Below are 57,671 nucleotides of genomic sequence, written 5' to 3'. Positions count from 1 at the left end.
GGCCGCTGATCGAAGTCTTTCAGGCGCAGCGGTTTGAGCTGCACCCCCTGTTCCTTGGCCAGCAACACCCGAGCATGCTCGGCTTGCGCCTGGGGAATGAACGCCACCGACTCCTGCGCAGCCAGGCGCAGCAAACGTGGCCCGGCATCGGTGGCCAGCCAGAACTCCACACAGGTGCCATTTGGCGTGTCATGCCAATGCCGGGTCAGGACAAACCCCTGCTGCAACTCCACCGCATCGACCTCTGCGCAAAAGCCTGATTCTACGCCAGTAGGATCGCTGCCGGGGACTCTGTATTCAGCCGTACAGGTAATCGATGTCCTTGTGACTCAATGGCGGCACCTGGCCGAGCAAAAAATCACGCAGCTTGTGCATCTGCCGCGCCTTGGGGCTGCTCTTGAGCCAAGTCATGTAATAGCCGTCACCCGTCGATACCGCATGCTTGTAAGGCGTTACCAGCCGCCCGGCAGCCAAGTCGGCGCTGGCCAGGACCAGGTCGACCACTGAAATGCCAAGACCCTGCTGCGCCGCCGAAATACCCTGGTCCAGGGTGTCGAATACCTGGCCCTGATCGATGCTGATGTCCAAGGCGTCCATACGCGCCAGCCAGCGCCGCCAGTCTCGTCGATCCGGTGATGGGTGCAGGAACTCGCACTGGCGCAGGTCGGCCAGCTCCGGCTTGGCTTGCACCATGTAGTCGGGGTGGCAAACCGGGATCAGCCATTCATCGAACAGCTTCACGCTGTCCACATCGGCTGGGAAGCGGCCATTGGCAAGCAGGATGGCGCAGTCGTAGGGTTCGGAGTAGAAGTCCACCGAGTCGATGTCCATCCACACGCTCGACAGCTGCACGCTGCAGTTGTCTTCGAGCTTCTTGAAACCATCCAGGGCACGCAGCAGCCAGCGTACGGTGAGTGTCGATGGGGCTTTCAGACGCAACCCATAGCGATCCTGACGCAGCAATGCACAGGCATTTTCGATGATCTTGAAACCGACCTTGAGCTCCTGGGCCAGCAGCCGCCCATGCTCGGTCAGGCTCAGCTTGGGGCCCCGGCGCTCGAACAGGTCGCAGCCGAACATCGACTCCAGGGTTTTAATGTGATGGCTAACGGCCCCCTGGGTCAGGGCCAATTCCTCGGCAGCCCTGGTAAACGAGCCATAGCGCGAGGCTACTTCGAAGGCCCGCAGGGCATGCAGCGCTTGAATCCGTTCCGACATGATGCCCCCAAAGCATGAGTAAGACTAATAGTAGGTCATAGTTCCACGCGTTTTACAACGTGAAGAGCGTCTCAGAAAATGCAGGAAATTAAAATGATATGTCACCAATCTGCCTGCATATGAGCTTAACGCTCGTTTATTTCGAACTCCTGGGGAAATCATGTTTACGGGTTATGGAAACTGCTATCGCCTGGATGCGCTAGAGCTGGCCGATAAACATGAACGGAAGCATCAGCACTGGACGCAACAAACTTTGCAACATTTTCGCAACGTGCTCGCCAACCCTGATTTTCCGTGCCTGTTTGGGCGCAAAGCGGTCGCAGGCGCCTCCTGCCACATCCTTTTCGCCCGCGCCGAGCAATTGGCCGATGACATTGCCCAAGGGCTGGCCGAGTACATCCGCACCATTTCTCCGGTACCGATCAAACAACGCATCGGCAGCCCGCTGGTGGTGTTTCTCGAAACCGATCCCGCCAGCAGCCTGGCCGAGCAACAAGCGCTGGCCTGGAAAGTCCTGCGCGGCGTACACGCTCGAGACCCACATCCGTGGCCGCAAGCGATACCTACCGATCCGCACGACAACGCTTGGTCGTTCTGCTACGCCGGCATGGCGCTGTTCATCAACATGAACTTCCCCGGCCACCAACAAATGAAAAGCCGCAACCTGGGGCCGCACATCACGTTCGTTATCAACCCTCGGGAAAACTTTGACGAGGTGGCCAATGCCGCTACCGAAAGCGGGCAACGCATTCGGGCGCGTATTCGTGACCGCGTGCGCCATTACAACGACGGGGTCATGCCCGAGAGCCTGGGCTTCTTTGGCCAGGACGACAATTTCGAATGGAAGCAATACCAGTTGCAGGAAGCAGGCTCGCTCAATCCGTCGCGCTGCCCCTTTCATGCTCAATCCCATGCAACACCCGACATACTGACCGAGAACTGACCGTGAATACCGCACTGACACTGACTTACGCACTCACCGTCCTGCTACTGATCGCAACCCCAGGCCCGGTAGTGGCACTGATCGTCAACACCGCCGCCGCCTCCGGTTCACGAAAAGCCATCTTCACCGCCGTCGGCACCAACTGGGCGTCACTAGTACTGATCGGCGCTGCAGCTTGGGTCATTCTCACCAGTGCCGCCATCGACAAAACCTGGCTCAGCGCCATGAGCTTGCTGGGCTGCCTGTTCATCGGCTACATCGCCGTTGGCACCCTGCGCGAGAGCCTGCAGGCACCAGCTGTCGACGAGGTGGCAACTGCGCCAGCGAAAGCCACGCGCGGCGGGTTGTGGCAAGGTTTCATGGTGGGCATTTCCAACCCCAAGGACATCATTTTCTTCATCGCGTTCTTCCCGCAGTTCATCCAGATCACCGAGTCGTTCGGCAAGAGCATGGTGGTGCTGTCACTGCTGTGGGTGCTGATCGATTTCGCCGTACTGAGCCTGTACATCTTCGCCATCGGCAAGATCACCTCCCAGCGCAGCAACCGCATGATTTCCCTCGCGTCAGGTGTGGTCCTGCTGCTGATTGCCGCGGGTGGCCTGGCTTACAACCTGAAGGCCCTGGCCGGTTGATCGCCAGCACTGGTGCAGTGCACGCTTGAGAGGAGCCACCATGAAATCGTGCGTAACCGCCACATATGGACCAGGCCCCGTTTCTGCGCTGCATCAGGACTACCAGCGTTTTCTACAAGCCAACTACCGCCGCCCACTGCACAAGGTGCAGGCGCACCCAAGCAGCTTTCGTTCGCCCACCGTCAACACGGATGCCGTGGGTTTGCGCTACAGCCATTTCGCTGGCAAGCGTTATTCCGCCGTCGAACGTGGCAATGTGCCGCGCGTCAACTTGCTGATAGGTGGCTCGGCCGCTATGGGTATAGGCGCCAGTTGCGATGAGCACACCGTAGCCTCGCACCTGTGCATGCTCACCGGTCAGGTATGGCTGAACCTAGCCGGTTGCGGGTTGAACGCAAGTCAAGAACTGCTGCTGTTTCTCACCCATCAACACCGCCTTGGTGAAGTTGGCCATGTAGTGTTGCTCAGCGGCCTGAACAGCCTGGCCCATGAAGCCCTGGACGAAGTGCTGGCAAGCCCGAGCGCCCCACCGCTCACGCTGTTGCACCAAGCCTATTTGAACAGTTTCCATGAAGGCACCCCGCCAGCGGCCCCTGCTCGCAGGGCGCCACTGTGGCAACGGCTAGGCCAGGCACTGGCAACACCGCGTGATGAACATGCTGGAGACTGGCAGCTAAGCGCCCCGGATAAACGCCTGGCACGTGCCGCTGACAGCATCGGCCGAACCTTGCGCCAGTGGGAGCAAGTGCTAGCTGATAGCCACGCCACCCTGACCTTCATCCTCCAACCTCTGCTGCCTTGGTGCCGGGAAACTCTGCCAATCGGCGAGCAAAAGATGATTCCGGCCCTGCAGCGCCAGCCTGGGAATTTCGAGCGTTTGCTCGAAGGTGTACTCGACAGCCAACTGCACATGGCTTTCTTTCGCCGCATCAAACGCCAGGCAGAACCAGTCCCCTGCTACGACATGAACAGCATGCTCAGCAGCTCTGCGGCGTTCGGCGCGGACCTGTTCGTCGACCGCCTGCACCTGAACGATCTGGGCAACAATGCACTGGCCAAGGTGATAACCGCCAAACTGGGGCTGGCTCAGGAACGCCATGCGCCGCACAAGATCACACCCATCAACCTGGCCTGAGAAATGACGGGTGGGGTATCGGATTAACCCCGCGCTTGGCTAGAATACCCCGTCGTTCTGATTCGCCTGAGGCGTACGCGCAGTTGTGATCAATCATCAAACCGCACTTCCCTGCCTGGCACGCTGGCCTGTTCTCCTGGTCAGCGCCCTCCTTGGTACGCTGGCGCCGATGGCTGCACGGGCGGCCGAGGTTCGTATCGATCCCCATGCCGATTTGCTCTACCGCCAGGCGCTGCCGCTGCTAGAGCAGGCCGACACTCAGGATGACAGTGCGATCCTGCGCACGGCGCTGGGCAGCGATCCTGAGCTCAATCGCCAGGGCCGAGCGATGGCCCACACGCTTCCGACCGCGGTCGCCCTGCTGAAAAAATCGGTAGAGCTGGGTCATCCGGTGGCCCAGTACCGTCTAGCGCTTTACTACACCACCTACTTGCCAGCCGCACAGATCGCCGACGCTGCCTGCCCGCTGCTCGAAGCCAGCCTCAAGCAAGGTTTTGCGCCACCGGCAACGGCCATCGCCACCTGGTGTTCACCGTACAATGCCAGCCCGGCCTACCGTGAAGCGCTCGAAGCGATCCCCGGCATGGCAACGCTGTATGCGCCGTATTACCCCCAGCCGGCTACCCGATTAGCCTGCAGCCGCAGCCAACCACAAGGGTTGCAGATGCAATGGGGCCGCCAACGCGATTATCAGGCCGAGGTCTACCAATTGCTGGGTGGCCTCGACCCGCAGCATCGCCAGGCACTGTTGCAGAAAGCCGTGGAAATCAACGGCTGTGCCGCAGCCCAGCAACGGCTGACCAGCCAGCGCTAGGCGGTAATTTCCCCCAGCAAACCAGCAAGATCGTTCAAGCCAACCGTTCGATGCTCTGTCATGCTGCACTGCCTAGCACAGTGTGTCGCAGCCATCATGCCAAGCCCCTCCCCCGTCGCTCGCCAAGCCTTTGTCCACGGCGCCATTGCCATCCTGCCGCTGTCGCTGGCGGTGGCCCCTTGGGGGCTGCTTGCAGGCTCGATGGCCATTGAGGCCAACCTCAGCGCCTGGCAAGGCCAGGGGTTGTCAGCCATCGTCTTCGCCGGGGCCGCGCAGCTGGTGGCGATCGGTATGCTCAAAGGGGGCGCCAACCTGTTTTCGATACTGCTGACCACACTGTTGCTGACGTCTCAGCACTTGCTCTACGGGCTGTCCATGCGGCCGGTGCTGGCGCCCCAGCCGTTGCGCTGGCGACTAGGGCTGGGCTTCTTGCTCACTGACGAATTCTTCGCCCTCACCAGCCATTACGACCAGCAGCAATTCAACCGCTGGTATGCATTGGGAGTGGGCCTGACCTTCTACGTCGCCTGGAATCTGTTCACCCTGGCCGGGATCGTGTTGGGCCAGAACATCCCACACCTAGACAAGCTCGGCCTGGACTTTTCCATCGTTGCAACCTTCGTCGCGTTGATTGCACCGGTGGTGCGCAACTTACCCACCGTGGTATGTGTGGCGGTGTCGCTGCTGTGCTCGGTGCTGTTCAGTTATTGGCATTGGGAAACTGCGTTGGTCGCTGCAGGCCTGCTGGGCATGGGGGCAGGCTTCATCTGCCAGAAACTCACCGGAGGCCACGCATGATCTGGCTGCTGATCTTCGCCATGGGCGCCGTGGTTTTTCTCAACCGCTACGCCTTTCTGGAGCCACGCTTGCCGCTGCGATTGAGCTCCAACGCCCGGCAGTTCTTAGGCTTCGCCATACCCGGCATGCTCACCGCGATATGCGGGCCGATCATTTTCCTGCCTGGCCACCAGCTCGATCTGAGCCCGCTCAACCCGTATCTGCTTGGCGCACTGGCCGCCGTGGCACTGGTACTGTTGACCCGCAGCGTGCTGCTGAGCATGCTGGTGAGCATGTTGATGTTCTTTTTGCTGCGCAGTTGGCTTGCATGAACACGCCCCTGCGCGAACAGACCCACCTGTGGCAGGCGCCGGCCTTGGGCGACGTCGAAATGCTGCATGCCCGTTATTTCCAGCAGCGCTTTGCCCCCCATGTGCATGAGGGCTATGTGTTCACCGTGATCGAATCCGGCGCCCAGCGCTTCTGGCACCGTGGTACTGAGCACCTGGCGCCGGTTGGCAGCATGGTGCTGATCAACCCCGATGAGCTGCACACTGGGGCCACTGCCCACGAAGCCGGCTGGCGCTACCGGGGTATCTACCCGGAACATGCGCGGGTAACCGGCGTGCTGGATGAGCTGGAACTGGGCCGAAACGGCATGCCGCGCTTCAACGACAGCGTGATCCAGGACCCAAGCCTGGCGCGGGCGTTCAGCCAGTTGCACCAGCTCTGCGAAGCCGACGCCAGCGCCCTGGAGCAGCAGACCGCTTGGCGCCAGGCAGTTTTGGCACTGGTGCAGCGCCACGGCCATTGCCGCGAACCGGCCGCTCCAGGCAAAGAACCGCTGGCAGTGGCCCGCGCGCGCGAACTGCTGGAAAGCCAGTTGGCAGCCCCTCCTTCACTCGAAGCACTGGCAGCTGCGGTCAATCTATCGCCGTTCCACTTTGCCCGCGTGTTCCGCCAGGCCACGGGCCTGCCGCCCCATGCCTGGCTGAAGCAGCGGCGCTTGGTGCGGGCCAGAGAATTTTTGAAAAGCGGCTTGGCGGCCTCTGACGTAGCGTTCGCCCTAGGCTTTGCGGATCAAAGCCACTTGAGCCGGCAGTTCAAGCAGGCTTATGGGGTGACGCCTGGGATGTATCGAAGCGCCTGCCTGCACAGCTAGGCGCTGTGCCAAAGCCTTGATACTGATTGATGCAGGGGCGAAAGCAGCCTAAGAATGCTCATTTACACCTCGCAAACTCAGCTGCCTGCCCCTTGCCTGACCGTAGCCCCAAGGATGTTCATACAGACCTTGAGGTCTGTGGTTGCCCATCAGGCAAGCCTGCCACCCACTGCTACACTGAAAGAGCTAAACGGAGGATCCCGCCATGTCCGAACGAGAGCTCACCACCCTGATATCGCTGATGAACCAGCGCCAAGCCTGCCTGAGCAGCGCCTGCAAGGAAATTGCCGACTGGATCGACCGCCAGGGCGATGTGCCCGCAGCGGGCAAGATCCGCGCAAGCCTTAAAGCGCTGGAAGCTGATGAGGCCCAGGTGCGCAAGACCCTGACCTCGCTGACCCTCGACAGGCCACTGCCACGCTTTCGCAGCTGATCAGGCATCACGATGAAAAAGGGCCGCTTGCGCGGCCCTTTCGATTGTCAGTGATTCATGTGCATGTGGTCATGACCGCCTGCCTCAGCGTTAAGCGGGCGTACCTCTGCCTGAACCTGCAGGGTCTCTTTGCTACCCTTGGAATCCTCGATGGTCAGCGTCAGCGGCACTGTCTCGCCTTCCTTCACCTGTTGGGTGAGGCCCATCAACATCACGTGGTAACCGTTAGGGTCAAGGCTCACTGGCTTGCCTGCTGGGAGCTCAACCGCTTTGACCTCCCTCATGCCCATCACATCACCATTCATGGTCATCTCGTGCACCTGCACGGTCTTGGCCACAGGCGAGGCCACGCCTACCAGTTTGCTGTCGGTGCTGGCGGTCAGGGTCATGAACGCGCCGGTGGACGGTTGGTGTGGCACGCTGGCACGAACCCACGCATCGCTCACGCTAGTCTGGGCCAAAGCAGGCAGGGCCAAGCCCAGTAGCGCGATTGCAGCCAAGCCGCGCTTGATCGGTTGCAGTGATACAGCCATTAGCAAATCTCCATCAGAGTAGTCAGGTCTTCAGCGCATTCCTTGGCATTGAGCGAATGCCCCAGGCTTAAACGCAGGGTGCCACGTGTATCGTAGACGTAGCTGGTGGACGAATGTGAGATGGTGTAGGTGTCACCCGCTGGGACCTTCTCGTAGAACACCCTGAACTCTTTGGCCACTGCTGCGATTTCTTCCGGGGTCCCGGTCAAGGCAGTGAAAGAAGGGTCGAACGCCTTGACGTAGGCGTCGAGCACCTGCGGGGTGTCGCGCTCCGGGTCCAAGGTGATGAAGACCACCTGGAAGATCTCGCGGTCGCGCCCGCGCAGCAGTTTCTTGATCTGCGCAGCACGCGCCAGCGTGGTCGGGCATATGGCCGGGCACTGGGTAAAGCCGAAGAAGATCATCGGCATGCTGCCGTAGAAACTGGACAAGGTACGGACATTGCCCTGAGGGTCCTTGAGGCTGAACTTGCGCCCAAGGATCTCGTTGCTCATGTTCTTGCCGTACTTGAACTCGAGCCCGCGGGCCGGGTTGCAGCCTGCCAGCAGGCCAAGCCCGAGAACGCCCATCCCAGCGACAACCGCGCGCCGGGTCAACAGATCATTCATGGAACCATCCTTTACAGGGAAGGTGCCGGCCCTCGGGGCGGGCCGGTCGAAAACCGGGGCATTCTTGCATGACACCCAGTGGGCTTCTACCCGACCAAGGCGCAGATGGCCCACAGCCCTTTAAACACGGGCTGCGGCCTGTTGTCGCAGGGGTTGAAACCGTAACACTTTGTTGCTATGCCTTGACCTCGAAAGATCAGTAGTAGGCATTCTCTTTCTGGCTGTGGTCGGTCACGTCACGCACGCCTTTGAGCTCGGGAATACGCTCGAGCAACGTGCGCTCGATACCTTCCTTGAGCGTAACGTCGGCCTGGCCGCAACCCTGGCAGCCGCCACCGAACTGCAGCACGGCAATGCCCTCATCGACCACATCCACCAAGCTCACCTGGCCGCCGTGGCTGGCGAGCCCTGGGTTGATCTCAGTCTGTAGGTAGTAATTGATACGCTCGTTGATCGGGCTGTCTTCGTTGACCATCGGCACCTTGGCGTTCGGGGCCTTGATCGTCAGCTGGCCACCCATGCGGTCGGTTGCATAGTCCACCAGCGCGTCTTCCAGAAACGGAACACTGACCGCGTCCAGGTAAGCGGTGAAGCTCTTGAGGCCAACCGGCTCGTCGTCAGGCTTTTCTTCGCCCGGCTTGCAGTAGGCGATACAGGTTTCAGCGTACTGGGTACCCGGCTGGGTGATGAAAATACGGATGCCAATGCCAGGCGTGTTCTGCTTGGACAGCAGATCGGCCAGGTAATCATGGGCGGCGTCAGTAATGGTTATAGCGCTCATGGAAGTTCCTCACAGACTTGCGGCCAAGTGTACGCCAACCTGGCCTTCGAACAAAGTCCTAGTATTTGACTCGGGAAAGCACAAGCTGGGCAGTTTGCCCCCGCGGGGCCGCCAGCCAAGCCTGCATCCGCCGATACAGGCCGCGCTCTAGCCACTGATAGCTGAGCCACGACATCAGTCCAATTGACGGCACGCAAAGGGCAAATACCCAGTAGGGGTTCAGGTGCAGCCGCTGGCTGGCGAACCAGCCGCAGTACAGCACCAGTACATGGATCAGGTACACGGAGTAGGAGCAGTCACCCAGCGCTTTGCACACGCGGTTGCCCTTGAACCAAGGCTCCAGGGCGATGAACGCCAATACCACCATGGCGCTAGGCAGCCCCCAGTGCAGCAGCCGCTGGGAAGCATCCAGGTGATAGATCGCATAGCCGGCCACGCCAAGCACGGCCATCGGCAGCCACAAGCCCTGCCGAATCAGCCCGCGCCGATAGAGCACGCCGATACCGATACCCAGCAGGAACTCGTAGATGATGTCGTTGTTGTAAAACCGGCTCAACACGCCGGTGCGTCCCAGAACTTCACTTGCCAGCAGCAAGCCGGCAGTCACCAACCACAGCTGATGACGCTTGCGGACCATGAATGCCAGGCCGAACAACAGGTAGAAGAACATCTCGAAGTTCAGCGTCCAACCGACGTTGAGGGTTGGATAAAGACCATAACCGCCGGGGTTTTCCGCCGGAATGAACAGCAGCGACAGCAACAGATGATGCCAATCGAACGACTGATGTGGCATCCAGTTGCCCAAACCCAGCAACAGCGCGGCCATTAGCGCGGTATAGAACCAATAGGCCGGAATGATGCGTAATGCCCTGTTGAGTAGAAACTGCTGCGGTTCGATGGGTTTGTCCCGGGTCGAGAGGTAGATCACCAGCCCGCTGATGACGAAGAAGATGTCGACGCCAACGGCGCCTCGGTCGGTCAGCAGTTGGCCGATGGGGCCGGTGGCATGGAAGTCGAAGAAGATCTGCATGAAGTGGTGGCAGACCACCACCCAGGCGGCGAACGCCCGCAGTGCCTGAAGCGAATACAGCATGGAATACCCTGCGATTTTCCGGTGCATTGAGGCCTCGGGGCTGCACAGCAACCCCGGACCACCCACCGGTTGGGACCGTAAGGTATTGGCAAAGGTCAACCGACCCGATCAGAGGTTCTCATAGCGGTTCATGTCCAGTACACCTGCTTCGACCGGTTGGGTTTCCTTGATGAAGCTGTTCAGGTCATGGAAGTAATACCAGAACTGAGGGTGACTGCGGCGCACACCCCAGCGCATGACGATGCGCTCAAATTTGGCCGGGTCGTCCTTGGCATACTCCATGTCTTCGACGAACTCAGGTACATCCTGGGTCGGGATGTTGAAGATGAAGTTGGGGTAGCTGCTGAGCACTCCTGGGTAGAGCGTCAGCGTATCCAGTCCCGGCTCGTAGCGGTAGGCCTCACCCAGCAGGAACGCCACGTTACTGTGCGCGCGATTGCGCAGCAGGCTGTAGATCTGGCGCTGGCCATTGACGCCTTCGATGCGCAGCATGGTGGCCTCAGGCAGTTGGCCGATCACCTTCAAACCCGCCGCAGGGCGCGATACCAGGCGGCTAAGCGATTGCTCGGCGTTTCGAAACTCCTCGCTCATCTGCGGCCGTGAACAGTAAGCGCCGGTGCAGCGATTGATCGGGTCGGGGGCGGCGTTCAGGCTGCCGGTGCGCTGCAGCAGTTTCAGGCCGAAGTCGCGCTCCGGGTCGCGCGGGTCGAGTTTGATGGCGCTTGGGGTGTCGCTGTCGATGTCCTCGTAGTCCAACCACATCTTCACCTTGCCGCTGTTCTGGTACCAGCTACCGAGGATCTTGCCACGCTGATCGGCCGGCATCAGGCGCAGGAAGTTGACCTCGGCGCCGTTGCGGATCAGGTCGAAGTACAGCCGCGTCTGCAACTGGTGCGACACATTGCCGAACACATCGAAATTGACTGCGAGCTGATAATAGGTGCGCTCGAGCAACGGGTAGTCGAACAACCACATGGTCAGCGGCACATCGCCGATCAGGCCCTTGGTCACCGAGGCACTGTCGAAGTGGCGGTAGATGCTCAGCAGCGCGTTGTCGTTACCAGCCCAGAGCGTTGCCCAGCCCGGTGCGGGCATTTCGGCATAGGCGTCGCGACGCAGCTTTTCGTACGCGTTGCGCTTATCGCGGTAGGCATGCCAAAGGTTCAGCACGCTGCCGACGTCATCGTTCTGCCCTGGCATCGCCAGCAGCGGCGTGGCCTGGCTGCGGTATTTGGCATCGGTGATGTAGCGGTCCTGGGCCGGTTCCTGGAACAACGCCCAGAAGTTATCGCGGATCACATCGGTGGCGATCTGCCCGCGACACACGGGGCCGCGGATGAAGGTGCGCACGAAGTACTCGGCGTTATCCAGCATGAACTGATAGCGGGCCACTGCTGGGATCGCCTCGAACGTTTCGAACGGGTTGGCGCGGTGACGCGGGCCGTAGCCGGGCAATGCGCTGGCATGCCAGTCGCCTGCGTAGAACAGCTGCTTCACCCGCTTGAGCTTCTGCGGCCCCATCGGGTAGGTGATGTGGGTTTTGTGCACGATGACGCCCTGCACCGGGATCAGCCGGTAGAAGAAATCAGTGCCGGGCGGGTCGTTCGGGCGGCGTGTGGCGATGATGTCCACCGGTTTGCCGCTCGGGGTGCGTGAGCGTACCCACTGGAAAAAGTGCCCCTGCTCGCCGCCAACGAAGTAGATATGCGCCAGAAACAGGTGTTCGTAGAGCCAACGGCCGACCAGCGCTTCGGTGGAGCCAGGACGGTTGAGCAGTTCCTCCCACTCGTTGATTTGCCGGGCCTCGGCAGCGCTGGGCTTGATCGGCTGATATTCGACAGGCGCGCCAGCGGCGAGCCAGCGGCGCAGTGTGTGGTACTCGTCATCAGTGAGCCCGGTCACCGCCAGCGGCATGCCCTCTTTGGGATGGGCGCCGGCATAGCCGTCGAATTCTTCAGGCAGTGGGCACATATTGGTGCGGTTCAGGCCCAGGACGATTTCGTCAGGCACCTTGGCGTTGGGGGTCAGCGGGGTCTTGTGCCCCAGTTCGAGCATGCGCGCCATCAGCGCAGCCTGGCTGCCCTGGTTGTCCAGGACCGAATAGAAGCCCTTGCGCCGCCACTGCTCCTCAGTCTGCGCATCATAAAAAAGCCGCGTGGGCGGCACGGCCTGGCCCCGCTCACCCTGATACACCGGTACCTTGGTGGCGCCACGCACCGCGCCCTCGGGGCTTTCCAGCTTTAGCTGACAGGCCGCGTCGTTGCAGGCGTGGCAGGCTACGCACTTTTCGGTGAAGATCGGTTGAATGTCCCGCGTGTAGGAAATGCTTGGGCTCGATTGGGGGGCTTGCCCATGCGCAAGGCTGCTGACGAGCAGAGCGAACACGCTGACAAGAATACGCTGCACCATGTGCGGAAAGTCCTGAGAATTAAAAGCCATCACGTTTTGCCTGGTCGTCTGTTGGGTGCCTGCATAACCCGCGCTCAACATGAGCGAAATTCATGCAAATCGGCGATGCGCCTAAAATCCGCGCAGCTTTGTTATGATTCGACACCTTCTGATATTCGCCCGACCAGGTAGTTTCTATGTCCGACCGCAGCGCTCGTCTAAAAGCACTCCAGCAAGCACTCAATGAGCGCATTCTGATCCTCGACGGCGGCATGGGCACTATGATCCAAAGCTACCGGCTCGAGGAACAAGACTATCGTGGCACGCGCTTCGCCGATTGGCCAAGCGACGTCAAAGGCAACAACGATCTGCTGCTGCTCAGCCGCCCGGACGTGATCGCGGCAATCGAGAAAGCCTACCTGGATGCCGGCGCCGATATCCTGGAAACCAACACCTTCAACGCCACACAGATTTCCCAGGCCGACTACGGCATGGAAGCGCTGGTGTACGAGCTGAACGTCGAGGGCGCGCGCATCGCCCGCCAAGTCGCCGATGCCAAAACCCTCGAAACCCCAGACAGGCCTCGCTTCGTGGCTGGCGTACTCGGCCCCACCAGCCGCACGTGTTCGATTTCTCCGGACGTCAACGACCCTGGCTATCGCAACGTCACCTTCGATGAACTGGTAAGCAACTACATCGAGGCAACCCGTGGGCTCATCGAAGGCGGCGCCGACCTGCTGCTGATCGAAACCATCTTCGACACGCTCAACGCCAAGGCAGCGATCTTCGCCGTGCAGCAGGTGTTCGAAGACGACGGCATCGAGCTGCCGATCATGATCTCCGGCACCATCACCGATGCTTCCGGCCGCACCCTGTCGGGCCAGACCACTGAAGCGTTCTGGAACTCGGTGCGCCACGCCAAGCCGATTTCCGTGGGCCTTAACTGCGCCCTGGGTGCCAAGGACCTGCGCCCCTATTTGGAGGAGCTGGCGACCAAGGCCGATACCCATGTGTCCGCACACCCTAACGCGGGCCTGCCGAACGCTTTCGGTGAGTACGACGAAACCCCGGCAGAAATGGCCGCGGTGGTCGAGGAATTCGCCGCCAGCGGTTTTCTCAACATCATCGGCGGCTGCTGCGGCACGACGCCTGGTCATATCCAGGCCATCGCCGAGGCCGTGAGCAAATACAAACCGCGCCAGATCCCGGAAATCGCCAAGGCGTGCCGCCTGTCAGGGCTGGAGCCGTTCACCATCGATCGCCAGTCGTTGTTCGTCAATGTCGGCGAGCGCACCAACATCACCGGTTCCGCCAAGTTCGCCCGGCTGATTCGCGAAGAAAATTACACCGAAGCGCTGGAAGTCGCCCTGCAACAGGTCGAGGCCGGCGCCCAGGTAATCGACATCAACATGGACGAAGGGATGCTCGACTCCCAGGCCGCCATGGTGCGCTTCCTCAACCTGATCGCCGGTGAGCCTGACATCTCCCGGGTGCCGATCATGATCGACTCCTCCAAGTGGGAGGTGATCGAAGCAGGCCTCAAGTGCATCCAGGGCAAAGGCATCGTCAACTCGATTTCCATGAAGGAAGGCGTGGAGCAGTTCAAGCACCACGCTCGCCTGTGCAAGCGCTACGGCGCAGCCGTGGTGGTGATGGCCTTCGACGAGGTTGGTCAGGCCGACACCGCTGCACGCAAGAAGGAAATCTGCCAGCGCAGCTATGACATTCTGGTCAACGAAGTCGGCTTCCCGGCGGAAGACATCATCTTCGACCCGAACATCTTCGCCGTGGCCACCGGCATCGAAGAGCACAACAATTACGCTGTCGACTTCATCGAGGCCTGTGCCTACATCCGCGACCACCTGCCCCACGCGTTGACCTCGGGCGGTGTTTCCAACGTGTCGTTCTCGTTCCGCGGCAACAACCCGGTGCGTGAAGCGATCCACTCGGTCTTCCTGTACCACGCCATCCGCAACGGCCTGACCATGGGTATCGTCAACGCCGGCCAGCTGGAGATCTACGACCAGATCCCTGCGGCGCTGCGTGAGAAGGTCGAGGACGTGGTGCTCAACCGCACCCCGCACGGCACCGACGCCTTGCTGGCAATCGCCGATGACTACAAAGGCGGCGGCGCGACCAAGGAAGTGGAAAACGAAGAGTGGCGCGCGCTGCCCGTTGAAAAGCGCCTTGAGCACGCGCTGGTCAAGGGTATTACCGCTTTCATCGTCGAAGATACCGAAGCGTGCCGCCAGCAGTGTGCCCGCCCGATCGAGGTCATCGAAGGCCCGCTGATGAACGGCATGAACGTGGTCGGCGACCTGTTCGGTGCCGGCAAGATGTTCCTGCCTCAGGTGGTCAAGTCGGCCCGGGTCATGAAGCAGGCCGTGGCGCACCTGATCCCGTTCATCGAAGCAGAAAAAGGCGACAAGCCCGAGGCCAAGGGCAAGATCCTGATGGCCACGGTCAAGGGTGACGTCCACGACATCGGCAAGAACATCGTCGGTGTGGTCTTGGGCTGTAATGGCTACGACATCGTCGACCTCGGTGTCATGGTGCCAGCCGAGAAGATCCTGCAGACCGCCCGTGAGCAGAAGTGCGACATCATTGGCCTGTCTGGCCTGATCACGCCGTCTTTGGACGAAATGGTCCACGTCGCACGCGAAATGCAGCGCCAGGACTTTTACCTGCCCCTGATGATCGGCGGTGCCACGACTTCCAAGGCGCACACTGCGGTCAAGATCGAACCCAAATACAGCAACGACGCGGTGATCTACGTCACCGACGCCTCGCGTGCCGTGGGCGTGGCCACCCAGTTGCTGTCCAAGGAGCTCAAGCCCGCCTTCGTCGAGAAAACCCGCCAGGAATATGTCGAGGTACGCGAGCGTACCGCCAACCGCAGCGCCCGCACCGAACGCCTGAGCTACGCCCAAGCCATCGCTGCCAAGCCGCAATACGACTGGGCCGGGTATCAGCCGGCGGTGCCCTCCTTCACCGGTGTCAAGGTGCTGCAAGACATTGACCTGCGTACCCTGGCCGAATATATCGACTGGACGCCGTTCTTCATTTCCTGGGATCTGGCCGGCAAGTTCCCACGCATTCTTACCGACGAAGTAGTCGGTGAAGCAGCCACCGCGCTGTACAAGGATGCCCGCGAGATGCTCGACAAGCTGATTGACGAGAAGCTGATCAGCGCTCGCGCCGTGTTCGGCTTCTGGCCCGCCAATCAGGTCGGCGATGACGACATCGAGGTTTACGGTGAAGATGGCCAGCCCCTGGCGACCTTGCACCACCTGCGCCAGCAGACCATCAAGCCCGACGGCAAGCCCAACCTGTCCCTGGCCGACTTCGTCGCGCCCAAGCACAGTGGGGTGACCGACTACGTCGGCGGCTTCATCACCACCGCCGGCATCGGCGCCGAGGAAGTGGCCAAGGCCTATCAGGACAAAGGCGACGATTACAGCTCGATCATGGTCAAGGCCCTGGCCGATCGCCTGGCCGAAGCCTGTGCCGAATGGCTGCACGAGCAGGTGCGAAAAGAGCACTGGGGCTATGCACAGGACGAGCACCTGGACAACGAGGCGCTGATCAAGGAGCAGTACCGCGGTATCCGCCCTGCCCCTGGCTACCCGGCGTGCCCTGATCACACCGAGAAGCAGACCCTGTTCCGCCTGCTCGACGGCAGCGCCATCGGCGAAACCGGGCCAAGCGGTGTGTTCCTTACCGAACACTTCGCGATGTTCCCGGCGGCGGCGGTCAGTGGCTGGTACTTTGCCCACCCACAAGCGCAGTACTTCGCCGTGGGCAAAATCGACAAAGACCAGATCGACAGCTACAGCGCGCGCAAGGGCCAGGATATCCGGGTCAGCGAGCGCTGGTTGGCGCCTAACCTGGGTTACGACAGCTAAGACCCCACCGGCCTGCTCGCTTTAGGCTTCCCCCCAAGGTTTGCATCACTGCCCAACTTCTGGGGGGCAGTGCATACCTGTGGGGGGGAGCAAGTTCGCCCGCCAAGAGCCAGGCACGATCAACGTCAAGCGCCTTGCCTATACTGTCTCTTGGTTGTCTACCAACACCCAGGAGCCTCCCATGGACGACTCAAGCCAAGGCAAGCCCCCTACGTTCTGGCAAATGCTGCACAGCATCCTGGCCGCTGCCTTCGGCGTACAGAGCGGCAAGAACCGCACGCGGGATTTCACCCACGGCAAAGCCAGCCACTTCATCGTGCTGGGCGCGCTGTTCACCCTGGTGTTCATTGCCGTGCTGATAGGCCTTGTGCAATTGGCCTTGCACCTTACTGCGCGGTGAAAATACAAACGCCTGCGTGTCTCCCTTACGCAGGCGCTGTGGTTGGATCATGGGTGGAGCATCACGTCACTGGTGGCTGACCCAATACACGGCGGTGACCACCACCAGAACGATCAGGCAGAGGATCGCCCAGGCATCGACACTGCTGTCAGCTTTGCGGACCTTGGTTGGGTTTCCCATTGCATTGCCTCTTGTAGTGGTTATGGGAATGCACTTCACAACCAGCAGTTAAGACGAGCAATGACCATCCCTCAAGCAAGGGTTTTCAATAGTCGACGGGCGTTGTCAAAAACGGGTACTGGTAGCTGGCTGGCTGCCCTTGCGCGCTGTAATGCTTGAAATCCACGCCGTAGTCGTCGCGCTCGACCAACTTCAGCCAGCGACGCGCCTTGGCTTGGTCGATCGACTGCAGCACCGGCAGTACATGCTCACGTTGGCCGCCGCGGTGAATATCCAACCCTTGGGCATCATCGTGCAGCAGCACCATGGCCCACCCGCCCAGTGTGGCATGCCCGCCCATCAGCACGCTCAAACGCCCATCGATACGCGCTTGCAGGGCCTCGGCCGAGCTATTGATGGCGCCGAACACCACGTCGCGCCCAGGGGTGCGGCCGGCTTGCTCGAATGCCCGCATGGCGCCGAAGGCCATCTGGTCGTTGGCAGCCCAGACCAACCGAGTCTTCGGGTAGCGCTGCAGTAACTGCTGAGCCTGTTCGTAGGCGCGCTCTCGGCTCCAGCCGCCGTATACCACCTGGCGCAAGCGGATCTGAGGGAAGTCGGCCAACGCCTGGCGCATGCCTGCTTCGCGCAACTGGGAAGCGGGGGTTGTACTGACTCCGGAAAAAGCCACAAGATCGATGGGCTCCTTGTCACGGGGGAGTGAAGCCACCATTTCATGCAGCATGCCAAAGCCCGCCTGCCAGTCGTTACCGATCAAGGTTCCCAGTACCTGGCCATATTTGCCTGGCTGGGCCTGGATACTTTTAGCCTGGCTGGCGGTCAGCCCGTTATTGACCAAGAACAGCTTGACTCCACTACCCTGGGACAAGCGGATGATTTCAGGCGCCAGGTACTGTTCATTGACCAGCACCAAGTAATCTGGCCGCTTGGGCCTGCCCAGCACCGCCCGAGCCTGGCTCATCGCAAGCCCACCGTCACGCTGGCTGTAATCGACTTCCAGGGTCATGCCCAATTCGTCGGCTGCAGCCTGCATGAAACGCGAATAGCTGCTCCAGAATACTTCGTCGCTGTGGCCAGGGTTTAGAAAAACTACCGAAGCGGCGTGAGCGGAGGCTGCCAGCGGCAGGCTCAGTAACACGCTTTGGCAAAGCGCCTTGAGCATGCGGGTACCCCCTTCAAACCAAATCGCCGAGTATAAACCTGCCTGCCTGACGGGTAACAAACGCCACTCAGTCTCACTTAGTTCGTTTGGTTCTTTTCATATGCAAAAACATCACTTTAGCGCATAAACCCAACCTGCTATCGTTCCCCGGCTCCGAACCGGAGTGCGCGGCCGTGCGCGCGAATAGCTGCATGCAGCCTGAGACAGGACTTTTATGTACGTATACGACGAGTACGATCAGCGGATCATCGAGGACCGCGTCAAGCAGTTCCGTGATCAGACCCGCCGCTACCTGGCCGGTGAGCTGAGCGAAGAAGAATTCCGCCCTCTGCGCCTGCAGAACGGCCTTTACATCCAACGTTTCGCACCGATGCTGCGTGTCGCCGTGCCGTACGGCCAGCTGAACGCCAACCAGGTTCGCACCCTGGCCAAGATCGCTCGCGACTACGACAAGGGCTATGCCCATATCTCCACGCGCCAGAACGTGCAGTTCAACTGGCCGGCGCTGGAAGACATCCCGGACATCCTTGCCGAGCTGGCCACCGTGCAGATGCATGCGATCCAGACCAGCGGCAACTGCCTGCGTAACACCACCACTGACCAGTTTGCAGGTGTGGCCGCCGACGAACTCGTCGACCCGCGCCCATGGTGCGAAATCGTCCGTCAGTGGACCACTTTCCACCCGGAATTCGCCTACCTGCCGCGCAAGTTCAAGATCGCCATCAACGGCTCCAAGCAAGACCGCGCCGCCATCGAAGTGCACGACATCGGCCTGGAGCCAGTGCGCAACGCCGCTGGCGAGCTGGGCTTTCGCGTGTTGGTCGGGGGTGGTCTGGGCCGCACGCCAGTGGTGGGCTCGTTCATCAACGAGTTTCTGCCTTGGCAGGACCTGATCAGCTACCTCGACGCGATCCTGCGCGTGTACAACCGTTACGGTCGCCGTGACAACAAGTACAAAGCGCGGATCAAGATTCTGGTCAAGGCGCTGACTCCGGAAGTGTTCGCCGAGAAGGTCGAGGCCGAAATGGTTCACCTGCGTGGCGGCACCACTACCCTGACCGAGGCAGAAGTGCAGCGCGTGTCGCGCCACTTCGTCGACCCGGACTACCTGGCCCTGGACAACGTTGACTACAGTGCCCAGGACGCCGAGTTCCCAGGGTTCGCCCGCTGGCGCTCGCGCAACACCCGCGCCCACAAGCGACCTGGCTACGTGGCCGTGACCCTGTCGCTCAAGCCAACCGGCGTCGCCCCTGGTGACCTGACCGACAAGCAGCTCGATGCCGTGGCGGACCTTGCCGAACGCTACAGCTTCGGCTTCCTGCGCACCTCCCATGAGCAGAACATCATTCTCGCCGACGTCGAACAGCGCCAGTTGCACGCGCTGTGGATGGAACTGCGCGAGGGCGGCTTCGCCACGCCGAACATCGGCCTGCTGACCGATATCATCTGCTGCCCGGGCGGCGACTACTGCTCCCTGGCCAACGCCAAGTCGATCCCGATCGCCGAATCCATCCAGCGCCGTTTCGACGACCTGGACTACCTGTTCGACATCGGCGAAATCGACCTGAACATCTCCGGCTGCATGAACGCCTGCGGCCACCACCACGTCGGCCACATCGGCATTCTCGGGGTGGACAAGAAGGGCGAGGAGTTCTACCAGGTGTCGCTAGGTGGCAACGCCGCGCGCGACGCTAGCCTGGGCAAGATCCTCGGCCCGTCCTTCGCCCAGGATGACATGGCCGATGTGATCGAGAAGCTGATCGCCGTGTACGTCGAACGACGCACCGAGGAAGAGCGTTTCATCGACACCTACCAGCGGATCGGCATCGACCCCTTCAAGGAACGCGTCTATGCAGCGAATCATTAAGAACAACCAGATCGTCGACGAAACCTGGCACCTGTTGCCCAAGGATTTCTCGTTCGATGAACTGAGCAATTGCGACGACTATATCGTCCCGCTGCAGATGTGGCGTGACCATGCCCACGTGCTCAAGGCCCGCGACGGCGGCCTGGGTGTATGGCTGGACAGTGACGAGCAGGCCGAAGAAATCGGTGACGACGTGCAGCATTTTCAGGTCATCGCCCTGAACTTCCCCGCCTTTACCGATGGGCGCAGCTACTCCAATGCACGCCTGCTGCGCGACCGCTACGGCTTCAAGGGCGAACTGCGCGCCATTGGTGACGTGTTGCGCGATCAGTTGTTCTTCATGGCCCGCTGCGGCTTCGACGCCTTCGCCATCCGGGCCGATAAAGATCCGCAAGACGCGCTGCAAGGCCTGAAGGACTTCTCGGTGACCTACCAGGCCGCCACCGACGAGCCGCTGCCGCTTTTCCGCCGCCGCTGATCGTCACCTGCACCGCCTGACGGCCCGCCCTTTGGCGGGCCGTTTCATTTGTGATTACAGGTCAAATGTCCTTGCACCGACCCTGGCTTAATCAAAGCCGAGCAAAGCCCCACACTGCCCTAATACGCTGATGGGTCGGCGCTGAGCGGCTAGGCTCAATGCGGTTCCATCTTTCACTGACCAGGAGCAAATTCATGAACATTCCAGCATTCGGCCTGGGCACCTTCCGCCTCACCGGCCAAGCCGTGATCGATTCGGTCAAGTCGGCTCTGGACCTCGGCTACCGGGCCATCGACACCGCGCAGATCTACCGTAACGAAGCTGAAGTGGGCCAGGCCATCGCCGAGAGCGGCGTGCCGCGCGGCGAATTGTTCATCACCACCAAAATCTGGGTGGACAACTACGCGGCCGACAAGCTGATCCCAAGCTTGCGCGAGAGCTTGCAGAAACTTCGCACCGACTACGTCGACCTGCTGCTGATCCACTGGCCGGCGCCAGGCAAAGGAGTCGAGTTGCGTGAATATATGCAGGCCTTGGCCGACGCTAAACAGCAAGGGCTGACGCGCCAGATCGGCATATCCAACTTCAATATCGAACTTACCCGCCAGGCCATCGCCGTCGTGGGCGAAGGCGAAATCGCCACAAACCAGATCGAGCTCAGCCCGTACCTGCAAAATCGCACGCTGGCCGCATTTCTCGACCAGCAAGGCATCACCGTCACCTCTTACATGACCCTGGCGTACGGCAAAGTGCTCAAAGACCCAGTACTGGCCGATATCGCCAGCAAGCACAAAGCCACCGTGGCGCAAGTAGCCCTAGCCTGGGCGCTGCAGTTGGGTTACGCAGTGATCCCATCTTCGACCAAGCGCGAGAATCTGGCCAGCAACCTGCTCGCCCGTGACCTGCGCCTGGACGAAGACGACATGGCCCGTATCGCCGAGCTTGAGCGCAACGGCCGCGAGGTCAGCCCTGCTGGGCTTGCTCCGGCCTGGGACTGATTTCACGGCCAAGCCCCTGAGGTTAACGTTACGCCCAACCTCAGGGGCATCTTGCACGCGCTTGGCTTGCTTACCTTTGGGGTCGCCCCAACCGGTCAGAAGCGCAGCCCTAGGTTGACCATCCCACCAGCGCCTCCCAGCACCACGAACTCGGCCCCCACGGCCCCCCAGTGCACCCCCAGCGACGGGATGATCACTGGCGCGATGCCCAAGTGGTTCAACGGGATCTTGTCGGCATACTCGCCTTTGTAGCCTTCGATAAAACCTGCGCTCAACTTGGCGTACACAGGATAGTGTGGGTGTTGCCAAATCTTGCCCAGATAGGTGTAGTAGGAGCGTTGGTTGAACGAGTTCTTGAATGTCGCCGCTCCCCACAGCGCGCCATCGGTGTAGACACGCTCGATACCGATCAATGCCTGGTGATTGTTGTGCTCGGGGTCGTGGGTCCAGTGCCGGGTGTAGACGCTGGTCTGCAGATACCAGTAATCACCTTCACGCGTGGTTTGTTCGGCGATGGCGACCGGTGCCGTCAGCAGTATGCCTGCCACAATCGATGCCTTGTTCATCCTTCACTCCCCCTTGAACAGTGAAGCGACACTAGCTGCGCCACAATGGCTGAGCCATAGGAAAACCCCGAGAGGCAGTACGCAGCGTGCAGGACGACGTATCGCTCTGTCCGAATCGCGACAGTCAGTGCCTGTTCAGCGTGAGACAGGCAGTGGTCGGCTGGATAACCTAGCCCCTGCTTTGCCTTGCCACCCATGAACAAGAGCCATAACCATGACGACTCCTGCCGCCACCTTGGCCCCGCCCGCCAACGTCAACGCCCAGCCTGAAGGCTTCGTTGTCCGCATTGTCGGTGCCGCCGCCTTCGCTCATTTGCTCAATGACCTGATCCAGGCGGTGCTGCCGTCGATCTACCCGATGCTCAAAAGCGATTTCTCACTGAGCTTTGCCCAGATCGGCTGGATTGCGCTGATCTATCAGGTCACCGCCTCGCTGCTGCAACCCTGGGTTGGCATGTACACCGACAAGCGGCCCATGCCCTACCTGCTGCCCACCGGCATGTTGTTCACCCTGGTCGGCATCGCCCTGCTCGCTTATGCCAACAGTTACCCCATGCTGTTGGTGGCCGCCGCTGTAGTCGGCATCGGCTCGGCAACCTTCCACCCTGAAGCTTCACGGGTGGCGCGCATGGCCTCTGGCGGGCGCTTTGGCACAGCGCAGTCGACCTTTCAGGTCGGCGGCAATACCGGGTCTGCCATTGGCCCTCTGCTGACCGCCGCCATCGTCATCCCGCACGGCCAACCAGCCATCGCCTGGTTCATGCTGGCTGCCGGCCTGGCCATCTTCGTATTGCTGCGGGTGACCGGCTGGACCATCCGCCACGGTCAGACGCAACTCCAAGGCCTGGCCGGGCATCAGGCACCTGGGCTGGCCAAAAGCGCCATGTGGCGTGCCGTCACGGTCATCGCCGTGCTGATGTTCGCCAAGTTCGTCTACATCGCCTCGTTCACCAACTATTTCACCTTCTATCTGATCGAACACTTTGGCCTGAGCGTGCAGCAAAGCCAGTTGTATTTGTTCGTGTTCCTGGCCGCGGTGGCGTTGGGCACCTTCGCCGGTGGCCCAGTAGGTGACCGAATCGGGCGCAAGGCGGTGATCTGGGTCTCGTTCCTCGGCGTGGCACCCTTCGCCCTTGCCCTGCCCTATGCCAACCTGGCCTGGACTGCGGTGCTGGCCGTGGCCATTGGCTTGGTGATGTCATCGGCCTTCGCCGCGCTGGTGGTCTATGCCCAAGAGGCGGTGCCTGGCCGGGTCGGCATGGTCTCGGGGGTGATGTTCGGCCTGATGTTCGGTATCAGCGGCATCGGTGCGGCAGGGCTGGGCGAGCTGGCCGACCTGCACGGCATCGAATGGGTGTATCAGGTGATCGCCTACCTGCCGCTGCTTGGCCTGGCCACCGCGCTGCTGCCAGCGACCCACTCCAAGGCACGGCCCACCCGCTGCTGCTAACATGGCAGCGCTTTTTGGACGGCACGAGAACATGATGGTCAAACCCCAGCACGAATTGCTGATGGAGGTCGAAGATTGGACGTGGGAGGTGGGTAGCCGGGCAACCGACTACCCGCCAGACTGGTACATCGCGCCCCACTCGCATACCAAGCATCAACTGATCTACGCCATCAAGGGCCTGATGCTGGTCGAGTCCGGCGCCGAACGCTGGACCGTGCCGCCCAGCCGTGGGATCTGGATGCCTTCTGGCCAGGTACACGCCATCCGCTGCGTGGGTGATGTGAAAATGCGCAGCGTGTTCGTGCGCCCCAATGCAGTGGCGGGCTTGCCCCAACAAAGCAGGGCCATCAGCATCACCCCGCTCCTGAGCGAATTGATCAAGGCCTCGGTCGACTTCACCGGGCCTTTTGTCGAGGACTCGCGCGAGGCACGGGTGATGCGCCTGATCCTCGATGAAATCTGCGTGTTGCCGACTCTGCCGCTCAAACTGCTGCAGCCAAGCGACCCGCGCCTGCAGGCCATCTGTTCAGCCCTGCACGCCCGCCCCCACGACACCTCTACCGTAGCGGACTGGGGCGCTCATCTGGGCGTCGATGAGAAAACCATCCAGCGCCTGTTTCGCAAGGAAACCGGCATGACTTTCGGCCAGTGGCGCCAACAGGCTCGGTTGATGCAGGCACTGGAGCGCATCGCCCTGGGCCAGCGCATCATCGATGTCGCCGGGACCTTGGGCTACGACAGCCCAAGCGCGTTCGCCAGCATGTTCAAACGCCAGTTCGGCATAACGCCGAGCCGGTTTTTCAAATGAGCTGAACCTCGGCCGGGTATGGATAGCCAATTGCTACATAACGTTTCAGCGTCGAGGATGTTCTCGTGCCCTTACCTTCCAATGACTCCGCACCGCGCGGGGCGCCGCTACCTCAGCAAATCCGGGCACTCGATGGGTAGTCTGCGCACATGAACTGAAACAGCTGAACTCGGGATTTGTAGGACGTTTCCCCAACACCTGTAGGCAGATTACCGGCAGCCGGGTTTTCCTGTATGAAACCTCAGTTCCCGAAGGATTTTGTAGCTGCTACGGTCCATTTTTCCTACAACGGCACGGAGGCCAATGGCGTGAGAGAAACATGGATCAATACAATAAATCCGGCCTAGCCCTGCAGAAGAATTTGCTCAACCTGCGACGCGAGCGCGATCGCCTGAGAGCCGAAGGTAACCATCAGGAAGCTAAACGCCTGGAGGTGGAAATCGCGCGGATCGAAGCGGTGGTCGCGGCTTTGCCTGCCGAGGCCAAGCCGCCGACGTTGCAGTAGATCACTTAGGGACGCGCACAGGTTGTGGCCCCCACCCTGCTTTTACAGTCATTCCTTAGGTGGAAAGGGGGACGCAGGCGCCCCCCTCAGACCCCGGTTAAACTGCCGATTGCGACATCATCCTGGCGAGTGAGCTCAATCGACTGCGGCCACCCGTAGCCTGCGATTCACTGTCGTTGAGCGCCGAGTAAAGGTCATGGTAATCCATTACATTGTCTCCCCACTCAACCGCCTCTGCAGCGAGCTTGACCGCCTTGGAGTGCTGAGTGGCGCGGAAGTAGAAGTTGCCTTTCCAACCGGTGAGTACATGGAACTTGCTACCGCTCGCCATCTTAAGCAGCCAGTCCTTCTCTACCACGGCGAACTGCGGACTTGCCAACTCACCCAATGCATCGACCACTGTGCTCTTGGCTGTCTGAGCAGCCGCTTTGGCCGCCTCCCGCGCAGTTTTGACAGCTTTACGACTGCTGGTAAACATCTGGCCGGCCACCGCGAAGCCATAACGTTTAACGTTATTAAAAATTTTCCAAAGTGCCTGCAACCCGCGCTGCGTATTCTTGACCACCCGTACCGCAAGGCTGGCGGCCGACTTCAGCAAGCGAGCGCTTTGTTTGAAGACACCGGCAAAGTTGCCAATCGACAACACCCCCGTGACGGCAGACGCAATCGACAGTTTTCTCCCAAGCTCAGGGTAACTATCCTCTACCAATATGGCTGCCACCTCGAACACCAACGAGGCGACGCTCAGGGCAGTGAGCACGCCGAACACCATCATCGAGGCTGTGCCGCCCGTGAGTACAGACGCCACGATCCCTATCAATGTGATGGCAATGGCCGTGCCGATCCGTCGCCACCGATCGCCTACCGGGAAGGGCTGAGCATCGCGCAGCCCTTGCTCCAGGGTGGCCAACTGCGACTGGCCCCAGCGGCTGAGCACAATGGCCCCACTGGGGTCATGCTGGTTAACCGGGTCCGGGCAGTGCACGTAGTCGTTGAGACCGCCCTCGCCGAACGGGCTCAACCAGTCCGGCTGGGTGTAGCGGCCCAGAGACGGGTCGTAACAGCGGTAACCGTTGCCTGCGTGATAACTGCCAGTCACCGGGTCTCGGCGCATACCGTTGTAGCCAGAACTGATGGCCATAGTCGCTGCCCCTTCACCAAACGGCAACAAGGGAGTCAGTTGCAGCGTTGCGTTGCTGTAAAAACCAGCGACTCCACTCTGAGGGTCATCAATCAGCCAGTTAACGGCATTGCCTTCGTACTCTGCCAACCCCGGGCTGATGCTGCGCTGGCGGGTCAATGCGCCGCCGGCATCAAACCAGTCTTCGCCTATCAGCAGATCGCCAGCGTACCGTAGCTCGCAGATCGCCTTGCTTTCGCCAATATATTGGGCTGCCAGGCGCTGATAGCCATCGTAGACGTAGCTGGCTTGCACGGTACTGTCAGCACCGCTGACCTTGGTCAACTGCCCGCCTTTGTTGTAGTCCAACTTGCGGTGTTTGCCATCCTCGGTCAGATAGCCGTTGGCACTATGGGTGATCTGTACCGCCTTTTTGTCGGTAGTGACGGTTTTCAGGCGCGTTGGGTTGTCGGCGTGGTAGGCAAACTCCTGAGTAGAGGTTTTGTCGTCCTCAAACGTGGTGACGCATTTTTCCAGATTGCTCAGCACATCCCAGGTAAAGCGCTGCGCCTTCACCGCTTTTCCCTGCCCATCACGAGGCAAGTGGCTGGCGTCTGCCGCTGTACAGGTGTAGTGGATCAGGCGGTCGAGCGCATCGTAGTCGAACTGCTCGCTACGCACCCAGGTGCCTGCTTCTCGGCTGTGCTTGGCGAGCAGCTGGCCGTCGCTACGCCACTTGAGCTGTTGAGCGAATACCAGCTGGCCGTTGTGGCTGAAACTACGTAGGGTTTCCTGGCCAAACGCGTCGTGCTCGCTGTTCACCTGCCACTGCGCACCTGCCCGCTGGGCATGAACCCGCCGCTCTACCTGACGGCCATGATCGTCATGGCGATGCAGCACGTCCTCATGGTCATGCCAGCTACGCAGGGGACGTCCGTGGTGATCGCTAAACACCCGCTGCCAGTGCCCGTCGGCTCGAAGTGCGGCAACCGTAAGCCCGCGCAGCGTTTTCCAGATGAGCCCCTTGTGGGTGCTACGCGGTGTGGTTTCATCGAGTCGTTGCTTACCTGGCAACTGGCTGGCGGTAAGGCTATGTTGCCAGCCGCTGCCAAGCTGCTCGGTGCCCTGCTCAGCACTTAAGGTAGTGACCGAACCGCTGCGGCTGACGCTGGACATATTCAGATCACCGGCTCGATATTGGCCGCTGTCGCCCGCTTCGGTCAACGTCAGCGAAGTGCTGTCCGGCAGCGTCACGTTCTCACCTTTGAACTTGTACTCGCGGCTACCGACCTTGCGCTTGCTCAGGGTTGAAATGGCTTCGATCTCCTGGGTACCAATGACCTGGCCAACGGTTGTGTCCTTGCTATCGCTGAACACTTTCAGTTCGGTGACATGATCGCTCATTGCGTGATAGCTGCGCTTCACCACACTGCCATCGGGGCGAATGTGGCGGGTGACACGGCCAAGCCCATCGCGCTGCAGTTGGTGCGTGCGCGACTGGCCGTCGACAGTGCGGGTGAGTTCGATCAACCGCCCGCTGGAATCAAACTGGCGAACGGTATCAGCGCGAGCAATACCGGCGCTACTTCGCACAGCCTCACTGCGGGTCATATGGCCATTGGCAAGGGTTTCGAACGTGTTGGTGCTGCGTAGCAGCGTCTGGGCCCCCAGGCCTTGTATGACGGTGCCGGCAGGGTCCAGCAGGTCGCGGCTCCATGGGTGCCGCCCAGGCAGCTCAACGCGTTGCAAAGGCTCACAGATCGCCTGGCCACCTGGCAGGTAATCCCACTGTCGGCTTCCCGCCCCGTCATCGTCGCCGCTGCCATGCAGGTGGTTGCGGCTCAGGGGTATGAAGCCATCCTTGGCCGTGCGTCGCCACTCGCTGCGAACCACCCGCTGCAAGCCATCGAGCCAGTCGCGCCTTTGGCTGCCATTGATGAAGCTGACAAGTGCGCTCAGGCCGCCATGCTCGATGCCATAGTCGGTGTTGATTACACTATAAGCGCTAGCCTCGGGCTCGTTTTTGGCATTGAGGCGGTAGCTCGACTGCTTGGTTACACGGCCAAGCCCGTCGTGTTCAAACACGGTTTGCACACCGTCGAGGGTCTTGCTCAAGCAGCGACGGCTGAAGCGCGAACGCATTTCGCGACTGACCTCGTGAGTTCCAGCAACGGTGGTGGCACTGGTGCTGATCTTGAGCCCCGGCGCAGTTGGGTTGTCTTCGAAGGATTGTACGGTGGTCAGCTTGACGCGCTGATCCCCCAGCACGGTGATCTGCTCGTTGGTGATGGACCATACTCGCACTTTGCCTTCATTTGGCGTCTTGGCGGCGGGCTCCGTGCTTGACGTACTACTCACACGCCAGAGAATCGGCTCGTCGGGGCTAGCCTGCGTCCAGACGACTTTTGAGTCCAGACGGTCGTCTGTCAGCGTGCCTTTGATTCCCTCCAGGGTCACTATGTTGCTGGTTTCCAAAACTTGACGGGCGTTGCGAGTGACTGCTCGGTAACCATAAAGTATCAAACCCAACGGGTTGCCATGGGCGTCGCATTGATACTCTGCCATCAGGGGGGGCGTGGCACCCTCTGGGGTAGCTGGGCAGGACAAGGCAGGGAAATCTTTAAAGCCTTTGACCAGCTTACTCGGCGTCAGGGGGTTTGAGGAACTGGCGGCGGCAGGATAGTAGCACCGGTAGCTTGCTGTGTTATCGGGCGACAGTGTTTTCAGCAATTTTTGTTCAGAATCGCAACTCGATTCATAGGTAAGCACATTGAACTCATCCACGCGAGAGGTGGGATTATCATTACGCACCAAAATCTTTTGGAGTTCCTCGCTAAGATATTCAGCGCCCAAGGTCGCCTCAAACAATCCTTCAAAACTATTCCCAGACGAAGAATAAGGATGTAGGGCATTCCCAATACCAGTGCAAAGCTCATGCACATTCACAGCCAGCCGCTTATCTTCCCCACTCACCCCGAGCGAGCAAATCATATCATCCATTAAATCCTTAGGCAGCACGCCATTAAAACTCAGCAGATCAGCCAGGAATGAAATATCGCCCAACGAATCTTCGGATTCGAAGCCAGCATTATATCTTATACAAAGGGAATTGCGCAATAATTCGAAATAAGTTCCGAGGTATTTATAGGCAGATCCTGCATTTCGCTCCAAACAAGCTTCTTCAATATTTTTGTTTAATGAGACATAGTCTTCCTCCATATTCAGACTCGAATTAAAAACAAGCGGCCGACTCCGATTAAATTTCCAGCCCGATGTGGGATCCTCTCTTCCCTCGGCCTCGGCATGGGCTTTTGCCATTGGAATGAGTTGACTGGGCAAGGCCACGGGTCTGCGAGACAGATTTTTATGGACTAGCCTAGCTGCTTCCACGCTCATCACACACTTCATCAACTTGCCGCTTGGATGACTTACACTTTGAGCCTCAAACTCAACAACTTCCCCTGCACAGAGGATACTTGCCAGCATCTCTCCGCCGCGACCAAACCGTTTTGACTCATGAAGTCCACCACTTCGCAAAGTCGTGCCGAAATTCGGCTCCTCGTCCACGTAGCTCCCTTTATATGTGTACCTCGTCACTCGGTTCGCGCTACCGCTCCCAGGCAGCATGAAATGTTTGCCTACCCTGGGCAACGCGGGTCGCCCATCAGAAAAAGTCACCTGGCCCTTGTCATAGTCCACCCGTTCGACAGACCCATCAAGCTCCTGCAAGCGATAAAGCACCCGATCCAACGTCGGGTCATCCGAATAATCACAATCGACTTGTTGAAGCTGGACACGTGTCTCTTTGCCGCCTGCACTGCGCTTGAACGTCCGCAGCAGATGGTCCTGCATAGTGAGGTTGACTTGAAACTTTTCCGAATCATTGGTTGGCCAGACATTCATCTCCACCCCACTGGCCGTGTAACTTGCGTTAAATAATTCAACGGCACCACTTTTGACTTGGCGCAATAAAAACTGGCCTTCTTTACGCTGCCAGCTAAGTTCCAACGTTTCACCATAGGGGGAGACGATTCGCGAAGGTAGCAGTTGCAAGGAGGCTCGCTCGTAGTACGCAATCCGCTCATCCAATTCTTTGGTATTTTCAGCCCAAGCCTTTACCGCTTCAATGTAATCGCCCATAGCCGCACCGCTGTAACCGTGCGGGGATATGGCCGCCAATGCGTACTGCGTCCAGTGGCTTGGCTTACTGGGAAATTTGGGCGTGGTTTTGGCCTTGATCGCCTTGAACAATCGTATGACTTCCTTGCGGAACTCATCATTGTGCTCGACGGTATCGCTACCCGCCGCAGCGGGCTCGCTGAGCACTTCTTGCCGCCCGGTGGGCAGGTCGAGGGTGAAAACGGTACGTTCTGGGTTACTGCTGATGAAACAGGCTTTTTTTGTCACCCGAGTGCCTTTGGCCAGTGTCGCCCATTCATCACCGGTAAAGGTAATGGTGGTGCCATCTGCCAAGGTAAGGCGTTGGTCGCGCGTCTCCAGGCTGGCAAAGCGCCATGCCCAGCCATCGCCAAGACCCGCCTCGTTGCCGCGAAGGGCTGAATAGTGCAGCGTCAATTCACAGACCGGACCGCGCCCGCCCACGCCTTGTAGGGTCGCGATCGGGTAATGAGCATGAAACAGCCCTGTGCGCGGGTCGACGCCGGTTTCGCTGGCGCCTCCTGCGTCGAATATCTGCGAGGACATCGTGTTGCCGTAGTCCTCACACAACGGGCTATGGGGCACGTAGGCCGGGCGTGCTGCTGGGGGCGTGAACTTCACCTCGCTCACGCTTTGCCAGATGTAATTATCGTCCAGATACCCAATATGGCCGACTACCAATGGTTTGGCGTCTCGGCAGGCCTCTGGGTAATCGAGTATCAAGGTGAACTCGCTGCTGACCGACCCAGCCCCCCAAACGACCATGTCGCTGTAAACCGCTGATGTGCCGATGTGCGCTATTTCTTTACCATCATCCGTGGAGTGCTGCCGACCGCCGTCATCGCAATCCGCCACACGATACCCCTTTAAACTCGCTTGGGCGCTGAGACGAAAGACCAACTCACCCTGACTTTTTTGGATTTTCACCACGACAGAATCTTCTCGATGGGAGCAAGCAGTGACCTCGAAGCTGCACCTGCCGACCATACTGGTTTTGGTTACGCTTTCCGATGAGCCGTCAGTAGCCAGTAGATAGTGCTGAAGTCGATCCGCCTCCCAATCATCGCTATCGCCAAGGTTCTGCAGATCTACCAGCAATCCGGCAAAACGTGGCTGCCACAGACGCCAGTGGCCCTCTGCTTTTTCCGTGCGATCCAACCCACCATCAGCCGCTTCACGGCCAACCACCAACTGTGGCCACTTCTGGCCCGCTACGGCAGCGGCCAATGCCGCTTCCCAAGCGTTCTGGTCGGCCATTTTCTTGGGGCGGAACACGGTATGCCCCAGCAACTGCTGGCTATAAGGCTGGCGCACAGTCACCAGCACCGCGTCGTTGACGCCGCCCCACACCGAGTCCAGGCGTGGCCCGGCCACCCAGTTGTCAGCCGCCGGTAGTGAGGTGAATACACGCACGCCTTCACCGCGTTGCCACAGCGTTAGCTGCTTGGCGTTAGCCGCTGCGCTGGCCGTGGGCTTGGGCTGGGCGTCGCTGGCGAGCAACCACTCGCTCATGGACGAGGCGTTGAGCGCCGTGGCCCAGGCGCTAAGCCATTTTCCCGAGGCGCATTGCGCTGCCGTTGGCACCCAGCTGAAGGTGCCCAGCAGGCGATGGGAATAAGCATCGTATGCCCAAGCCTGAACGGTTTGCCCCTCGGTCAGTGCATGACTGCCTTGCACCACCTGGGCTGGCCACCAGCCCACCTCTGCCAGGGTGACGCTCAAGCCCGCACATTGCGCCACCCAGAATGCATTGCCCTTGACCGCAGGTGTCACCTTACTGGTCTTGGCATCAAACACCCCGGCGCGTAAGAGCCGGCTGTGCTGGTTGATCTGTGTACACAGTGCTTGGGACCAGGCGTTCCCCGTCTGGTTAGCGGCCGGTGTGAAAATGTGCTGCTCGTACAGGTGCTGAGTGTTCAGGTCGCGCACCTGCAGGCACAAGCTCTGCCCACTGGCCAATGCATAGTCATCGTCGCAGGCCAAGGCCTGCACTTGGTTGTTGGCAAATGGCGCGGTGCTGAAGGCTCTCGAGTGGTTGCGGCACCACAGCCGCAGGTCGACCGTGCCATCGCAGGTTAGCTCGCCTTTGTCGTTCCAGCCGCCAGCGCCGAGCCCGTTGCCGTTGTCAGAGATGTACTGAGCGAAAGCTTTAGGCCATTGGTCAGCTTTGAGCGCACCTTTGGTGGCGATGTAGTCTATGCGGACCATTTCTCCATCTCGCTCGCGGACCAAGCAGGCGCTGATGATTTCGCCTTCGACCAGGTCGCGCCCTGCACGAATCGGGCAGAGGCTGTGCCAGCCTTTTTCTTGCGAGCCCAGACGCTGTAGTTCGTAGCCGTCCATGTTTGGCAAATGGCCGTCAGGCTGGTTGGTAATCAGAAACGGAACAGCAGTGGCAGGGACGTGTTTAAGGCTGGTTGCAATATTCGCAGCAGGCATGATGGCTCTCCTTGAATGGTCAACGAGCAGGAGCTGATGCCTAACACCACTACAGGTGTCAGCCCTCGTCGTTGGCTAATCAAATGCTGCCGAGGAAAAACGCACAACTGACAAAAATACTAGGCAGTTGCGGTTACTTGATCAGCTTCAACTTCTCAAGCATCGCCGCGCTGCCCTTGAGGTAACTGGTGACCTCACCGTCTTGGCGTGAGAGTCTGATGCCCATCACTTTGTCGTCGAGCTTCACCCATTCGACGGATGCGCGCACCACTTCACGAGGGTGAGTAACAGAGGCAGCTGCCGGGCCATTGTGCACGGACACTTCGCTGATCCTTTGCTCAAAGACATTGCGCCCGGCGTCATACGACCATGTCGACTGCTGTACGATTTTTTGCATGCCATGCTCGTCACTGACGATCAGAAAGTCGGTTGCCGAACCGTCCGCCCTCAGCAGCAACAGCGCCAGCACCTGTGAGGTACCCTGTGCGGCGTTGAAGTACCAGAGGCCGTACAAATCACTGGTCTGATAGCGGCCACTGGTGACGAACGCCTGGCTGAGCGGTTCGACAGTGCCGGTGCTGGAGCAGGCGGCAAGCGCCAGTGTGGCCAGCAGTGTGAGGGTTAGGCGGATGCGCGCTCTCATTTCAATCCTTTGCCTCTACCATGCCGCACAAGCGGTGGGTGAAGCTGCCAGGTAAACAGACTTTGCGGATTCATGCAGCTTACCATTGGCAGGTTCCGGCCGATCAGAAGTTGGCGCCCACGCTGAACGCTATGTAGTCACGGTCCCCGCGGGTGCCGTAATCGCCGTCCAGGTAGTCGGTGTAGGCCAGGCTTGCCCAATACTGGCTGGCGAACGTCACATCCACCCCCAGGCTGACCGAGCGTGAGCCTTCGTTGAAGGCTGAGCCGTCTACCGGTGAATAACCCCTGACGTCATGGGACCAGGCAAGGTTAGGGCGGATATCCACGCCCGGCATCAGGCCGGTATAGCTCAAGGTGGCGCGCAGACGATAACCCCAGGAAAAGGGCGTGACGAAGCCTTGGCCATTGCAGTCTTCGGGGCTACGGGATATGGCCTGGCACAGGCTGTTGTCAGGCAGCTCGCCGTTGCCGTAGGCACCACTGCGGCCATATCGCGGCCCGTAACGCCCTTCCAATCCACCGACATAAGTGGCGCCCACCTCGCCCATCAGCAGCAGTTGGCTGGCCCCGAGGATCGGGCCCAGCGCCTGTATGGCCGAGACCTGCGCCTGGGTCACTTCCTTGCGCCGATAGCCATCGAATGGAGTACTGTCGGTTGCCGGTCGCAAGCCTTGGCCGTTCAGTGGGCTGCGCTGAGCATTGAGCAGCGACTGCAATATATCGTTGCCGTTGAGCTGCACCGGCATGTTGGGGCGGTAGCTCAGTTCACCTTGCAGCGCAGTACCGTTACGCAGGGTGGTGGCGAAGCTTAGCCCGTACAGACGGATGTCTTCGGGGTATTGGGCGCGGTATTGCGAGGTGCCCATGCGCAATGCCCCGGCCAGGGTCTGGCCGTTGCTCGAAGCCAGAAATGCACCGCAGTTTGCCAGCGGCACCCCCACATTGCCGCACAATTGGCTGGCGAAACCGGTGTTGGCGTAGTAGCGGCTGCTTACCGTCCCCAGGTAGGGCGAGCGGCTGTGGTAGTTGGCCCAGAACAGGCCGAACTCGGTGTCCAGGCGCTCGACGTAGGCATGCAGGGAGAACCCCCACTGGCCGCCATTGCGCGCATCCTCGTCGCTGCCCCGTGGCACCCGCACGCCCTCCTGCGAGAGCGTAACGCCAAAGGGTGTGAGAGCCCGGGCCACCGCTGGGGTGGTCACATTCGCCCCACCCACATCCAGGCCCGTGCAGCCCTGTGGCATGAAGTCGTTGCCGGAAAAAAACGTGGCGCAGTTGTCCAGCCGCGTCTGTTCCCAGTCCAACTGGTAAAAGGCGTCCAAGGACACTGCCTGGTTGAGGTTCTGCGACACATACAGCAGGTTGACCGGTGCCAGGGCATCCTTGACCTGCGTGCCAGGGCGGCGTATCGCGGCCTGGTTGAACGGGTTGATGACGTTCAAGCCGCCTTGGATGAACAAACTCTCGCCCCAGTTGACCACCTGTTTGCCCGCCCGCAGCGACCCAGGCTCGCCTTGGATGTCGTAAAGCGCGTAGGCGAAAGCATCGAGCAGTTCGGCCCCAGCGGTTTTCGCCGATACCAGACGGTTATGGTCGTCGATGTCTACAGCACGCTGGCTGTGGTCGCGCTGGGCGCTGTCATACCAGTAGGTCCCACGCAGAAACACACCGATGTTGTCGCGGCGCAGTTCGAGGTCGTGAATACCTTTGAAGACGGTAGAAAATACCTCGCCTGCCCGGTAGTTGCGTCGCCCGTCATTGCCGTTGACATAGGCCAACTGCTTTTTGTCGGGGTTGGCAGTGCTCACGGCCGTACCGAACGAAAGCGCCGAATCGAACCGCCCTTGCAGCGGGCCGATATCGAATTCCACGGCCGTAACGGGGGTGGCAAGCAGGCAGCAATAAGCCGCCAGCGGCGCGCAGCGCCGGCAGAAAAGGATAGTTGCGCTCACTCTGACCTCTTGTTGTTTTATTAGCGAGGAAAATGATGGGTTCAGCGCGGACGCGCCGGCCGCCCAGGCCGGCGGTGTCGGTGAAGTGGAGTATCAGGCAGGGCCGATAACCCTCACAAATAGCGTCTTCGGATCAATGCCATGCCAGTTTGTTATGGCTACTTTGGCCATCGAAACCGTGGGCAAGACGACCACTGCCTGCATGAAACGACGCTTGCTGGGCTAGCCCGGCAGCAACCGCTCGAAGGCGCGGCGGAGCTTGGCCGGTATGGCCACCGGGCGGTTGTCGCGCCGGTCGACGAAAACGTGGGTGAAGCAACCCGCGGCGCTGGCATGGTCTTGCCCTGCGGCAAATACGGCCAGGGCGTACTGCACCGAACTGTGGCCCAAACGCTGCACGCTGATCCCCACCTCGATAACTTGCGGGAAGGCAACAGCCGCGAAGTAGTCGCAGGCCGACCCTGCGACATAGGCCACCACAGGGTCGTGGTGAATATCCAGGCCAGCATGCTCGATCAGCCAAGTGTTTACCGCAGTGTCGAAAAACCCGTAGTACACGACGTTGTTCACATGCCCGTAGAGGTCGTTATCGTGCCAGCGTGTGGTGATCGGCTGAAAATATCGGTAGGCACCGCGCAGCGGGCGCTCCCTGGCCATGCTCAGAACGCCGCCTGGTAGATCGCCAAGGCGTCGCCATGGCTGACTTTGCGCGGGTTGTTGACCAGCAAGCGTTGCTGCTGCAAAGCATCCTCGGCCAGCAGCTCAAGGCTGTGCCGAGGCACCCCCACGTCCCGCAAGCGCGTAGGCAGGCCGCAACGCGGCGCCAGCTGCGCCAGCTCGTCGATGAACTGGCTGCACAGTTCGTGGGCATCGCCTGGCACCAGCCGTTCGCCCAGCAAGGCTGGGGCCAGCGCGGCATAATCGGCGAACGCATGGCCTTGGTTGAAGCGCATCACGTGGGGTAGTACCAGGGCGTTGGCCAACCCATGGGGCACGTGGTAACGCGCGCCCAAGGGATAGGCCAGTGCATGCACGGCCGCCACCGGCGCATTGGCGAAGGCTTGCCCGGCCAGGCAGGCGCCCAGCAGCATGGCCTGGCGCGCGGCCAGGTTGCCGCCGTTGTGCACGGCCTGATCGAGGTTGCCGGCCAACAACGCCAGGGCCTCTCTGGCCAGCAGGCTGGACAGCGGATTACGCCTGAACTGGCTAGTAGTGGCCTCGATGGCATGCACAATGGCATCGATACCCGTAGCTGCAGTGATCGCAGCTGGTAAGCCCAGGGTGCGTTCAGCATCGAGCAGCGCCAGATCGGGCAGCAGCAGCGGCGATATGACCGCGATTTTAGCGGCCTCGCCGGTGGTGACTACCGCTACTGGGGTCACTTCCGAGCCGGTCCCGGCGGTGGTCGGCACTTGAATCAGCCCCAAGCGTTGCCCTTTGGCCTGATCGATACCGTACACCGCCTCCAGGGTCTGCTCGCAGTCAGGATGGGCCAGCAGCGCCACCAGCTTGGCCACGTCCATGGAGCTGCCACCGCCAAAGCCTACGATCAGTTCGGCACCGATATGCCGCGCTCGGCTGACCGCCGCCAGCACGCAGGCGTGGCTTGGGTCGGCGTTGACCTCGCTGAAGATCGCCGCGCTGAGCTGCAGCTCGGTGAACCCCGGGAGGATGTCGTCGAGCATGCCCAAGTTGACGATGCCCGGGTCGGTCACGATCAGCACGCGACGCACGCCGCGTTGCCGGCAAAGTTGCGCCAGGCGCCGGGCAGCACCCGGTTCGCATAACAGCTGGGCGGTGGTGGCAAAACTGAACGGCTGCATAATCCTGGTCCTCTTGTTGTTATGGGTGAACAGCCAGGCTGCTTCAAAAGGCAAAGTGCGCCTCATCCAGGCTCATCAGGCACTGCGCGCCGCCGCGCAGCGCTTCGCAATGGGCGTTGGCGCGCGGCAATATCCGCCGCCAGTAGAACGTGGCGGCCCGCACCTTGGCCTGGTAGAAGGCGCAGTCCGGGCTGCCGGCTGCCAGCGCCGCGCAGGCCCGCTCGGCAGCGCGCAGCCACAAGGCAGCCAACAGCACGTAGCCTGAGTAAGCCAGAAAATCCACCGACACCGCGCCGATTTCCTGCGGGTCGCAGCGGCAGGCATCGAGGACTTCGGCACTCAAGTTGCGCCACTCCAGCAGGCGCTGGCTGACTGCCTCGGCCATGCCGGTGAGCGGCTCACTGCGGCACTCACCTACCTGGGCAAGCAATTGCTCGATCAGCAGATGCAGCTGCTCGCCGCCATCGCCCAGCACCTTGCGCCGGATCAGGTCCAGCGCCTGGATGCCATTGGTGCCCTCGTACAACTGGGTGATGCGGCTGTCGCGCATCAGTTGCTCCATGCCCCATTCACGAATGTAGCCGTGCCCGCCGTACAACTGCACACCCAAGCTTGCGACCTCCTGCCCGACATCGGTGAGCAATGCCTTGACGATCGGGATCAACAGCGCCGCTCGTCGCCCTGCAGCCAACCGTTCCTCCGGCAAGGCGGCGCCGTGCTCAAGGTCCAGTGCCTGGGCAGTCAACGCGGCAAGCATGCGGCACCCCTCGGTGAGGGTTTTCTGGGTCAGCAGCATGCGCCGAACGTCGGGGTGGCAGATGATCGGGTCGGCGCTGCGCTCAGGCGCCACCGGCCCTGCCAGGCTGCGTGATTGCAGGCGCTCGCGGGCATAGGCGAGCCCGCCCTGGAAGGCCGCCTCGGCGATACCCAAGCCCTGCAGCCCGACCTGAAAGCGCGCATCGTTCATCATGGTGAACATGCAGGCCAGCCCCTGGTTGGCCTCGCCCACCAGCCAGCCTTGGGCGGCGTCGAAGTTCATCACGCAAGTGGCCGCCCCCTTGATACCCATCTTGTGCTCCAGCGCACCGCAGGTCACGGCATTGCGCAGCCCTGGCTCACCCTCAGCGGTGCAGATGAACTTGGGCACCAGAAACAGGCTGATGCCACGTACACCCGTCGGCGCATCAGGCAGGCGCGCCAGTACCAAGTGCACGATGTTCTCGGTCAGGTCCTGCTCACCCCCGCTAATGAAGATCTTGCTGCCGCTGATCAGGTAGCTGCCATCGCCCTGGGGCTCGGCGCGGGTACGCAGCAGCGCCAGGTCGGTGCCGGCTTGCGGCTCGGTCAGACACATGGTGCCGGCCCATTGGCCGCTGACCAGCTTGCCCAGGTAGTCACGCTTGAGCGCCGCACTGCCATGGCGATACAGGGCCAGCACGGCGCCTTCAGTCAAGCCGCTGTAGATACGAAACGACAGCGATGCGCCCATCAGCATTTCGTGAAAACAAGCCGCGACCATCTGCGGCAGGCCCTGACCGCCATACTCAAGCGGGCCGGTCATCGCCGCCCAGCCGTTTTCCACGTACTGCTGGTAGGCCTGGCGAAAGCCATCGGGGGTGCGCACACTGCCCTGCTCCAGGCGGCAGCCTTGCTCGTCGCCCTGGCGGTTGAGCGGCGCCACCACCTGGCCCGCGAAGCGCGCGCCCTGCTCAAGGATGCCATCGATGGTTTCGCGGTCCAGCTCGTTACCGATGCGATCACAATGGGCCGTTACGTCGAACAGCTCGTGCAGCACGAAGCACATCTCACGCAGGGGGGCGTTGTAATTCATACCCGGCCCTCGCGCACGTCAGCTAACTGTCGGCCCGCCACTGCCAGGCGCATCAACAGTGAGGCCGGACGCCAGTGCTCACCGAACAGGCCTTGCAGGCGCTCCAGCCGCGCCAAGATCAGCCCCAACCCTTGCTGGTCAGCCCAGCGCATTGGCCCACCAACTTCTGGCGCAAAGCCGTAGCCGTAGAGGTAAACGCGGTCGATGTCGGCACTGCAACCGGCCACTGCTTCTTCGAGAATCTTCGCGCCTTCGTTGACCAGTGCTAACAGACAACGCTCGCGGATTTCTTCGTCGTCGATCTCGCGCCGTCGCACTCCCAAGTCCTGGGCGACTTTTAGCACCAGGGCATCGACCTCGGGGTCGTGCAGTGCCTCACGGCTGCCCGGTGCATACCGGTAGTAGCCCTGCCCGGTCTTCTGACCGAAACGCCCCAGCCCACAGAGTGCGTTGTCGACCTGCGCCAGCGGTGCATCCATGCCACTGCCGGCGAGCTGGCGCGCTCGCCACTCCAAGTCGATACCGACCACGTCATACATGCGAAACGGGCCCATGGCCATGCCAAACGCCTGCAGCGCCTCGTCCACCTGCCTTGGCGTGGCGCCTTCAAGCAGCAGCTTGCGCGCTTCGGCCACATAGGTGGCAAGCATGCGGTTACCGATGAAGCCGGGGCAGTTGCCGGCCACCACCACTTGCTTGCCCATCCGCAGGCCAAGGGCGTGAGCTGCGTCCAGCACCTCGGGTGAGGTACGCGCCCCGCGTACCACTTCCAGCAGCTTCATCACATGCGCTGGGCTGAAGAAATGCAGGCCCAGCACCTGCTCGGGGCGGCCGGTCACCGCGGCAATGGCATCGATGTCCAGCGCCGAAGTATTGCTGGCCAGGATGGCCTGGGCCTTGAGGGTGCTGTCCAGGGTGCGGAAGATGTCTTGCTTGAGTGCCAGGTTCTCGAAGACCGCTTCGATCACCAAGTCGGCATCGGCAAGCTCGGCATAGGTGCTGGCGGCGCGTACCCGCTCAAGGCAGGCGTCGGCTTCGCAGGCTTGCAGGCGCCCCTTGGCTACCTGCTGCGCCCAGGTCTGGGCCAGCATCGCGATGCCTGCAGTGATGGCTTGCGGGTCGTTGTCCAGCCATGTCACCGCGACCCCTGCGCGGGCCAGGCTGATGACGATACCGCGGCCCATGGTGCCGGCGCCGATCACCGCCGCCTGCCGAATGTTGTAGGTATTACTCACGGGTGACGCTCCTGATTGTTCTGTTAGCGCATTGCCACCACCCTAGTCAGCCCCCTACTATTTTTGAAATTTTCATTTTCCATTGCATGTATTTACCACATGAATATTGCCAACTTCGACCTCAACCTTTTGCGTGTGCTGGATATGCTGCTGCGCGAGCAGAATGTGTCGCGAGCCGCAGAACGCCTGGCTTTGACCCAGCCCACCGTGAGCAACGCCCTGGCGCGCCTGCGCGACCTGCTGGGCGACCCGCTGTTGGTGCGGGTGGGCCGGCGAATGCGCCCCACTCCGCGCGCCTTGGCCCTGGAAGGGCCGATTCGCGCCGCCCTGCAACAGATCGAGCAAACCCTGGGCACCGGCAACGCCTTCGACCCACAGCTCAGCCACCGGCAACTACGCATTGCCCTGACCGACTTCGCAGAACAGTTGTGCATGCCCAAGTTATTGCACACCTTGCAGACCCAGGCGCCGCATTTGCGCATCGACGTTCAGCACCTGGCTCCACACCTGCCGGCCGAGGCCTTGGACCGTGGCGAACTCGATCTGGTGTTGGGGCGCTTCGATGAGGTCCCTGCACGTTATGAACGACGAACGTGGCGCCGCGAAACCCTACGTGTTGCAGTGCGCAGGGAACACCCTGACGTGCACGGCACGCTCGACCTGCAGACCTTTCTGGGGTTGCGCCACCTGTGGGTACACGGCGGCCAGACCCGTGGCATGGTCGACCAGTGGCTGGCCGAACAGGGCTTGGCCCGGCGCATCGTCTACACCACACCCAACTACCTGCAGGCTGCGCACCTGGCGGCCACCTCGGACCTGTGCGTCGTGTTACCCACGGCGCTGGCACTGCATTTCGCAGAGCTGCTACCGCTGCAGGTGCTAGAGCTGCCGCTGGCCCTGGAGCCGTTCGAGCTGGAGCTGGTGTACCTTGCCCACCGCCAACACGATCCGGCCTTGGCCTGGCTGGTGGCGAGGATCATGGAGGTAGGTCACGGCTGAGCCATCGCATTCAGGCATGACTCGCCATGCAAGAGTGGTATTGGTTAGCCTGCGACCTCTGTCCTTAGAGTGGTCGCCAGCCCATAACAACAAGGACCACCCGATGCGCCTACGATCATTGCCCTGCCTCCTGGCCCTGGCATTGCCCTTCACTGCACTGGCCGAGGGGCCCGCCAAAGAGGCCACCGCGCTGACTCGCCAGATCAACCAGCAGTGGTTGCAGCGCCTGCCGTTCGCCGACCGCAGCGATTTCGACAACGCCCGCCGGGGCCTGCTCGAGGCCGTTGACCAGGCAGTGGTCAACGCCGATGGCAAACCCGTGTGGGACCTGCAGCGCTACGCCTTTCTCAATGGCCAGGCACCGGCCACCGTCAACCCAAGCTTATGGCGTATCGCTCAGCTCAATAGCATTGCCGGCCTGTTCAAGGTCACCGACGGTATCTACCAGGTCCGTGGGCTGGACCTTGCCAACATGACCCTGATCGAAGGCGAGCACGGCCTGATCGTGGTCGACCCGCTGCTATCGGTCGAGACCGCAAGGGCGGGCTTGGCGATGTACCTACGCCATCGCCCGCAAAGGCCAGTTGTGGCAGTGATCTACACCCATCCACACGTCGATCATTTCGGTGGCGTGCGGGGGGTGATCGACGAGGCCGATGTCAAAGCGGGCAAGGTCCAAGTCATCGCCCCTCAGGGGTTTTTCGAGCATGCCATCAGCGAGAACGTTCTCGCCGGCCCCGCGATGAAGCGGCGTGCCCAGTACATGTATGGCGCCCCCCTGCCACGCGGGCCTCGCGGCCAGGTGGATGCGGGGCTGGGCAAAGGGGTGCCGGCCAACGCCACGGTCAGCCTGATCGCCCCCACGCGGCTGATCGACCAACCGTTGCAAACCCTGCAGATCGACGGGGTGAACATCGAGTTTCAGCTGACCCCTGGCACCGAGGCGCCGGCCGAGATGAACCTGTGGTTGCCACAGTTCAAGGCCCTGTGCATGGCCGAAAACGCCTCCCATGTGCAGCACAATGTGCTGACCCTGCGCGGGGCCCAGGTGCGTGATGCCAAGGTATGGGCGCATTACCTGGACCAGTCGCTGGTGCGCTACGGCGAGCAGGCCGAGGTGGTGTTCGCCCAGCACCACTGGCCCACTTGGGGCGGTGCAGCGATCCGCGAGTACCTGGCCGATCAGCGGGATATGTACGCCTTCATCGACAGCCAAACACTGCGGCTGATCAACCGCGGCCTGGGCCCCACCGAAATTGCCGCCGAGCTGACCAGCCTGCCGCCACGGCTGGCCAGCAAGTGGTATAGCCGCGATTACTACGGCTCGCTCAGCCACAACGTGCGGGCTGTATACCAGCGCTACATGGGCTTCTACGATGGCAACCCAGCCACCCTGGACCCACTGCCACCCAGCCAGGCCGGTGCGCATTACGTCAAGGCGCTGGGAGGGGCCGAGCGAGTGCTGGCACTGGCCGGTGATGCCTACGCCAGTGGCGATTACCGCTGGGTCGCCGAACTTACTCGGCACCTGGTGTTCGCCCAGCCAGACAACCAGCAGGCCCGCCAATTGCAGGCCGATGCGCTGGAACAGCTGGGCTACCAGAGCGAGAATGCCACCTGGCGCAATGCTTACCTGACCGGCGCGCAGGAACTGCGCAACGGTGTCGCGCCAGGCGCGAGCCAAGGCGGCAGTGCCGAGGACCTGGTGCGCGCGCTGACCCCTGCATTGTTCTTCGATTACCTGGGTGTACGTGTGGATGCGGCCAAGGCCGCCGCGCAAGATCTGACCATCAACTGGCGTTTCAGCGACCTGGACCAAGACTACGCCCTGACCCTGCGCAATGGTGTGCTCACCCATCGCGACCTGGCCCGCCACCCACGGGCCGATGTCGAGGTGACGATGAGCAAGGCCACCCTCGACCAGATTGCCCTGAAACAGACAGGTTTCCTCAAAGAGGCCACCGTGGGGGGCATCGACATCGCAGGTGAACGGGCCAAGTTCCTACGCTTCATGGGGGGGCTCGATGAGCCTGATGGCCGGTTCGCCATCGTCACCCCCTGACCCCCCCTTGACCACAGCTATGAGGCGTCAGCGCAGCCCTTGGCTGCGCAGCGCGCCGGGCGAGAAGTGCGAGGCGCTGGTGACGAGGTCGAAGGTATACGGCTTGGGCTGTTCATTGGTCAGGCCCGAGAGTTGATAGCGACCAGTGCGCAGATCGTAGATCGCCTCCATGGCATTGACCAAAGCCTGGCCAGTGACGTGGTAATAACTATGAGCCTGGGCCGTGCGCCACAGCCGGCCCTGCTGGTCGAAGAAATCGGCTTCGACGATGGCCCAACTGTCCTCGTCCAGATAATAGCGGCGGCTGGCGTAAATATGCTTGGCTCCAGGTTTGAGCGTACCCACCACTTCCCACACCCGGTGCAGCTCGTAACGGGTGGCCTGCGGCCGTACATGGCCCGGCCCGATCAACGCAGCGTAACCCAGCAGCGGCGAAGCCAGGCGATAGCTGTTGTAGGGCACGTGCAGTGTCTTCTTGCCCACCAGGGTCCACTGGTAAAGGTCTGGCGCGCCGTTGAACATATCGCGGCTGTCGGCAGTGCGCAGGCCGGCCGTGCCTGGGGTAATGCTGTCGTACGCCAAGGCAGGGGCACGTCGCACTCGCCGCTGGCTGCTGCTGTACAACCACGACAGGCGCGGCTGCGCCACTTGGTCGAGGGTTTCGTGCAGTACCACGGCATCACCCGCCAGCCGCGACGGAGCGGTCATGCGGTAGCTCAGGTAATACAGCACAGTGCTCGGATCGCCATCGCGCAGCACATCGGGGCGGGCGAACGTCTGCTGAAAGCTCATGGTGGCGTAGCGCCCATCGCCACGTGGGGTGATGCTGTCCGAAACCAGGCTGTAGCTGGCGTTGCGTGGTCGGGTCAGGTGGTTCCACAGCACCTGCAGTCCGTTGCCTGGGTAGGGAAACGCCAGTACGCCAGCAAACCCCGTCAGGCCATTGCCGTCATTGGCCAGCCTTGCACTGGCTGCATTGTGCTGGGCCCAAGCCTGCACCTGGGGCGCAACGGCAACACTGCGGTGCGACGGATACACCGGCAGGCGAAACGATTTGGGGTAACGCTCGATCAAGGCCACCTGCCCGGCCGTGAGCTGATCGCGATACTGGCGGTAATTGTCGGCACCGATGATGTAAAGCGGCTGCTCGTCGGCGTAGGGGTCCAGCGGTGTGCCATTGAAAGCCAGCGACACCTGCCCGCTGCGCAGCCCACCGTCCCAGGCCGGAATGCGGCCATCAGAGCTGGGCCCACGCTCGGCGCCCACCGGGGTCAGGCCCTGGGGTGTAGGCATGGCTTGGGCGTGCAGGGCCAGCAGGCTGGCATTGACGAGCAGAATACAGCGCAGCAAAGCGGCAGGTTTCATCGCAGTTGGCCTCTTGTTGTTGTGTTGTGCCGGCCGGGCTTGCCTTGGCCCGCCCTTTCGAGGTGATACTAGGAGCCGCGCTTGGAACCCCACAAATAACGTGTTCGGATACGTGCCATATCAGTTCGGCATACCTTTGGAATCTGCTGCAATGACCTTGAAACAGCTCCGCTACCTGATCGCCATCGTCGAAGCCGGCAGCTTCTCCTCGGCTTCGCGTCGTGCCTACATAGCCCAGCCGGCGCTGAGCCGGCAGATCAGCCTGCTGGAAAGCGAGCTGGAAATGCAGCTGCTCGACCGCCAGCACGATGGCATCGCCCTGACCGATGCCGGGCGCCAGCTTTACGAAGTTGCCCGCCAGGTGGTGCAGAAACTCGACTCGGTGAAAGACGAGCTCAAGTCCAGCCGTGGCGACCCCAAGGGCCATGTCGCCATTTCGATTCCGGCAACTGCCGCCGAATTGCTGCTGCCAGAAATCCTCAGGCGCGCCGAGCAGCGCTTCCCCGGGGTGACGCTGACGGTGTGGGATGGTTTGAGCCGCGAAGGCGGCCAGGCTATCGAACTGGGCCGTGTGGACTTTGGGGTGGTGCCCAATGCCGAGGAACTCGACCATGTCGAGGCCGAGCCGATCTTTACCGAAGCGTTGTACTGGGTCGGCAGCTCAACCCCCGGCACCCCCGACACCATTACCCTGGCCGAAGCCATTGCCACCCGCCTGGTGCTGCCGCCCCGTGGGCTGCACCTGCGCCGGCGCATCGAGCAAGCCGCCATGGAGGCAGGTGTGCCCCTGAACGCCGCCTACGAACAGCAATCGGCGCCCGGCATCGCCAGCCTGGTACGCGCAGGGTTTGCAGCGACCATCAGCAACTGGCCGCCACTGAGCCAACTGCTCGAGCCCACGGCAGCGCGGCGTATCGTCGAGCCCAGCATCAGCCGCACCATTGCCCTGGCGCATTCGCAGCACAAGCCCCTGTCGTTCGCGGCCGGTTGCCTGCGAGACCTGGTGCGCAGCGTGCTGATCGACCTGGTCAACAGTGGTCAATGGCGCGGTGAGCTGATCGGCAGGCAAGCCCAGCCGCTGGAGTCGGTACTGGGCGTTCAGCTGGCGGTTTGAGCCCGCACCTGCCGCCCTTGCACATCCGCCCCGTGCAAGCGCTGCAAGGTGCGCTGCGGGTTGAGGCTGACCAGGCCGGCCAATCCCGCTATCACCAGTACCACGCCGCACACCAGGAAGCCTTGGGCATACCCTGCCGGGTGTGCGGCACCCGCGCCTTGCACCAGCACACCGGTCACTACCGGCGCCGCCAACCCCGCCAGCGAGGCGATGCCGTTGCCCATGGCGAGAATGCCCCCACGCTGGCCTGCGGGGGTGAATTCGGCAAGCATCGCTGGCCCGACCGAGTACATGACCAACGCCAGCCCACCACTGAAGGTCAACGCACTGACCCGCACAGCGGTGCTCAGCCCCGGCAGTACCAACGACGCCGACAGCAGCCCAGCCACTATCAGACAGGCCGAAACGAACACCCCACGGGCCAGCCGCGACGGTAGGCCCTGGCGCATCAGGCGCTGTGAAAGCCAGGCGAGCAGCAGGCTCAAAGGCGTGGTCACGATCACGAACATGACGAAAATCCGCCCGGTCTGCAGCGGGTCGATACCCAGCCCCACCTGCAGGTAGCTGGGCACCCAGGTCAGAGTCAGGGCCAATGACCAGTTGGCGGCGAAGTGGCACAGGTAGTTACCCAACACGCAGGGGTCGCTCAACAACTTGCGGTAAGCGATGGCCGGCTCGTCAGCCTGCAACTGGCTGGCACGCAAGCGCTCGAGGGTGCCTTCCTGCCCCAGCCGCCACCACAACAGGCACCAGACCAGCCCGATCACGGCCAGGATGATGAAGTTGGTGCGCCAGCCATAATGCTGGCTTACCCAAGGGATCATGGCGCCTGCCACCAATAGCCCCATGGCGCTGCCTGCATGCAGCAGCGCTACCGGCAAATTGCGCCGGTCGTTGGGGAACCACTTGTACAACGCATGGGTGGCGACCGGCGAGGCGGGCCCTTCGCCAATACCCAGCAGCACGCGGCAGGCGATGATCGCCCAGAGGGACGTGGCGAACAGCATCGGTAGCTGGATCAGCGCCCAGAACACACCCATACCCAGCAGCAGGGTACGCGTGGGACGCCGGTTGGCCATGAACCCCCCGATCACCGCCGAGAGGGCGAAAAACCAATGCAGGGCGCCACCAATCAGGCCGAACTCGGTTGCCGTCAGGCCCAGCTCTTGGCTCATCGGCACCGCCACCAGGCCGATCACCACCTTGTCGAGAAAGTTGATCAACATCAGCAGCGCCAGCAGCGCGGCCACCAGCCAGGCAGTTCGGGGATTGGGCAATGAAGAATGCGCAGTCATGGGGAATACTCTTGTTATTGTTGTCAGCATGCAGGCAACAGGCCGCCACTGCGGCCTGCCGGTGGCTCAGGCGGGCATCAGCACCCCTTTGGCGATGGTATTGCGCTGGATCTCGCTGGTGCCGGTGAGGATGCGCATCATTCGGGTGGCGCGAAAAATCCATTCCACCGGATGCCCCTGCATCAAGCCGGCACCACCGTGTACCTGCACCGCCTTGTCAGCGATGCGAAACGCAGCCTCAGACACGAACAGCTTGCACATCGGCGCCTGGGTGCGGATATCGCCCCCTGCGTCATTCAACTGGGCGGTGGCGTACACCATGCTGCGTGCAGCATGCAGCTCGGTGGCCATGTCGGCGATCATGTGGTTGACCGCCTGGAACATCGAGATCGGTTGACCGAACTGCTTGCGGCTGCGGGCATGCTCGACCGACAGCTTCAGTGCCAGGCCGGCCAACCCCAGCAGGGTCGGGCAATGCAGCAGGCGGTTCAGGGTGATGCGACCCATGGCCAGTTTGAACCCCTGTCCTTGTTCACCAATCAGATTGGCCGCCGGCACCCGCACCTGGTCAAGCACGATGTCGCCGTGGGCGCCGCCACCGGACATCACCGAGTAATCGCTCTGGATGCGCACACCTGGGGCCTTGAGGTCGACGAAAAATGCCGAGATACCCTGGGCACCCTGCCCTGGGCCGGTCACCGCCAGCAGCACTGCCAAATCGGCAAAGGTGGCACCAGAAATGTAACGTTTGCTCCCGCTCAGTACGTAGTGATCGCCATCGCGCTGTGCCTGGGTGGCAATGGCGCTCGCATCCGAACCGGCCTCAGCTTCGGTCAAGGCAAAGCACACCGCTTTCTCGGCGCGGCACACCGGCTTGAGGAAAGTCTCGACCTGATAGGGGCTGGCCACCTTGAACAGGTGGCCGACCCGCGGTGGTCCCGACAGCTCACCCAGCACGTGCGGCGCGAGCATCGAGCCGGTCAGCACGGTGGCCTCTTTCACCGCACACAGGTCGGCCACGTTCAGGCCGGCTCCGCCCATGCTTTCGGGCAGCATGATGGTATACAGGCCCTGCTCGCTGGAACGCTTCCACACCTGCCGCAGCACAGACTGCGAATGCGGGCGCGCCCAGTCCAGCTGCGCTTGCTGCTCCAGTGGGCGCACCTGATCGCGGACGAAACCTTCGATCGATTCAATGATCTGCGCAGCTTTTGCACTTGGTTGATACATGGTGATGCTCCCAGGTCAGATACGACGTTCGCTGTGTTGCCAGTAGGTGTCCCGGACCAGGCGGCGCACCACCTTGCCATTGGGGTTTTTCGGCAGCTCGTTCACGAAGTCCACGCCGCGCGGCTTCTTGAAGCCAGCCAAGGCGCCTGCGCAACGCTCGATGAGCTCAGCGGCCTGCAATTGCGCACCGGGCTTGAGCACCACCACCGCACGCACCGCCTCGCCCCATTGCGCATCAGGCACACCGACCACTGCCACTTCGAACACTTCGGGGAAGCCGTAGATCACCTGCTCCACCTCGCTGGGATACACGTTGAAGCCACCGGAAATGATCATTTCCTTCTTGCGATCGACGATGAACACGTAACCCTGGTCATCGACCGTCGCCAGGTCACCGGTGAGGTAGTAACCGTCGCGCATGACTTCGGCGGTGAGCGCCGGAGCCCGCCAGTAGCCCTGCATGATGTCGGGCCCTTTGACCACGATCTCACCAACCTCGCCAGGCGCCACATCTTCAAACGCGTCATTGACCACCCGCAGGTCGGTGTCGAAATAGCAGCGCCCACAGGAGGCCAGGCGCCGGTAGTCGCCGTCCTCGACCAGGTGGTCTTGCTCGGTCAGTACCGTCACCAGCGAGCAGGTTTCACCGGCCCCGTAGCCCTGCGCAAGAATCGGCCCGAACAGCTCAATGGCCTTTTTCACCAAGGCTGGTGCCATCGGCGCCGCGCCATACATCACAAGCTTCAGGCTGGACAGGTCGTAACGCTCGACGCCTGGGAAATTCACCAGACGGTTGATCATCGCAGGTACCAGGAACAGGCGCGTCACCCGTTCGCGCTGGATGGTCTCCAGCAGCAAGCGGTCGTCGTAGCGATCGAGCAGCAGGTTGCAGGCACCGACTGCCAGCAGTGGCATGATCTGCATGCCACTGGCATGGGTAATGGGCCCGACATGGGCCATGACGTCGCCCGGCCCGGAACGCCGGGTTGGGCTGGCAATGCTTTTGCGCACCAGTGCCTTGCGGTTACCGAACGACAGCATGGCGGCCTTGAGCACACCGGAGCTGCCTGAGGTGTAATGCAGAACGGCCAGCGCATCGTCGGCCGGGTCATGTGCCAGTGCGGTATCGCTGCCACGCTCGAGCAACGCGGCATAGCTCAGGTCACCGCCATCCCCGTCCAGCACGATCACCTGGCGCAACAGTGGCAACTGCTGACGCCGCGCTGCCAACGCCTGGGCGAAGCGAGCGTCGGTGATCACGGCAACACTGCAGGAGTCTTCCAGCACCCGCACCACTTCATCCAAAGACAGGCGTGCATTGATTGGCACCTTGACCATCGCCGCCTTGTACAGCGCCACTTCAGCCTCCACCAGCTCCACGCGGTTGGCGGCAAGAATCGCTACATGCTCGCCAGCGGCCAACCCCAGCGTTCCCAGCCCATTAGCCAGTCGATTGCTGCGGCGTTCCAGTTGGGCGTAGCTCAGGCGCATCTGGCTGTCCGCCACGGCGATGTGCTCGGGCCAGTAGCGGGCACTGCGGGTTATGATCTTTCCAAGGTTCACGTTGTTGTTCTCGTCGACAGGAAGACATCGACGATGCTAAACAGCCGTGGGCGGGCAGATGTAATACTAGATTCCGATGCCGGCCATAGCATTATTAGCTGGCGCCGGTTGGCGCACTTGGCGAACGGGTGCCGGTGGGTACGGCACCCATTGCTTTAGGTCGGCGCGCCAGTGCTGTGGTGGTCAGCCTCGTCCGTAGCCCTTGCTATTACGCGGCGGTTCAAACGCTTCGTTAAGTTCGGGCAACGCGGTCACTTTGATCGAGCGCACGGGTACAGCGAACCTGGCGCCTATGCGCGAAAAGCATTCGAGCAAGCGGAAATTGATCGCCTGCTGAATATCCATGTACATGTTGTACCCAGGGTCCTGCACGATGTAGACGCACTCGAACTCCAGCGCCTCCTTGCCAAACCCGCGCAGGTGGGCTCTGTCAAAGCGTGCATGTTCCTGCGCCCGGATAGCCTCCTCCACGATGGCTGGGGCTTTTTTCACCGCTTCAGTGGGCGTGTCGTAAGACAGTCCGAACTCGAAGACAATGCGCCGCTCCTGCAGCCGCTTGTAGTTCTGGATGGTACTGCTGATCATGCTCGCATTGGCCATGACGATCTGCTCACCACCCAGGCTGCGGATACGGGTAGTTTTGAGCCCCACATGCTCAACGGTGCCGGCCAGTGAGCCAATGACGATGAAATCTCCCACTTCGAATGGTTTGTCCACGGCAATCGACAGCGAAGCGAACAGGTCGCCTAGTATGTTCTGCACCGCCAGTGCTACCGCGATGCCACCGACACCCAAGCTTGCGATGAAGGCGGTGATGTTGACGCCCAGGTTGGACAACATCGCCAGTACCACGATCGACCACAGCAGCACCCGGGCACCCCAGGCCGACAACGTCGCCAAGGCGCTGCCTTGGTACAACCCCTGCCCGCCGTGGCGTGTGATGTAGTGAACCAGCCCCAGGGCGATGGCACGGTTGAGCCACAAGCCGATCTGCAGGGCGGCCACTACGAACCACAGGCTACTGACCCTGTCCAGCCAGCGTTCAGGCAGGTCGAGCATGCTTAGCCCCACCAGCAGCGAAGCCAACAACAACAGCAGGTTACTGGTGCCGGCCAAGACTTTGGCCAGCACCTGGCTGAGCATCCCGGTAGACTCCACCCGGCGCCGCATGAAGCCTATGGCAGCCCGCGCTACCGTGAAAGTGACAGCCGCAACGCATAGCGCCAACAGCCAATTGAGCACTGATATACCGAACACGCTGTGGTCCGTAACCAAGTCGGTGATGCGCTCGTACATGAGTGGCAAGCCTCCTGAGTGTTTGAGTTGAAGCGGACATGCCTCTTCTCTGACGCCCTGTGCTCCCGTGAGGTCGATTGGATGTCCGCTCAGCGATGGCCGGTCGGATCGAACCGAGCCAGGTGTGCCCGTGCAAGGTGCGTGAGGGTCACTGCACCTTGCACCGCGAAGTGGCGTAAAGCCTCAACTCACCACGTGCAGGTAATGCAGGTGGCGCTCGTATTGATCGAGGATGTCACCGATCACATCGTCCCGGCTCCAGCCCATGATGTCGTAGTCCTGCCCGCCTTCACGCAGGTGCACTTCTGCGCGGAAGTACTTGCGGCCATCGGTACTGTCGTCGGTATCGCGCATGACGAAGCTGGGCGTATTGAAGGCGCGCGGACGAACCTCGTAGAGAAAGCGCCCTTCCCCGGCATGGGAAAGCTCAAGGGCGACCCGGCCATCCTCACGCTCATTCACGGCCACCTCGTAGCCTTGCTTGCGCAGCTCCAGTGCGACCTCTTCGCAGGCAGGCTTGACCACATCGGCGATGAAGCGCGTAACGTGCGCACGGCGCGGCATCATGGCGATATTGCGCAGCCGGCGCTGCCAGCCACCGTGGGGATGACGGGCATGCCCAGGCCCAGGTAGCGCCTGGTTGCGCAGCCCGCGGCGCGTGGCATCCAAGCTCAGAGCTTTGAACAACCCCCACATGGCTATCAGCAAGATGGCTGCGAACGGCAGCGCCGAGGCGATGGTAGCAGCCTGCAGGGCTTTAAGGCCGTTGGCCAATAGCAGTGCAATGGCCACGGCGCCCATGCTCAGCGACCAGAAAATCCGTTGCCATAGGGGCGAATGGCTCTGCCCCGACGAGGCCAGCATATCGACCACCAAAGCGCCCGAGTCTGCAGAGGTGACGAAGAACACCACCACCATCAGCACCGCGACCAGGGAAATGACCGTGGCAAACGGGAAGTGCTCAAGAAAGGCAAATAGCGCCAGCGAGCTGTCCTGACCAACGACGGTAGCCAAATCTTGTATCCCATCGTTGAGAATCATCCGAATGGCGGAGTCACCGAAGACCGTCATCCACAGCAAGGTGAAACCCGCCGGAACGAACAGCACCCCACAAACGAATTCGCGGATGGTACGCCCGCGGGAAATACGCGCGATGAACAAGCCTACGAACGGCGACCAGGACAACCACCAACCCCAGTACAACAGGGTCCACCCACCAATCCAGTCGGTCGGTTCATAGGCATAGAGGTTGAAAGTCTTGTTGACGATATCCGACAGGTAGGCGCCGGTGTTCTGGATATAGGTCTGCAACAAGAATACGGTTGGCCCCAGTATCAATACGAATAGCATCAAGATCACCGCCAAGCTCAAGTTGAGCTCGGACAGAATGCGGATGCCTTTATCCAGCCCGCTGGCGACCGACAGTGTGGCCAGGCCGCAAGTTACCGCGATCAGGATTACCTGCACCGTGGCGTTGATGGGTAAGCCGAACAGATGATTCAAACCGCTGTTGATCTGCAGCACGCCATAGCCCAGAGAAGTGGCAACGCCAAACACTGTGCCGAGAATGGCGAAGATGTCGACCGCATGACCAATAGAGCCGTGGATACGCTCCCCAATTAAAGGATACAGCGCTGAACGCAGCGTTAGCGGCAAGCCATTACGGAAACTGAAGTAAGCAAGGATCAACGCCACCATTGCGTAGATCGCCCAGGCATGCAGGCCCCAGTGGAAAAACGTGATCTTCATCGCTTCACGTGCCGCGGCGACGGTGCCGGGCTCCCCGACCGGGGGCATGGTGAAATGCATCACCGGTTCGGCGACCCCGAAAAACATCAGGCCGATACCCATACCCGCAGAAAACAACATGGCGAACCAGCTGCTTTTACCGTAATCCGGCTCGCTGTGATCAGGACCTAGTTTGATGTCACCGTAGCGACTGACCGCCAGGAACACCACACTGATCAATACCAGCGCAACGGTTAGGATGTAAAACCAACTGGCATTAGTGATGATCCAGCTCTGGACGCTTTCGAACAGGTCTTGGGCATGCGCCTGAAAAGCAGTGGCATACACGACGAGCAAAAATATCAATAGAGCGCTGGTATAGAAGACCGGAGGATTAAGCGTGGTCCTGGGTTTTGGTGCTGCAGTCATTTGCGGCGGCTCTCCTTTGGTGACGGTGTGCACGGCGTGCCAAAGATGACTTGGACCAGCGTTCAACCAACGAAGTGCCAGATCGTTGAACCGTCATTGCTTGAAAATGCCTCAAACCGTAACGCCACCCGCATAAATTCTCAAACACTGGCCTTTGAATGCCAGCGGCAGCTGCTCTATGACAATCCTTGCATGCTGTGAGCTAACGCCCAGCCAAGACGGCCGCGCAGTGGGCCTGTTTGTGAGCATGGTCAAGGCCATTGTCTCGTTCAAGCTCATTCTCAATTCATTGATATTGCTTTCACTGAATTTTCACGCCTGCTACGGCAGTCTTTAGCTATCCCTACGTGTGATAGACCTTGCCCGCCTAGCAGCGGGCTTTCTTTTGCCTGCGGTTTTTCACGCGCGAGCGCAACGTATCCAAAGGCCAGGGTCATGGGTTCAGGCCAGCTGGATGTACACCGAATAGCTGCCCAGCAGCACCCAGAACACCAGAAAGATCCAAGGCGTGCGTAACGAAAACAGCAGCGATTTTCGATGCCCGGCACGCGAAGTCTCGGCCTCGCAGAACAGCGGCGACTCGTCGTAGGCCAGCCCCATTAACGGCTCGCTCTGCAACAGGTGGCTTTGCTTGAGCTGCCAGTGATCGATGATTCTGTACGCCGCCCGAATACCCGGCCAGGCGTTGAGTGAGCTGAGTACACCTAGCAAAGCAAGAAACGCTGGCACAATCAGCGTAAACATTTCCCCCCAACCATCGTTGAGGTTGCCCATGGCAGAAACAAAGGCGATAACCAAGAAGGACTGCGCCGCCAGGTAGGCATCGGTACGGTTGGCCAGGATGCTGGTTTCGTATTGAATTTCACGCCGATAGAAATCCAGACGCTCCTTGGGCGAACCAAACATCCTGGCATCGTGCTCGTCGATTTCGTGCTCAGGGGTGGTTGGGGTGATGATTCGAGGCACTTGCTGCTCCGCAAATTTGCGCCCAAGCCACGAAAAGGGCTTGAGTCTGACCTCGGTAGAACAAGGGTGAGGCTGCAAATTCAATCGAATCGGTTCAATTGACCGCTCGTCGCTCGATGCGCCGATTGAACCAAACACGTCCCGGCAAGGCTTCTCGAAACCTGTGAGTGCGTTCTCAACTACAGGAGCTCGAATCATGCGTGAATTCCCTACCCCGCCCTTCCCTTCGCAGCCACAAAGCGTGCCGGGCTCACAACGCAAGATGCAGCCGGCTCCTGACTGTGGCGAGCAGTCATACATCGGCCATAACCGATTGGAGGGCAAAATTTCCCTGATCACAGGCGCGGACAGCGGCATCGGGCGCGCGGTAGCCATTGCCTATGCCCGTGAAGGTGCTGACGTGGCCATCGCTTACCTGGATGAGCACGACGACGCCCAGGAAACCGCACGCTGGGTCGAGCAGGCAGGCCGTCGTTGCCTGTTGCTACCCGGGGACCTCGCCCAGAAGCAGCACTGCTACGACATCGTCGAAAAGACTGTCGCAGCGTTCGGGCGCATCGACATTCTGGTCAACAATGCAGCATTCCAGATGTCCCATGAGACCCTGGAAGAAATCGATGATGATGAGTGGGTGAAAACCTTCGATATCAACATCACCGCCATCTTCCGGATTTGCAAGGCGGCGCTGCCGTCCATGCCCAAAGGCGGTTCGATCATCAATACCAGTTCGGTCAACTCCGACGATCCTTCCCAAAGCCTGTTGCCTTATGCGACCACCAAAGGCGCGATTGCCAACTTCACTGCCGGGTTGGCCCAGTTACTGGCCAAGAAAGGCATACGGGTGAACAGCGTCGCACCTGGTCCGATCTGGACGCCACTGATCCCCGCAACCATGCCCGATGAGGCGGTACAGAACTTCGGGTCAGGCTACCCAATGGGGCGGCCAGGCCAGCCGGTGGAGGTGGCACCGATCTATGTGTTGCTGGGCTCGGACGAAGCCAGTTATATCAGTGGCTCACGCTATGCCGTGACCGGCGGTAAGCCGATTCTTTAACGTACTTCGCACAGTGTCGCTGGCGCTCAAACCGCCAGCGACCGGCTGCGCTGAACCGTGCCACCGGCGCGGCACTAACCTGCGGCAAGTTCATCAATCAATCTGTGACGAGGTAACGCCATGAACGCTATCGACTTACTGATACAAGACCATAAGCTGGTGAAGAAGCTGCTTGAAGAGCTTTCCACTACCACGGAGCGAGCCGTCAAGAAGCGTGCGGATCTGCTGCACAAGATCGAGCAGGAACTGCAGATTCACACCACCCTTGAAGAAGAAATTCTTTACCCAGCCATCAAGCAAGCCGGCGGTAAGGAAGAAGCCAAGATGTACTACGAGGCCAAGGAGGAACACCGCACGGTCGATGCACTGGTGTTGCCGGACCTGCTGCATACCGAAACCGGCACTGTCGAATTCGCCGGGCGCGTCAAGGTCATGAAAGAACTGCTCGAGCATCATATCGAGGAGGAAGAAAGCGAGCTGTTCCCTACTGCCAAGAAGCTGCTAGGCAAGGACATGCTCGAAGAGCTCGGGCAGGCCATGGAAGTGCAGAAGAAAATGCTCAAGGGTGAGCAGCGGGCAGCCTAGTCGAGCGGTTACCTGCCAGCGTACACCAGGCTGGCAGGTAGTTTGATGGGCGATCGAGCAGCGACTTGGGAACAGCGTCATGGAACTTTGGATAAACTTTTTGGAGTGGCCGGCCATGCTGATGACTGTGCTGGCCGCCTGGTGTATCGGCTCACGCCGCCCTGGCCGGCGCAAAGTTGGTTTCAGCTGCTTCATTGCAAGCAACGTGTTGTGGGCCGCCTGGGGTTGGCACGCTCAAGCGTGGGCATTGATCATCTTGCAGTTGTGTTTGTGCGCCATGAACTTGCGTGGGTGGAAAAAGAATTCCCAACTGCAGGCCGTGAGATGAAACCATTGATGGCACCTTCAAATACCGCGCAGCTACACTAGGGCGCACATTAATCAGCAGCGCTGCAGGCTGGCCCTAGCAGATTGAGATCCGTCCTATTCTGGACGCAGTTGGCACTGGCTAGGCTGGCGCCGATGAAACTTGACCATCTGATCCCAACCGCTCGCTCGACGCTGGCCACGCCCAAGGCGGCCCGCAAGCTGCTGCACCTGTTTGCTTTCAGCCTAGTAGCAAGTGTCTACATTGGTGCCTACAGCTACCTGCGGGTGACGCTGAACCAGGAAATCTCCTCACGGCGCAGTTACATGAACGAGGCGGTATTCGAGGCCCAGGGGTTCTTCGTCAGCCGCCAGACACTCCTCAAAGGCCTTGGCTTGTCGACCGTTCGTCAGCCTACTCTGGCCGCCGCCCAGGCCAACAATGTGCCTGAAGAAGAGATCCATATCATTCTGGGTGTGGAGCATGAAATCTGGAGCCTCTGGCTGACCCGGCGCATGTTGGACTACCTGCGGGTCAACCATGTCAACCTGCTATACGTGCCGCAATCTTCTCAAGACCAGGTACAAAGGCTATTCACCGCAGGCGAAGCTGCCCAAGCGCTCCCAACGCAGGTGCTCAAGCAAGTGCGTTCGGCCAACGACAGCCCCTCTTCACAGGAAGAACTGTGGCTCACCGACCCAGCCCAGCCGAACGCTTCGCTGTACATCTTCATACGCATGGACGAGCGCAACCTGGCGTCAGGATGGTTGGGCCTGGAGGTGGATAGCCCCAATTTGATTCAGGCGCTACAACATGACCAGGCAGGTGATTTCAAGCTGCTCGACGCCAGCGGCCGGCTGATCGTGGGCAACGCTGCGCTGCCATCAGGGGGTGATGACCCCGAGGTTGACGCCGCCACCCTTGCAGGCTTCGGCTGGGAGGGCGGCGACTGGTTACCGGAACGCCTGACCATCCGTAAACACCTGGACTATTCGGGTTGGCAGATCGTCTACAGCGTCCAATTGAAATCCTTGCTACCGGCCATGGTACTGCCGCTGGTGGTTGCGCTGTTGGTCTGTTTGATGGCGACCGTATTCATGGTGTGGCTGGTCAGGCGCATCGATCAGCGGCTTATCGTGCCAGCCGCCGCGCGGATCGACGCATTGATCGAAAGCGAAGCCTTTTGTAGCACGGTTATCCGCATCGCACCCGTCGCACTGTGCGTGCTTCGCCGCAGCGACGGCGCGGTGGTACTGGAAAACCCTCTTTCTGAGCAATGGCTGGGCATGGATGGTGAACGCAGACGGCTATGCCGCCAGTGGATCGAGAACGCTTTCGATGGTGAAGCGCCGCGTAGCAGCATCGATGAACTGCAAACGGCCGATGGGCGTCACCTGTACTTGAGCTATGCGCCAACCCGCTACCAACGTGAGGACGTGCTGATATGCGCGTTCAGCGATATTACCGAACACAAGGCCGCAGAACTTGCCCTGCAACAGGCGCGCATGCTTGCCGACGCCGCCAATGAAGCCAAGACACTGTTCCTGGCGACCATGAGTCATGAAATTCGCACACCGCTGTATGGCGTGCTAGCCACTCTGGAACTGCTGTCTCGCACCCAATTGGACACCCAGCAGCG

The 57,671-nt window shown here is 60.8% G+C and carries 46 protein-coding genes (2 of these 46 only partly in view); 23 read left to right on the top strand and 23 right to left on the bottom strand.

The features are described 5' to 3' along the window. Nucleotides 1–233: the beginning of a DNA polymerase II gene (locus HU725_RS09130; protein ID WP_186476956.1), read on the bottom strand. It extends 2,128 nt beyond the left edge of the window; the window shows 233 of its 2,361 coding nt (coding positions 1–233); the start codon lies at nucleotides 231–233; the stop codon falls past the left edge of the window. Between the two features lie 64 nt (nucleotides 234–297). Then, nucleotides 298–1,218, bottom strand: coding sequence for a LysR substrate-binding domain-containing protein (locus HU725_RS09125; RefSeq protein WP_186476955.1), 921 nt, complete (start codon nucleotides 1,216–1,218; stop codon nucleotides 298–300). Nucleotides 1,219–1,378: 160 nt separating this feature from the next. Here HU725_RS09125 and HU725_RS09120 point away from each other — a divergent pair, with 160 nt between their 5' ends. The 8 genes from HU725_RS09120 to HU725_RS09085 all read left to right on the top strand — a co-directional run bounded on the left by HU725_RS09120 (nucleotide 1,379) and on the right by HU725_RS09085 (nucleotide 7,114). Further along, the gene (locus HU725_RS09120) at nucleotides 1,379–2,161 is read left to right on the top strand and encodes a YqcI/YcgG family protein (RefSeq protein WP_186476954.1); all 783 of its coding nucleotides are present in this window, start codon (nucleotides 1,379–1,381) and stop codon (nucleotides 2,159–2,161) included. A gap of 2 nt (nucleotides 2,162–2,163) precedes the next feature. Next, nucleotides 2,164–2,793: a LysE family translocator gene (locus HU725_RS09115; protein ID WP_186476953.1), complete on the top strand. Its 630-nt coding sequence runs from the start codon at nucleotides 2,164–2,166 to the stop codon at nucleotides 2,791–2,793. A 40-nt stretch (nucleotides 2,794–2,833) separates the two neighbouring features. Beyond that, the gene (locus tag HU725_RS09110) at nucleotides 2,834–3,928 is read left to right on the top strand and encodes a hypothetical protein (RefSeq protein WP_186476952.1); all 1,095 of its coding nucleotides are present in this window, start codon (nucleotides 2,834–2,836) and stop codon (nucleotides 3,926–3,928) included. Between the two features lie 169 nt (nucleotides 3,929–4,097). Further along, entirely contained in the window at nucleotides 4,098–4,742 is a 645-nt protein-coding gene (locus tag HU725_RS09105; protein ID WP_060479193.1) for a hypothetical protein, read from the top strand. Nucleotides 4,743–4,838: 96 nt separating this feature from the next. Next, nucleotides 4,839–5,540 carry an AzlC family ABC transporter permease gene (locus tag HU725_RS09100; protein ID WP_186476951.1) on the top strand — a complete coding sequence of 234 codons (702 nt, stop codon included), beginning with the start codon at nucleotides 4,839–4,841 and terminating at the stop codon, nucleotides 5,538–5,540. Then, nucleotides 5,537–5,851 (top strand): AzlD domain-containing protein, encoded by a 315-nt coding sequence (locus HU725_RS09095; protein WP_186476950.1) that lies wholly within the window; start codon nucleotides 5,537–5,539, stop codon nucleotides 5,849–5,851. Before HU725_RS09100 ends, HU725_RS09095 begins: the two co-directional genes overlap by 4 nt. Then, nucleotides 5,848–6,681, top strand: a complete 834-nt coding sequence (locus HU725_RS09090) for an AraC family transcriptional regulator (RefSeq protein ID WP_186476949.1) — start codon at nucleotides 5,848–5,850, stop codon at nucleotides 6,679–6,681. Before HU725_RS09095 ends, HU725_RS09090 begins: the two co-directional genes overlap by 4 nt. Before the next feature lie 205 nt (nucleotides 6,682–6,886). Then, nucleotides 6,887–7,114, top strand: coding sequence for a hypothetical protein (locus tag HU725_RS09085; RefSeq protein WP_027593874.1), 228 nt, complete (start codon nucleotides 6,887–6,889; stop codon nucleotides 7,112–7,114). A gap of 47 nt (nucleotides 7,115–7,161) precedes the next feature. Here HU725_RS09085 and HU725_RS09080 read toward each other — a convergent pair whose 3' ends face one another. The 5 genes from HU725_RS09080 to HU725_RS09060 form a co-directional block, all read right to left on the bottom strand. After that, on the bottom strand, nucleotides 7,162–7,647 hold the full coding sequence (locus HU725_RS09080) for a copper chaperone PCu(A)C (protein ID WP_186476948.1): 486 nt from the start codon (nucleotides 7,645–7,647) through the stop codon (nucleotides 7,162–7,164). After that, nucleotides 7,647–8,255 carry an SCO family protein gene (locus HU725_RS09075; protein WP_060479000.1) on the bottom strand — a complete coding sequence of 203 codons (609 nt, stop codon included), beginning with the start codon at nucleotides 8,253–8,255 and terminating at the stop codon, nucleotides 7,647–7,649. Before HU725_RS09075 ends, HU725_RS09080 begins: the two co-directional genes overlap by 1 nt. 196 nt (nucleotides 8,256–8,451) lie before the next feature. Then, the gene (nfuA, locus tag HU725_RS09070) at nucleotides 8,452–9,036 is read right to left on the bottom strand and encodes a Fe-S biogenesis protein NfuA (protein WP_060479001.1); all 585 of its coding nucleotides are present in this window, start codon (nucleotides 9,034–9,036) and stop codon (nucleotides 8,452–8,454) included. A 58-nt stretch (nucleotides 9,037–9,094) separates the two neighbouring features. Then, nucleotides 9,095–10,129: an acyltransferase family protein gene (locus HU725_RS09065; RefSeq protein WP_186476947.1), complete on the bottom strand. Its 1,035-nt coding sequence runs from the start codon at nucleotides 10,127–10,129 to the stop codon at nucleotides 9,095–9,097. 108 nt (nucleotides 10,130–10,237) lie between these two features. Beyond that, entirely contained in the window at nucleotides 10,238–12,538 is a 2,301-nt protein-coding gene (locus HU725_RS09060; protein ID WP_186477369.1) for a fatty acid cis/trans isomerase, read from the bottom strand. A gap of 176 nt (nucleotides 12,539–12,714) precedes the next feature. Between HU725_RS09060 and metH the strand changes: the two genes are divergently transcribed. Both metH and HU725_RS09050 read left to right on the top strand, forming a co-directional pair. Beyond that, the gene (metH, locus tag HU725_RS09055; protein ID WP_186476946.1) at nucleotides 12,715–16,422 is read left to right on the top strand and encodes a methionine synthase; all 3,708 of its coding nucleotides are present in this window, start codon (nucleotides 12,715–12,717) and stop codon (nucleotides 16,420–16,422) included. 181 nt (nucleotides 16,423–16,603) lie between these two features. Beyond that, complete coding sequence (locus HU725_RS09050) at nucleotides 16,604–16,822, top strand: DUF2970 domain-containing protein (protein ID WP_060479005.1); 219 nt, start codon at nucleotides 16,604–16,606, stop codon at nucleotides 16,820–16,822. 265 nt (nucleotides 16,823–17,087) lie between these two features. Here HU725_RS09050 and HU725_RS09045 read toward each other — a convergent pair whose 3' ends face one another. Beyond that, nucleotides 17,088–18,164: an ABC transporter substrate-binding protein gene (locus tag HU725_RS09045; RefSeq protein ID WP_186476945.1), complete on the bottom strand. Its 1,077-nt coding sequence runs from the start codon at nucleotides 18,162–18,164 to the stop codon at nucleotides 17,088–17,090. A 214-nt stretch (nucleotides 18,165–18,378) separates the two neighbouring features. Between HU725_RS09045 and HU725_RS09040 the strand changes: the two genes are divergently transcribed. The 3 genes from HU725_RS09040 to dkgB all read left to right on the top strand — a co-directional run bounded on the left by HU725_RS09040 (nucleotide 18,379) and on the right by dkgB (nucleotide 21,507). After that, nucleotides 18,379–20,031, top strand: coding sequence for a nitrite/sulfite reductase (locus tag HU725_RS09040; RefSeq protein ID WP_186476944.1), 1,653 nt, complete (start codon nucleotides 18,379–18,381; stop codon nucleotides 20,029–20,031). Further along, complete coding sequence (locus HU725_RS09035) at nucleotides 20,015–20,509, top strand: DUF934 domain-containing protein (RefSeq protein WP_060479008.1); 495 nt, start codon at nucleotides 20,015–20,017, stop codon at nucleotides 20,507–20,509. The genes HU725_RS09040 and HU725_RS09035 overlap by 17 nt, the downstream gene beginning before the upstream one ends. A gap of 194 nt (nucleotides 20,510–20,703) precedes the next feature. After that, a complete protein-coding gene (dkgB, locus tag HU725_RS09030) occupies nucleotides 20,704–21,507 on the top strand; it encodes a 2,5-didehydrogluconate reductase DkgB (RefSeq protein ID WP_186476943.1) in 804 nt (267 codons plus the stop codon). 95 nt (nucleotides 21,508–21,602) lie between these two features. Here dkgB and HU725_RS09025 read toward each other — a convergent pair whose 3' ends face one another. Further along, a complete protein-coding gene (locus HU725_RS09025) occupies nucleotides 21,603–22,073 on the bottom strand; it encodes a sn-glycerol-3-phosphate transporter (RefSeq protein ID WP_186476942.1) in 471 nt (156 codons plus the stop codon). A 214-nt stretch (nucleotides 22,074–22,287) separates the two neighbouring features. Here HU725_RS09025 and HU725_RS09020 point away from each other — a divergent pair, with 214 nt between their 5' ends. From HU725_RS09020 to HU725_RS09010, 3 genes are all read left to right on the top strand, one after another. Then, complete coding sequence (locus HU725_RS09020) at nucleotides 22,288–23,523, top strand: MFS transporter (RefSeq protein ID WP_186476941.1); 1,236 nt, start codon at nucleotides 22,288–22,290, stop codon at nucleotides 23,521–23,523. Nucleotides 23,524–23,557: 34 nt separating this feature from the next. Continuing rightward, entirely contained in the window at nucleotides 23,558–24,331 is a 774-nt protein-coding gene (locus HU725_RS09015; protein ID WP_186477368.1) for an AraC family transcriptional regulator, read from the top strand. A gap of 319 nt (nucleotides 24,332–24,650) precedes the next feature. Next, nucleotides 24,651–24,836 carry a hypothetical protein gene (locus HU725_RS09010; RefSeq protein WP_060479013.1) on the top strand — a complete coding sequence of 62 codons (186 nt, stop codon included), beginning with the start codon at nucleotides 24,651–24,653 and terminating at the stop codon, nucleotides 24,834–24,836. Nucleotides 24,837–24,933: 97 nt separating this feature from the next. Here the strand turns inward: HU725_RS09010 and HU725_RS09005 are convergent, their stop codons facing one another. The 7 genes from HU725_RS09005 to HU725_RS08975 all read right to left on the bottom strand — a co-directional run bounded on the left by HU725_RS09005 (nucleotide 24,934) and on the right by HU725_RS08975 (nucleotide 40,039). Next, complete coding sequence (locus HU725_RS09005) at nucleotides 24,934–32,553, bottom strand: RHS repeat-associated core domain-containing protein (protein ID WP_186476940.1); 7,620 nt, start codon at nucleotides 32,551–32,553, stop codon at nucleotides 24,934–24,936. 133 nt (nucleotides 32,554–32,686) lie between these two features. After that, complete coding sequence (locus HU725_RS09000) at nucleotides 32,687–33,196, bottom strand: hypothetical protein (RefSeq protein WP_186476939.1); 510 nt, start codon at nucleotides 33,194–33,196, stop codon at nucleotides 32,687–32,689. Between the two features lie 103 nt (nucleotides 33,197–33,299). Further along, nucleotides 33,300–35,150: a DUF1302 domain-containing protein gene (locus HU725_RS08995; RefSeq protein WP_186476938.1), complete on the bottom strand. Its 1,851-nt coding sequence runs from the start codon at nucleotides 35,148–35,150 to the stop codon at nucleotides 33,300–33,302. Between the two features lie 222 nt (nucleotides 35,151–35,372). After that, nucleotides 35,373–35,807, bottom strand: a complete 435-nt coding sequence (locus tag HU725_RS08990; protein ID WP_186476937.1) for an acyl-CoA thioesterase — start codon at nucleotides 35,805–35,807, stop codon at nucleotides 35,373–35,375. 2 nt (nucleotides 35,808–35,809) lie between these two features. Next, nucleotides 35,810–36,973: an iron-containing alcohol dehydrogenase gene (locus HU725_RS08985; protein WP_186476936.1), complete on the bottom strand. Its 1,164-nt coding sequence runs from the start codon at nucleotides 36,971–36,973 to the stop codon at nucleotides 35,810–35,812. Between the two features lie 43 nt (nucleotides 36,974–37,016). Continuing rightward, nucleotides 37,017–38,804, bottom strand: coding sequence for an acyl-CoA dehydrogenase C-terminal domain-containing protein (locus tag HU725_RS08980; protein WP_186476935.1), 1,788 nt, complete (start codon nucleotides 38,802–38,804; stop codon nucleotides 37,017–37,019). Further along, nucleotides 38,801–40,039, bottom strand: coding sequence for a 3-hydroxyacyl-CoA dehydrogenase (locus HU725_RS08975; RefSeq protein ID WP_186476934.1), 1,239 nt, complete (start codon nucleotides 40,037–40,039; stop codon nucleotides 38,801–38,803). Before HU725_RS08975 ends, HU725_RS08980 begins: the two co-directional genes overlap by 4 nt. Nucleotides 40,040–40,138: 99 nt before the next feature. Here HU725_RS08975 and HU725_RS08970 point away from each other — a divergent pair, with 99 nt between their 5' ends. Both HU725_RS08970 and HU725_RS08965 read left to right on the top strand, forming a co-directional pair. Beyond that, nucleotides 40,139–41,038 carry a LysR family transcriptional regulator gene (locus tag HU725_RS08970; protein WP_186476933.1) on the top strand — a complete coding sequence of 300 codons (900 nt, stop codon included), beginning with the start codon at nucleotides 40,139–40,141 and terminating at the stop codon, nucleotides 41,036–41,038. A gap of 103 nt (nucleotides 41,039–41,141) precedes the next feature. Next, the gene (locus HU725_RS08965; RefSeq protein WP_186476932.1) at nucleotides 41,142–43,100 is read left to right on the top strand and encodes an alkyl/aryl-sulfatase; all 1,959 of its coding nucleotides are present in this window, start codon (nucleotides 41,142–41,144) and stop codon (nucleotides 43,098–43,100) included. A gap of 27 nt (nucleotides 43,101–43,127) precedes the next feature. Here HU725_RS08965 and HU725_RS08960 read toward each other — a convergent pair whose 3' ends face one another. Continuing rightward, complete coding sequence (locus HU725_RS08960; protein WP_186476931.1) at nucleotides 43,128–44,465, bottom strand: DUF1329 domain-containing protein; 1,338 nt, start codon at nucleotides 44,463–44,465, stop codon at nucleotides 43,128–43,130. A gap of 151 nt (nucleotides 44,466–44,616) precedes the next feature. Here HU725_RS08960 and HU725_RS08955 point away from each other — a divergent pair, with 151 nt between their 5' ends. Next, nucleotides 44,617–45,579: a LysR family transcriptional regulator gene (locus HU725_RS08955; RefSeq protein ID WP_186476930.1), complete on the top strand. Its 963-nt coding sequence runs from the start codon at nucleotides 44,617–44,619 to the stop codon at nucleotides 45,577–45,579. Here the strand turns inward: HU725_RS08955 and HU725_RS08950 are convergent. The 6 genes from HU725_RS08950 to HU725_RS08925 form a co-directional block, all read right to left on the bottom strand. Continuing rightward, nucleotides 45,564–46,874 carry an MFS transporter gene (locus HU725_RS08950; RefSeq protein WP_186476929.1) on the bottom strand — a complete coding sequence of 437 codons (1,311 nt, stop codon included), beginning with the start codon at nucleotides 46,872–46,874 and terminating at the stop codon, nucleotides 45,564–45,566. The genes HU725_RS08955 and HU725_RS08950 overlap by 16 nt on opposite strands. 66 nt (nucleotides 46,875–46,940) lie before the next feature. Beyond that, nucleotides 46,941–48,104, bottom strand: coding sequence for an acyl-CoA dehydrogenase family protein (locus tag HU725_RS08945; protein ID WP_186476928.1), 1,164 nt, complete (start codon nucleotides 48,102–48,104; stop codon nucleotides 46,941–46,943). 15 nt (nucleotides 48,105–48,119) lie between these two features. Beyond that, on the bottom strand, nucleotides 48,120–49,667 hold the full coding sequence (locus HU725_RS08940) for an AMP-binding protein (RefSeq protein ID WP_186476927.1): 1,548 nt from the start codon (nucleotides 49,665–49,667) through the stop codon (nucleotides 48,120–48,122). Nucleotides 49,668–49,850: 183 nt separating this feature from the next. Further along, entirely contained in the window at nucleotides 49,851–50,963 is a 1,113-nt protein-coding gene (locus HU725_RS08935; protein ID WP_060479029.1) for a mechanosensitive ion channel family protein, read from the bottom strand. Nucleotides 50,964–51,146: 183 nt separating this feature from the next. Next, nucleotides 51,147–53,120 (bottom strand): BCCT family transporter, encoded by a 1,974-nt coding sequence (locus tag HU725_RS08930; RefSeq protein ID WP_186476926.1) that lies wholly within the window; start codon nucleotides 53,118–53,120, stop codon nucleotides 51,147–51,149. Nucleotides 53,121–53,561: 441 nt separating this feature from the next. Next, nucleotides 53,562–54,086 (bottom strand): hypothetical protein, encoded by a 525-nt coding sequence (locus HU725_RS08925; protein WP_060479031.1) that lies wholly within the window; start codon nucleotides 54,084–54,086, stop codon nucleotides 53,562–53,564. Between the two features lie 196 nt (nucleotides 54,087–54,282). Between HU725_RS08925 and HU725_RS08920 the strand changes: the two genes are divergently transcribed. The 4 genes from HU725_RS08920 to HU725_RS08905 all read left to right on the top strand — a co-directional run. Further along, complete coding sequence (locus HU725_RS08920; protein ID WP_186476925.1) at nucleotides 54,283–55,140, top strand: SDR family oxidoreductase; 858 nt, start codon at nucleotides 54,283–54,285, stop codon at nucleotides 55,138–55,140. Nucleotides 55,141–55,260: 120 nt separating this feature from the next. Beyond that, nucleotides 55,261–55,725 (top strand): PA2171 family ribosome-binding persister protein, encoded by a 465-nt coding sequence (locus HU725_RS08915; RefSeq protein ID WP_060479033.1) that lies wholly within the window; start codon nucleotides 55,261–55,263, stop codon nucleotides 55,723–55,725. Nucleotides 55,726–55,804: 79 nt separating this feature from the next. Further along, nucleotides 55,805–56,053 (top strand): hypothetical protein, encoded by a 249-nt coding sequence (locus tag HU725_RS08910; protein WP_225915523.1) that lies wholly within the window; start codon nucleotides 55,805–55,807, stop codon nucleotides 56,051–56,053. Between the two features lie 134 nt (nucleotides 56,054–56,187). Beyond that, on the top strand, nucleotides 56,188–57,671 hold the 5' portion of the coding sequence (locus HU725_RS08905) for an ATP-binding protein (protein WP_186476923.1). It continues 1,339 nt past the right edge of the window; the window shows 1,484 of its 2,823 coding nt (coding positions 1–1,484); it begins with the start codon at nucleotides 56,188–56,190; its stop codon lies off the right edge, out of view.

Origin of the sequence: Pseudomonas promysalinigenes (genome assembly GCF_014269025.2) — a bacterium.
GTDB classification, from domain to species: domain Bacteria; phylum Pseudomonadota; class Gammaproteobacteria; order Pseudomonadales; family Pseudomonadaceae; genus Aquipseudomonas; species Aquipseudomonas promysalinigenes.
This window is presented reverse-complemented; position numbering and strand designations above follow the sequence as displayed.

Excerpts from the sequence above, each read along its gene's own strand:
- HU725_RS09125 (WP_186476955.1), bottom strand. The coding sequence starts at position 1,218 with ATGTCGGAACGGATTCAAGCGCTGCATGCCCTGCGGGCCTTCGAAGTA.
- HU725_RS08965 (WP_186476932.1), top strand. The coding sequence starts at position 41,142 with ATGCGCCTACGATCATTGCCCTGCCTCCTGGCCCTGGCATTGCCCTTC.
- HU725_RS09040 (WP_186476944.1), top strand. The coding sequence starts at position 18,379 with ATGTACGTATACGACGAGTACGATCAGCGGATCATCGAGGACCGCGTC.
- HU725_RS09075 (WP_060479000.1), bottom strand. The coding sequence starts at position 8,255 with ATGAATGATCTGTTGACCCGGCGCGCGGTTGTCGCTGGGATGGGCGTT.
- HU725_RS08955 (WP_186476930.1), top strand. The coding sequence starts at position 44,617 with ATGACCTTGAAACAGCTCCGCTACCTGATCGCCATCGTCGAAGCCGGC.
- HU725_RS09010 (WP_060479013.1), top strand. The coding sequence starts at position 24,651 with ATGGATCAATACAATAAATCCGGCCTAGCCCTGCAGAAGAATTTGCTC.
- HU725_RS09095 (WP_186476950.1), top strand. The coding sequence starts at position 5,537 with ATGATCTGGCTGCTGATCTTCGCCATGGGCGCCGTGGTTTTTCTCAAC.
- HU725_RS09060 (WP_186477369.1), bottom strand. The coding sequence starts at position 12,538 with ATGGTGCAGCGTATTCTTGTCAGCGTGTTCGCTCTGCTCGTCAGCAGC.
- HU725_RS09105 (WP_060479193.1), top strand. The coding sequence starts at position 4,098 with ATGGCTGCACGGGCGGCCGAGGTTCGTATCGATCCCCATGCCGATTTG.
- metH (WP_186476946.1), top strand. The coding sequence starts at position 12,715 with ATGTCCGACCGCAGCGCTCGTCTAAAAGCACTCCAGCAAGCACTCAAT.
- HU725_RS08950 (WP_186476929.1), bottom strand. The coding sequence starts at position 46,874 with ATGACTGCGCATTCTTCATTGCCCAATCCCCGAACTGCCTGGCTGGTG.
- HU725_RS09020 (WP_186476941.1), top strand. The coding sequence starts at position 22,288 with ATGACGACTCCTGCCGCCACCTTGGCCCCGCCCGCCAACGTCAACGCC.
- HU725_RS09035 (WP_060479008.1), top strand. The coding sequence starts at position 20,015 with ATGCAGCGAATCATTAAGAACAACCAGATCGTCGACGAAACCTGGCAC.
- HU725_RS08935 (WP_060479029.1), bottom strand. The coding sequence starts at position 50,963 with ATGTACGAGCGCATCACCGACTTGGTTACGGACCACAGCGTGTTCGGT.
- HU725_RS08930 (WP_186476926.1), bottom strand. The coding sequence starts at position 53,120 with ATGACTGCAGCACCAAAACCCAGGACCACGCTTAATCCTCCGGTCTTC.
- HU725_RS08970 (WP_186476933.1), top strand. The coding sequence starts at position 40,139 with ATGAATATTGCCAACTTCGACCTCAACCTTTTGCGTGTGCTGGATATG.
- HU725_RS09110 (WP_186476952.1), top strand. The coding sequence starts at position 2,834 with ATGAAATCGTGCGTAACCGCCACATATGGACCAGGCCCCGTTTCTGCG.
- dkgB (WP_186476943.1), top strand. The coding sequence starts at position 20,704 with ATGAACATTCCAGCATTCGGCCTGGGCACCTTCCGCCTCACCGGCCAA.
- HU725_RS08915 (WP_060479033.1), top strand. The coding sequence starts at position 55,261 with ATGAACGCTATCGACTTACTGATACAAGACCATAAGCTGGTGAAGAAG.
- HU725_RS08920 (WP_186476925.1), top strand. The coding sequence starts at position 54,283 with ATGCGTGAATTCCCTACCCCGCCCTTCCCTTCGCAGCCACAAAGCGTG.
- HU725_RS09065 (WP_186476947.1), bottom strand. The coding sequence starts at position 10,129 with ATGCTGTATTCGCTTCAGGCACTGCGGGCGTTCGCCGCCTGGGTGGTG.
- HU725_RS09085 (WP_027593874.1), top strand. The coding sequence starts at position 6,887 with ATGTCCGAACGAGAGCTCACCACCCTGATATCGCTGATGAACCAGCGC.
- HU725_RS09090 (WP_186476949.1), top strand. The coding sequence starts at position 5,848 with ATGAACACGCCCCTGCGCGAACAGACCCACCTGTGGCAGGCGCCGGCC.
- HU725_RS09120 (WP_186476954.1), top strand. The coding sequence starts at position 1,379 with ATGTTTACGGGTTATGGAAACTGCTATCGCCTGGATGCGCTAGAGCTG.
- HU725_RS09100 (WP_186476951.1), top strand. The coding sequence starts at position 4,839 with ATGCCAAGCCCCTCCCCCGTCGCTCGCCAAGCCTTTGTCCACGGCGCC.
- HU725_RS09080 (WP_186476948.1), bottom strand. The coding sequence starts at position 7,647 with ATGGCTGTATCACTGCAACCGATCAAGCGCGGCTTGGCTGCAATCGCG.
- HU725_RS08990 (WP_186476937.1), bottom strand. The coding sequence starts at position 35,807 with ATGGCCAGGGAGCGCCCGCTGCGCGGTGCCTACCGATATTTTCAGCCG.
- HU725_RS09050 (WP_060479005.1), top strand. The coding sequence starts at position 16,604 with ATGGACGACTCAAGCCAAGGCAAGCCCCCTACGTTCTGGCAAATGCTG.
- HU725_RS08945 (WP_186476928.1), bottom strand. The coding sequence starts at position 48,104 with ATGTATCAACCAAGTGCAAAAGCTGCGCAGATCATTGAATCGATCGAA.
- HU725_RS09000 (WP_186476939.1), bottom strand. The coding sequence starts at position 33,196 with ATGAGAGCGCGCATCCGCCTAACCCTCACACTGCTGGCCACACTGGCG.
- HU725_RS08960 (WP_186476931.1), bottom strand. The coding sequence starts at position 44,465 with ATGAAACCTGCCGCTTTGCTGCGCTGTATTCTGCTCGTCAATGCCAGC.
- HU725_RS08910 (WP_225915523.1), top strand. The coding sequence starts at position 55,805 with ATGGAACTTTGGATAAACTTTTTGGAGTGGCCGGCCATGCTGATGACT.
- HU725_RS09015 (WP_186477368.1), top strand. The coding sequence starts at position 23,558 with ATGGTCAAACCCCAGCACGAATTGCTGATGGAGGTCGAAGATTGGACG.
- HU725_RS09005 (WP_186476940.1), bottom strand. The coding sequence starts at position 32,553 with ATGCCTGCTGCGAATATTGCAACCAGCCTTAAACACGTCCCTGCCACT.
- nfuA (WP_060479001.1), bottom strand. The coding sequence starts at position 9,036 with ATGAGCGCTATAACCATTACTGACGCCGCCCATGATTACCTGGCCGAT.
- HU725_RS08980 (WP_186476935.1), bottom strand. The coding sequence starts at position 38,804 with ATGAATTACAACGCCCCCCTGCGTGAGATGTGCTTCGTGCTGCACGAG.
- HU725_RS09025 (WP_186476942.1), bottom strand. The coding sequence starts at position 22,073 with ATGAACAAGGCATCGATTGTGGCAGGCATACTGCTGACGGCACCGGTC.
- HU725_RS09045 (WP_186476945.1), bottom strand. The coding sequence starts at position 18,164 with ATGCTCAAGGCGCTTTGCCAAAGCGTGTTACTGAGCCTGCCGCTGGCA.
- HU725_RS08985 (WP_186476936.1), bottom strand. The coding sequence starts at position 36,973 with ATGCAGCCGTTCAGTTTTGCCACCACCGCCCAGCTGTTATGCGAACCG.